This window comes from Kribbella amoyensis (assembly GCF_007828865.1).
GTDB lineage: Bacteria > Actinomycetota > Actinomycetes > Propionibacteriales > Kribbellaceae > Kribbella > Kribbella amoyensis.
In genome coordinates, this window is record NZ_VIVK01000003.1 from 57672 (window position 1) to 115342 (window position 57671).

A 57671-nucleotide genomic window follows, 5' to 3' on the forward strand; every position below is an offset into this window, starting at 1 on the left:
CCATCGAGTACTTGCCGCCGAAGAAGCCCGGCAGGACGTCCGAGCCGCTCTGCGTCAGCGACGTCGGGTCGATCGACTTGTCGGTGTAGGCCATCGCGTGGATCCGCTTCGGCACCTCGAGCTCGGCGTCCCCGATCTTCGCCTTGGCGTCCCGGCCACTGCCCTCGAAGAACGCTGCGTCGAAGTTCATCCCGAGGTTCAGGACCGTCGCGGTCGGGCTCTTCAGGCCCCAGCCGAGCCCGTACTTGCCGTTCGCGGTGAGCTTCTTTGCGTCCGCGGCCAGCTGGTCCCAGCTGAGCGAGTCACCGGTCGCCGAGATCCCGGCCTGCTTGAGCGCCGCCGAGTTGCCGAACACGACGTACGACTGCAGCAACGTCGGCGCCGCGACGATCTTGCCGTCGCCGGTCTTGACCGTGTCCCAGACACCCTGCGGGACGGCGTCCTTGGTCTCCTGGCTCAGGTACTCCGACAGGTCGGCCAGGTAGCCCTGGTTCGCGAAGCCGGTGATGTCGGCGGACTCGTCGTGGATGATGTCCGGCGCGGTCCCGCCCTGGAACTGCGTGACCAGCTGGTCGTGCACCGAGTCCCAGCTGCCCTGGACGTACTCGACCTGGATGTCGGGGTGCGCGGCGTTCCAGTCGGCGACGATCTTCTTCGTCGCGGCGACGGTCGACTTCTGGAAGGCGAGGCTCTGGAACTTCAGCGTCACCTTCTCCCCCGGCGCCGGGTCGCCCGAACCACTGTCGCCGCCACCACAGGCCGCGAGCGCCACCAGAGCGCCCGCCGCCATCAGCGCGGTCACTGCTTTCTTCATCTGTTCTCCTCAGGGGAAAGGGACTAGCCCTTGACGGCGCCGCTCAGCAGGCCGGACGTGAGCCTTCGTTGCAGGAAGGCGAAGAAGACGAGACTCGGCACGGTGGCCAGGACGGACGCGGCCGCGAGCGGACCGAACTGGACCTGACCCTCGGCCCCGACGAAGCGGGCCAGCACCAGCGGCAGCGTCTTGAGCTCCGGGTCCTGCAGCAGGACCAGGGCGAAGAAGAACTCGTTCCAGGCCGAGATGAAGGTGAACATCGCGGTCGCGATCAGCCCCGGCCGCAGCAACGGCATCACGATCGACACGATGGTCCGGACCCGGCTCGCGCCGTCGACCGACGCGGCCTCCTCCAGCTCCCGCGGGACCGCGGCCACGTAGCCCTGCAGCATCCACAGCGCGAACGGCATCGACCAGACCATGTACACGATCACCACGCCGGGGATCGTGTTGGTCAGGTGCAGCGGCCGCAGGATCATGAACAGCGGGATCACGATCAGGATCACCGGGAACACCTGGCTGACCAGGATCCAGCCGTTCGTGATCGGCCGGAGCCGGCTGCGGAACCGGGCCAGCGCGTACGCGACCGGCAACGACACCACCAGGACCAGGACCGTCGACGCGATCGAGATCTGCAGGCTGTTCGTCAGGCCACGGACCAGGCCTTGCTCGGACAACGCGTCGGTGTAGTTCGAGAAGTCGAGCTGCTTGGGCAGGATCGACGGCGTGATGCTGGCGAACTCCTGCGGCGACTTCAGCGAGCTGGAGATCAGCCACAGCAACGGGAACCCGAGGAACACCAGGTAGCAGCAGACCGCGACGTACTGCAGGAACCGGAAGCCTGGACGCGTCCTCATGCCTGGCTCCTCAGCCGGTTCCGCAGGTAGAAGGCGAGGAACACGATGATGATCACGACCATCACGTCACCCATCGCGGCCGCCATCCCGAAGTTCCCGTACCGGAACGCCTCGTTGTAGGCGAACAGCATCGGCAACATCGTCTTGCCGCCCGGCCCGCCCGCGGTAAGTACGTAGACCAGGCCGAACGAGTTGAAGTTCCAGATCAGGTCCAGGCTGGTGATCGCCACGATCACGGTCCGCAGCTGCGGCAGCGTGATGTACCAGAACTGGTGCCACGCGCCCGCGCCGTCGACCGCGGCCGCCTCGTACAGGGACCGGTCGATGCCCTGCATCCCGGCCAGCAGCGTCACCGTGGTCATCGGCATGCCGACCCAGATCCCGACCACGATCACGGCCGGCAACGCGGTACTGAAGTCGCCGAGGAAGTTGATCGGCTGACTGGTCAGGTGCAGACCCTGGAGGATTTCGTTGACCGGGCCGTTGGTCGGGTGCAGCAGCAGCCGCCACATGATCGCGACAACCACCGGCGGCATCGCCCACGGGATCAGGGCGAGCGTCCGGGCGACCCCGCGGAACTTGAGGTCGGTGTTCAGCAGCAGGGCCAGGCCGAGCGCGGCGACGAACTGCAGCACAGTGACCGAGACGGTCCAGATCAGCCCGATCCGGAACGAGTCCCAGAACAGGTCGTTGTGCAGCAACTTGCCGAAGTTGCCGAAGCCGACGAAGTTCGTGTCGACGTTCAGCCCGGCCCGGGCGTCGGTGAAGCCGAGCGCGATCCCCCGCACCAGGGGGTACACGCTGAGCAGCAGCACCGGCAGCAGCGCGGGCAGGAACAGGAAGATGGCTTCCCGGTTCTGCCGCGGCCGGCCGCCGGTGGCGCGTTTCGGCGGCCGGCCGGGCGTCTTCGGCGGCGCGACGGCGGTTTGCGTGGTCACGGGGCCGACCTCCGCACACTCAGGGTGGGCTGGACGACGATCCGGCGCGGTGCCCGGCTGTCGTCCTCGATCCTTGCCAACAGCAACTCCGCGGCCCGGCGCCCCCGCTCGGCCGACCCGAGGTTCACACTCGTCAACGGCGGGAACGACTGCTCCGCCAGTTCACTGTCGTCCATCCCGACCACGGCCACGTCCTCCGGTACGCGCAGCCCCCGTGCCGCCAGTTCGTGCATGAGCCCGACGGCCAGCAGGTCGTTCGCGGCGATCACCGCGTCGGCCGGGCGCTTGCCGGGCAGGTCCGCCAGCTCGGTCAGCAACGCTGCTCCCGCGCTCCGTCCGGCGGCGAACGTGAAGTCGTCGGCCTGGACCGTGGCGACCGGGGTCAGGCCGTTCGCCTTCACCGCGTCCCCGAAGCCCTTCGCCCGAGCCGCACCCGGGACCGTGTCGACCGGGCCGTTGAGCAGCGCGATCCGGCGGCGGCCCTGCGCGACGAGGTGCTCGACCGCCAGCGCCATGCCCTTGGGCGAGTTCGCGCGGACGGTGTCCACGCCCGCCTTCGCGGGGACGTTACCGGCGACCACCACGGGGACGTCGCACTCGCGGATCGACTTGATCAGGTCGTCGTCGACCCGCAACGGGCTGATCAGCAACCCGTCCGCGTACCCGCGCGCCATCCCGCGGACCAGCGCGACCTCGTCGGCCACCTCGGGCCCGGTCGCGGTCACCACCAACCGGTACCCGGCCGCGGCGACCACTTCCTCGACCGCGCGCATCATCGTCACGTACACCGGGTTGCCGACGTCGGCGACGGCGAGCGTCAACTGGAAAGTCCGCCCGACCTTGAGCGACCGCGCCCGCGCATCCGGCACGTACCCGAGCTCCTCGACCGCCCGTTGCACCCGAGCGGCCATCTCCTCGGTAGCCGGCAACCCGTTCAACACCCGCGACACCGAAGCCACCGAAACCCCGGCAGCCCGGGCCACCCCGGCGATCGTCGGACGGCTCACCCAACACTCCTGTAATCGTTCTTGTAATCGTTTACAGATCAGAGATTAGAGCGCCACCCCCACCCCGTCAACACCACCCACCCCGCCACCTGACCCCCACCCACCGCGATCCCCCACCCTCACCGCACACCCCGCCGCCGCTCCCGCCCCCGCCGCCGCGCTCGCCCCGCCGCCGCCCGCCCCGCCGCCGCCCGCCGCCTCGCTCACCCCAGCTGCCGCCCGCCGCCGCGCTCGCCCCGCCGCCGCCCGCCGCCTCGCTCACCCCAGCTGCCGCCCTCGCCCCGCTGCCGCCCTCACGGCCGCCCGCCTCGCCCGCCCTCGCCGCCAACCTCCCCGCCGCGCTCGCCCCCTCGCCGCCAACCTCCCCGCCGCGCTCCCCGCCGATCGGGCATCTTTGTGCGCGCCCCAGCCACTCTCGGCATCGTCCCGCGACCAACCGACGCACAAAGTCGCCTTCAACCTGCAGAACACACGAGTGCGAGACGAGCCCACGTACGACCGCCCCGGCCGCGGGCTCGCTTCGCCGACAGCGCGACCTTGTGCGCCGATCAACCACCCCGCCACCCGCGAATCGGTCGGCCGGCGCACAAAGTCGCCGTCCCCGACCACGCACGCGACGCGCTCGGTGCGGGTGCGGGTGGTGCTGGTCGCCGCTCGCGCCCTCGGCGCGGAGGCCGCCCGCCGCACCACCGCCCGGCCGCGGTCCTCCTCCGCCAGCAACGCGACTTTGTGCACCAACCAGCCACCTCACCAACCGCGGACCAACCGAGCGGCGCACAAAGTCGCCGTCACCTACCACCAAGCACGGTGCGGCGGCACGCGAAGGTACCGGTCGCCGCCCGCGCCCTCGGCGCGGAGACAGCCCGGCGCACCACCGCCCGGCCGCGGTCCTCCTCCGCCAGCAACGCGACTTTGTGCACCGATCAGCCACCTCACCGCTCGCGAAACGGCTGGGCTGCGCACAAAGTCGCCCTCACCGCTCGCGAAACGGTCGACCGGCGCACAAAGTCGGCGTCACCGAGCACCAAGCGCAGCGCGATGACACGCGAGGGTACTGATGACGCCCACGCTCTCGCCACGCGAACCTCCCCGCGTACAAGCCCGCGGCCGCAGGCTTGCTCCGCCGGCAGCGCGACCTTGGGCACCGATCAGCCACCTCACCGCTCGCGAAACGGCTGGGCTGCGCACAAAGTCGCCCTCACCGCCAGCAAGACGGCCGATCGGCGCCCAAAGTCGCCCTCACCGAGCACCAAGCGCGGCGCGATGGCACGCGAGGGTACTGATGGCGCCCACGCTCTCGCCGCGCGAGCCTCCCCGCGTACCAGCGCGCGGCCGCAGGATCGCTCCGCCGGCAGCGCGACCTTGGGCACCAACCAGCCACCTCCCCGCCCGCGAAAACGGCTGGGCTGCGCACAAAGTCGCCCTCACCGCCAGCGAAACGGCCGATCGGCGCCCAAAGTCGCCGTCACCAACAGCACACGCGCGGTGCGGGGTACGCGGGGGTCGGTGCGGGTACGCGGCGTGGGTGCCGGGGGTACGCGGAGGTGGGTGGTGGGGTGCGGGGTACGCGGAGGTGGGTGGTGGGGTGCGGGTTGGGGGTTACTCGTCTTCGTTGTCGGCGCCGGGGCGTTCTGCCCAGGGGGTTTCTTTGGCGGGGCGGACGACGATGAGTTTGTCGCCGGCGGCCAGGACGGAGACGTTGGAGTCGTAGTACCGGTAGACGGTGCCGTCGCGGACGACCGAGACGACGCGGTCCGGGACCGAGGACGGGGGCTTGCCCACCTCGCGGCCGAGGACGGGGCGTTCGGCGACCTCGAGACCCTCGCCGTAGGTGAGCAGGTCCTCCATCACCTCGCCGAGGTTCGGGCTGACCGCGGACAGGCCGAGCAGCCGGCCGACCGCCTCGGAGGAGGTGACCACGGCGTCCGCGCCGGACTGGCGCAGCAGCGGGACGTTGTCCTCCTCGCGAACCGCGACCACGATGTGTGCGGTCGGGTTCAGCTGCCGGACGGCCAGGGTGACCAGGACGGCGGAGTCGTCGCGGTCCGTGGTGACGATCACCTCGCGGGCCGTCATCACCTCGGCGCGGCGCAGGACGGTCCGGTTGGTGGCGTCGCCGTGGAAGGCGGCCATCTGGTCGTTGCCCGCGTCCCCGATCGCCTGGGCGCGCGGGTCGATCACGACGATGGCCTCGCGCTTCACCCCGTTGCTCAGCAGGGTCTGCACGGCCGAGCGGCCCTTGGTGCCGTAGCCGACGACCACGGTGTGGTCCTTCATGCGCTTCCTCCATCGGGAGTCGCGCATGATGCGCCGACCCTCGTTCGCCAGGACTTCCAGGGTCGTGCCGACCAGCACCACCAGGAAGGAGATCCTGAGCGGCGTGACGATGAAGGCGTTCACCAGCCGGGCGGCGGGCGTCACCGGAGTGATGTCGCCGTACCCGGTCGTGGTGAGCGTGACGGTCGCGTAGTAGATGCTGTCGATCAGGTCGACGTGACCGTCGTAGGTGTCCTTGTACCCGTCACGGTCGACCGCCACGATGAGCACCATCACGGTCAGCAGTCCCAGCGCGATCAGGAAGCGGCGGAACAGCTCCAGGACCGGCGAGCGAGTGCTCGCGGGCAGGTTGACCAAGAGGCCGTGGGGGTTGCGTCCGGTGGGCAAGGCTGGCACGGGAACGACGATATGGCACCGGCGGCCGATCCATGGAATGCGACAGGCTCTGGTCCGACAGCGCGACCGTCACCATCAGGCTGTCACCGTCCTGGACGACCCTGGTCCGCATCCGCAGTCCCTCGACGGTCCGCAGCATCGCCACGTTCTCCGGCTGGACCATGCAGACGGCCCGGTCGGCCCCGAGCAGCCGGGCCTCCTGGATCACCCGGCGGAGCAGCTGGGACCCGAGCCCCTGGCCCTGCCAGCCGTCCTCGACCAGGACGGCGATCTCCATCGCGGTTCCGTCCAGCTCCTCCCAGGGCGCCGCGGTCGCCATCCCGACCACGGCCCCCTCGATCGCCGCGACGACGGAGGCGCCACCGGCCGGCGCGGACAGGTGCCGGGCCGTCCGGGCGGTGAGTTTGGGCATCGGGACGTGGTACCTGCGGGTCCGGCTCTCGTACGAACACCGCTCGTGCATCGCGACGACGGCCTCCGCGTCGTCCACGGTCGCCCGGCGCAGGTCCGGGACCCCGCTGCCCGGGCGCGGGCCTTCGACGACGCCCTCGTACCGCTCCGCGAGCCGGCCCGCGATCTCGACCAGCACGTCCGCGCGGGCCCACTCGGCCGCGGTGTACTCGCCGAATCCCTGCAGGCTCTCCAGCTCCTCGTCCACGGACACCGGGTCCTCGATCAGCCGGAGCACAGCCCGCAGGTACCGGGTCGGGCCGTCGCTGAGGACGTCGGCCTGGCACGGCCGCACGCTGGTCCGCAGGCAGCCCGCCTCGGCGGCGAGCGCGGTCAGGTCGGCGGCGGACCAGCCGACGCCGGTGGAGACCACCAGTTCGTCGACGGCGCCGGTCTCGGCGGTGAAGACCTCGAGGCTGAGGATGTTGATGTCGTCCGCACCACATCGTGCAGCGAGTTCGGCCAGCGCACCGGGCCGGTCGGCGAGTTCGGTCCTGATCTTCCAGAGCATGCGGACGCCCTCCCTCGTGGAAACGTGCTTCCACTGTGCGCCGGAGGTGTTGCCCGAGCGGGTCCGCGACGTTACGCGCACGTCAACTTCCCCGCCGGCGCGGCATGTCCCCAGCCAGCGGCCACGGCACCTCGACCGCTACAACAGCGCAATGCCCTTGAACACCAACCCGGGACCGCGCCACCCCGCCTTGAACACCAACCCTGGACCGGGGACAGTTCATACCTTGTTCGAGGTCCCCCTTTCCGCGCCAAGGTGTGCAACTGGATGTCAGCGGCCGCACTCACTGCCCACAAACCCATCGGTAGCCGCGTACGGCAGCAGCTGCGATTGAGCCGAGCGAACACCCACCCGCCCCAGTCCACCCCGGCCCGCCACCCCGGCCTGCCGCGCCGGTCGCAGCCACAGTCACCGCTCACAGGTCCATACGTAGCTGCCTGCGGCAGCAGCTGTGATTGGGCCAAGCGACACCTACCCGCCCCGGACTGCCGTCCCGTCCCTCGCCCAGTCCCCCCGCCTGTGTCTGCCGGCAGGGCCCCCACCCCGGTCCACCGCCCCGGTTCCCGGCACGGTCCACTGCCCCGGTTCCCGGCACGGTCCACTGCCCCGGTTCCCGGCACGGTCCACTGCCCCGGTTCCCGGCACGGTCCACCGTCCCGGTTCCCGGCACGGTCCACCGTCCCGGTTCCCGGCACGGTCCACCGTCCCGGTTCCCGGCACGGTCCACCGTCCCGGTTCCCGGCACGGTCCACCGTCCCGGTTCCCGGCACGGTCCACCGTCCCGGTTCCCGGCACGGTCCACCGTCCCGGTTCCCGGCACGGTCCACCGTCCCGGTTCCCGGCACGGTCCACCGTCCCGGTTCCCGGCACGGTCTACCGTCCCTGTTCCCGGCACGGGTCTGCCGCCCGGGACCTTCAGCGGGTGCGGCGGCGGGGGTTGGGGAGGCGGTCGGTGAGCCTTTTGCGTTGGGCGGACAGGACGACGGCCGACTCGCGGCGGTCGAGGTCGGCGTGGCGGAGCAGCTCGGGGTACGTCGCCTGCGGCACCGGGGGATACGTCGTGACGATCGCGTCGCCGCTGAAGACGAAGAAGATCGCCTGACCGTCCTTGATCACCTTGAGCAGCGAGCCGTCCCGGACGGTGAGCGCGTGCTCGACCGCCTTGCGCCGGGCCGCCCGTTTCGCCAGCGCGGCCTGGATCGCCTGCTGGGCCGGTTCGCGGCCGTGCTTGACCGCCTCGATCGCCAGTGGCCCGTACCGGACGCCGTACTTGACCACGTTCTTGACCAGGCGACCCTGTTTTCCACCACTCGCACCGGCTGCCATACAGCGACTGTACTGACCCGCCGGGGTCGGCATGCGGGGGCTGGAGTGGTCAGGGATCATGGGCCGGGTGACCGTACCCACGCCGCGCCGGCCGATCCTGCCCGGCAACCAGCTGTTCGAGTCGCTGCCCGGTGCCGCCGACCCGGCCGCGGTGGCCGAAGTCGCGCACCGGACCGCGGAGCTGCTGGTCCGGGGCGCGCGGACCAGCGAGGACGCCGAGGTGGTCGCCCGGGTGGTCAAGCTCGCCGACGACTACGGCCTCGACGAGCTGGCCGACCTCTGGTCCGACTCCCCCGCCGACTCGCTCCCCGGCACCCTCTGGCGGCTGTACCTGCTGCGCTCCTGGGTGCACTCGTCGGCCGAGGACGTCTCCCGCGAGTACGCGACCGGCCGCGAGTACGCCGAGGTGCACGCCGTCGTCGCCGGGGTCGCCGACCCGCCCGGGCCGACCGAGGTGAAGGACATGGTCGACGCCGTACTCCGTGGGGTCGCGACCGGTGACTTCGCGACCACGCTGGACCGGGCGGCGGCGTTCGCGCGGATCGTGGCGACCGGCCGGGCGCACCTGGCCGACGACGGGCACGACCAGGTCCGGTCCGCGTCGAAGCTGGTCGAGCTGGCCGACCAGCTGCAGACCGCGGCGCGTACGGAGCGTGCCGGTCAACTCTGGTGAACGGTCCGCGGATCGGCCACGACACTTGCGTCGGCGGAGTCCAGATGTTAGGGCGCCACGACCGGAAAACCTCAACAAGACAAGGCGTTTGAGGATTCGCTACACTGTCTGAGGCGTCGGGCCGCGGTAGCCCCGGGTCCCAAAATAAGCCGCTACGAGCGGCCACGCGCCGTGAGGCGCTCCCGGTCCGACGCCACCTACTTCTCCCCCTGCAGGATGGTTCCTGCAAGGGGAGAAATTGCCTGACCGGGGTGTCCCAGCGCCCCCTGGGACACCCCGGTGGTTCTTACCGGCGGACCCCGTAGAACTGCTTGAGGGTCTGGGTGACCGCCTTGCCGCCGGCTTCGGTGAGCTCCACCTTGAGGGTGACGAAGCTCTCGGCCAAGGTGTTGTCGACGGTCACGACGGCCTTGGTCGCGGTCCGCTGGACCGGGGCTTCGGTCCAGGTCGCGCCGTCGTCGTACGACGCCCAGGCGCGCGCCGAGGTGATCGGGCCGGGCTGGAACCACTCCCCCGCCTCGAGCCGGACCGTGATCGGGTACTCCGCGACCCGCGGCGCCCGGTCGTTGGTGTCGACGGCCAGGTCGTAGTCCGGGAAGAGCAACGGCAGCGCCTTCCCCGAATCGGCCGACGAGCTCGTCCAGCGCCAGCGCGTCTCCGCCTCGGCCGGCGACTCCCACGAGTACGCCTCGCGTTGCCAGCGGTGCAGGGTGGACGCCAGCTCCAGGTCGGTCGGTCCGGCCGGCACATCCCAGCCACCCTGGCCGTAGAACCCGTACCGGCCGAGCGACTCGCCGTTCGCGAACAGCTCGGTGTTGCCGAGGTCCAGGAAGCCGTGGATCGAGAAGTGCCCCGGCTGGGTGTCGGACCAGCCGGCGAAGTTGCTCCAGACGTAGTTCCCGCTCCGGGCCGCCGGGATCACGGCCTGCCCGGTCGTCTGGTCCCGCCGCAGCCCCGGCCGCAGCCCCGCCTGGTACCAGGTCTCGGTGTGCCGGCTGCCGGCCTTGTACGCCTTCCCGGTCGACGTCATCAGGGTGGCGAACGGCCAGGCCATCGCGTCGGAGTGGCCGACCATCTGGGTCACCTTGGTGTCGCGTTCGGCGGTGACCAGGTGCTCGACCCGGTTCGGCGCGGCGACCGAGCCGCGGTCACCGGTCGGGATCAGGGTCAGGCTCCACGGCCGCCAGACGTCGACGTACTCGGAGTAGGTGAAGTTCTTGCCCGGGGTGTAGTAGGTCGCGTCGATCGAGGCGAGCTGCCGGTCCGTCACCCGGTGGTTCACGCCGCCCTTGATCTCCCGGCTGTGGGTGAACGCCAGGCTGTAGAGATACGGCGACGCGGCCCAGTCGGGCGAGCCGTACTGCCACCCCTCGACCACCTCGAAGGTGCCGCGCTTCGCCTTCGTCGGGGTGTCCGCCAGGTAGACCGCCTTGACCCGGTTGGTGAAACCGCGCGAGCTCGACAGCACCCAGTCGTCGATGACCCGGCCGTAGGTGAGGCTGCCGCCCCGGTACTCGCTGGCGCGCTGCGTGGTCACCTTGGCCTGAACCGCCTTGCGGGCGTCGTAGGTGATCGTGGTGTCCTTCGTCAGGGTGACCTCGGGATCGCCGAGGAAGCTGTACGACTCGACCGTCCCCTCGGCGCCGTCGGTCGCGATCACGGCGGCCAGCGAGTACGTCCCGGCGCGGAGGTGGAGGGTCCGGTCGGCGCCGTCGAAGCCGACGCGCTGGGCCGCGATGCTGTCCAGGTCGAACACGTCGAGCGCGGTGATCGAAGAGGCGGGCTGCCCGTTCCGGTCGATCAGTTGGAAGGTGACGTCGACGTGCTGTGGTTCGAGGTAGAAGCCGACCGGGGTGACCACGGTCCGGCCGTCGTTGCTGGTGGCAACCACGCGCGCGCTGACCGCCCCGTACAGGCCGTGGTCGAGCTTGACGCTGGGGTCGACGGCGAGCGGGACCTGCGCGGTCTGGCCGGCCGGGATCCGGACCGAGGTGGTACCGAGGCGGACCGCTGTCCGCGGCATCGCCTTGCCGTTGTTGCCGCGGATGTCCGCGGTGAGGCGCAACGTGACGGGCTTGTCCCCGTGGTTGGTGTAGACGAGCGGCTTGGTCACCTTGTCGGCCGGCTTGTGCGGCCAGGCGAACGTGCCGAGGTCGGTGGTACCGGGTCCGGTGACCTGCTGGGCGACCGCGTTGGCGACATCGAGCTCGCCGGCGCCCTGCTCGTACACGCCGACGCTCGACGCGGACCGGACCGTGCTCTGCAACGCAGACTTCAGCTGCTGCCCGGTCCAGGTCGGGTGCTGCTGCTTGAGGATCGCGGCCGCACCGGCGACGTGCGGGGTCGCCATCGAGGTTCCGTTCATGTCGACGTACGCCGAGTCGCCGCGACCGCCGGCCCGGGCGGCCGTGATGTCGACACCCGGTGCCGCGATGTCCGGCTTCACCGCGTGGTTGCCCATCACCGGGCCGCGGCCGGAGAAGCCGGCCGTGGTCTGGGTCAGGTCGGTGGCCGCGACGGTGAGCGCGGAGGCGGCGCACCCCGGGCTGGTGATCGTCTCGGCCGGTCCGCCGAGGTTGCCGGCGGCAATCACGAACAGCACGCCGGAGCTCGCGCTGATCCGGTCCACGGCGGCCGCCATCGGGTCGGTGCAGTCGACCGGTTCGGACGTGCCGATGGACATGCTGACCACGTCGGCGCCCTGCGCGACGGCCCACTCCATCCCGGCGATGATCCAGGACAACTCACCGGACCCGTAGTCGTTCAGGACCTTGCCGGACAACAACTGGGCGCCCGGGGCGACACCCTTGTTCCGGCCGCCCGACGCGGTACCGCGGCCCGCGACCGTGGACGAGGTGTGGGTGCCGTGACCGTCGTGGTCGGTGACGTCGGGGCTGTCGGTGTAGTTCTCCTGGGCGACGACCGCACCCTGAAGATCCGGATGGTCGGCGTCGACCCCGGAATCGAGCACGGCCACCTTCGTCCCGGCGCCGTCGAACCCGGCTCGCCAAGCCGCCGGCGCACCGACGTACGGCACGCTCTCGTCCAGCGTCTTGGTCACCTTCGCGTCGAGCCAGATCTTGTCCAGCTCCTTGCCGGCCGGATTCGCGACCGACGTGAGCGCGCTCCAGGTCTCCCGGGCGCGGTCCTTGCCGGTTTTCAGCGCGGCCGCGTGGACCGTGGGGAGCGCCCGCGTCCGGGTCGCACCCGGCGGTACCGGCTGGACGGTGGACCGCGCGGTCGGCTTGTACGTGGTGATCACCGGGATCTGCTGGGTCGACGTGTCGTCGTACCCCTGCCGGACCAGCGCGCTGACGTTGAACAACGCGTCGTCCACCTTGCCGCGCTGGACGAGTTCGGCCGCGCTGTCGGGCACGACGTACACGTCCTTGCCGACCGTGCGGGTCTCGTACCCGGGCGCGGCCGGGTCGGCGGGGACGAAGCGGAGGTTGGTCCGGCCGTCGGCGGCGGGGCTGACCTGCACCTTGTCGCCGGTGAGGAGGGTGACCACCTTCGCGGTGTCGACGGGGATCTGCGGGACCGCGGCGGACGAACCGGGGCCGACGGTCGGATCGGTGGCGGCGACGGCGTTTGACGAGGCCGTCGCCGGGACAAGAACGGAGGCGAGCAGCGTGGTCGCGGCTGCTCCGATCAGCAAGCGGGAGGACATCGGCGGAGACCCTTCGGGCGGAGGGGACGTTGTCGGCCAGTCTCATCGCAAAACCGCCAGCGCCGCTGCGGTTGGTGATGGCAGGATTACGACAATGCCGGAAGCCGCCAGTGGCCGCTCGGTCACAGCAGCCTGGGGAGGAGGCATCGTGCTCGACGTGCTGGGACTCGCCGACGCCGAAGAACTGGCCTATCGCGCCCTCGTCGAGGTGCCGTCGGCCGACGCCGCCGAGCTGGCCGAGCGACTCGGCTGCCAGCAGATCGAGGCGGCCCGGTCACTCGCCGCGCTGGAGACGCTCGGCCTCGCGGCCCGGTCCAGCGGCGGCACCGACCGGTACGTCGCCTCACCGCCTTCGGTCGCACTGGCCGCGCTCGCCGTCCAGCGCGAGGAGGAGCTGCGCCGGGCCCAGCGCGAGATCGAGGCGCTGACCGAGATCTACCGCGGTACGGACACGGACCGCTCGATCAGCGACGTCGTGGACGTGGTCCGCGGGGCCAAGGCGGTCGCGCAGCGGTTCGCCCAGTTGCAGATGGCGGCCCGCGACGAGGTGCTCGGCTTCGTCAAGGCGGCCGTCGCGGTCGTCCCGCCGGAGGAGAACACCGAGGAGGACGCCGCGGTCACCCGGGGCGTCCGGTACCGGGTGGTGATCGAGCGGAGTTCGTTCGAGCGGCCCGGGTTCTTCGCCGCGGCCGCCGACTCGCTGGAGAAGGGCGAGGAGGTCCGGGTCGTCCCCGAACTCCCGATCCGGTTACTGATCGTGGACCGGCGGATCGCCCTGGTGCCGTTGCTGTCCGGGTCGGCGGGCATCGGCGCGCTGATCGTGCACCGCAGCGGCATGCTGGACGCGCTGCTCGCCCTGTTCGACCAGGTCTGGCGCAACGGGCTCCCGCTCGTGCTGGGCACCGACGGCATGGTCGAGGGGCCGCCCAGTGACGGCCTGTCCGAACTGGACTCGCGCATCCTCGGTCTGCTGCTCGCCGGCCTCACCGACCAGGCGGTCGCCAATCAGCTCGGCCTGTCCATGCGGACCGTACAGCGCCGGGTCCGCGCGTTGATGGACATCGTGGCCGCCGATACCCGGCTCCAGCTCGGCTTCCACGCCGCCCGGCGCGGCTGGATCTGACCCGGGCCCGACCCTGGTTCGGCCCGGAGGGGCGTTGTGGTCCGCCTCCCGGGCGCGCAGACTCGAAGGAGGGGACCTGGGGGGCCGCTGATCTGCCGGGGAGGGGCGATGATCGGCACTGACGCACAACCCAACGAGACCACCAGCGCCGCGGTCGTACTGGCCGACGAGGTGACCCGTGTCTACGGCGAGGGCGACACCGCGGTGCACGCGCTGCACGGCGTGAGCGTCGAGGTCGACACCGGACAGCTGACGGCGGTGATGGGTCCGTCCGGCTCCGGCAAGTCGACGCTGATGCACATCCTGGCCGGCCTGGACCGGCCGACGACCGGCTCGGTCCGGATCGACGACATCGAGATCACCACCCTGGGCGACGACGACCTGACCAAGCTGCGCCGCCGGCATATCGGGTTCATCTTCCAGTTCTTCAACCTGCTGCCGATGCTCACCGCCCGGGAGAACGTGCTGCTGCCGTTGACGATCGCGGGCCGGCAGGTCGACCCGGCGTACTTCGACGAGCTGATCGCGCGGGTCGGGCTCACCGACCGGCTCTCGCACCGGCCGGCCGAGCTGTCCGGCGGCCAGCAGCAACGGGTCGCGATCGCGCGCGCCCTGGTGTCCCGGCCGACCGTGGTGTTCGCCGACGAGCCGACCGGCAACCTGGACTCCCGGACCAGTGCCGAGATCCTCGACCTGCTGCGCCAGTCCGTCGAGGAGTACGGGCAGACCACCGTGATGGTCACCCACGACGCCCGCGCGGCCGCGATGGCCGACCGGGTGCTGTTCCTCGCCGACGGCCGGATCGTGAAGGAGACCGGGCGGATCAGCCAGCACGAGATCCTGCAGATGATCGACACGCTGGATCTGCAATGATCCGGTTCGCGCTGGCCGGGATGCTGAGCCGCAAGCTCCGGACAGCGCTCACCGCGATCGGCGTCGTGCTCGGCGTCTCGCTGATCTCCGGGACGTACGTGCTGACCGACTCGATCACCGGCGCGTTCGACTCGATCTTCTCGGAGAACTACAAGAACACCGACGCCACCGTCACCGGCAAGACCGCGTTCGACACCACGACGGACAACGCCGGTGGGGTCGCTCCGCCGTTCTCGGCCGCGCTGTTGCCGGAGGTCCGCAAGCTGCCCGAGGTCGGCGCGGCCGACGGGACCGTCGCGGGCGAGGTGCAGCTGATCGGCCGGGACGGCAAGGCGATCGTCTTCGGCGGCGCCCCGAACCTCGGCTTCAGCGTGAACCCGGAGCTGCCACAGTTCAACGTGCTCTCCCTGATCAGCGGCGGCTGGCCCGGTCCGCGCGAGGTCGTCATCGACACCAAGACCGCGCAGGAGAAGGGCTTCGCGGCCGGTGACGAGATCGGCGTCCAGGCCCGCGGCGCGGCGCAGAAGATGCGGATCTCCGGCCTGGTCGAGTTCGGCGCGGTGTCCTCGATCGGCGGTGCGACGCTCGCCGGGTTCGAGTTGCCGACGGCGCAGCAGTTGTTCGGCAAGGTGGGCCAGCTGGACCAGATCCTGATCGCGGCCAAGGACGGGGTGTCCCAGCAGCAACTGGTGGACGCGGTCGGGCAGATCCTGCCGGCCGGGACCCAGGTCCGGACCGCCGAGCAACAGGCCGAGGCCGACTCCGCGGACACCAGCGGGTTCCTCGACTTCTTCCGCAACTTCCTGCTCGTCTTCGGTGGGATCGCGCTGTTCGTCGGCTCGTTCGTGATCGCGAACTCGCTGTCGATCACGATCGCCCAGCGGACCCGCGAGTTCGCCACCCTGCGGACCCTCGGTGCGTCCCGGCGGCAGATCCTCAGTTCGGTCGTGCTCGAGGCGCTGATCACCGGGCTGCTCTCCGCGATCGTCGGGTTGTTCCTGGGGCTGGCGATCGCGACCGGCCTGTTCAACCTGTTCGACGCGGTCGGCTTCACGCTGCCCAACAACGGGCTGGTGTTCCAGACCCGGACGATCGTCGTCGGTCTGCTCGTCGGGGTCCTGGTGACCGTCGTGGCAAGCCTGCGACCGGCCTGGCGGGCGACCCGGGTCCCGCCGATCGCCGCGGTCCGCGAGGGTGCCAAACCGATCCCGGGCCGGTTCCACCGGTACCGGCCGGTCGGTGCCGCCCTGCTCGCGGTGGCCGGGATCGCGCTCGTCGTGGTCGGGCTGTTCGTGAACGGGCTGTCGACCGCGACCCTGCTCGCGGCCTTGGGCGCCGGGGTCCTGCTGCTGTTCATCGGGGTCGCGCTGTTCTCGTCCCGCTTGGTGAAACCGTTGGCCGCGGCGTCGGACCCGGTGGCGCGCTGGGCCGTCGTCACGCTCACCGTGATCGTCTGGCCGATCCTCGCCCTGATCTGGCTGGTGAAGCGCCTGTTCCGGCGGCCGGCCCAGCTCCCGCGGGTCCTGCCCGACGTCCCGGCGACCACGATCGGCGGCCAGAACAGCCGGCGCGATCCGGCCCGGACCGCCTCGACCGCGGCCGCGCTGATGATCGGGCTCGCGCTGGTCACCCTGGTCGCCACCCTCGGGGCCGGGATCATCAAGCCGTTCGAGGACGCCGTCGACGGCATCTTCAGCGCGGACTACGCGATCACGGCGCAGAACAACTTCAGCCCGCTGTCGCCGGACGTGGCGGCGGCGGTCGCCAAGACGCCTGGTGTCGAAGCGGTGACGAGTATCCGTGGTGGGCAGGCGCAGGCGTTCGGCGAGAACATCCAGATCACCGCCGTCGACGCCAACGCGCCGGACCTGCTGACGTTCGACTGGCGGTCCGGATCCCAGCAGACGCTGGGCGCGCTCGGCACGAACGGCGCGATCGTCGACGCGGAGTACGCCGACAAGCACTCGCTGACGACCGGGTCGCAGATCGCGATGACCACCGTCACCGGCAAGGTGCTGCAGCTCAAGGTGCTCGGGGTCTTCAAGCCGCCGGCGGGCGGATCGCCGTTCGGCAACATCACCCTGTCCACGCCGACGTTCGACGCGAACAACCCGCAGCCGCTGAACATCTACACCTTCGTCAACATGACCGGCGGCGTCACGGCGGCGAACACGGCCGCGCTCGACCAGACGCTGAGCACGTTCCCGAACGCGAAGGCGCTCGACCGGGACGCGTTCAAGAAGGCGCAGACCGACGGCATCAAGAGCATCCTCAACGTGCTGTACGTGCTGCTCGCGCTGTCGGTGCTGGTCAGCCTCTTCGGCATCGTCAACACGCTCGTGCTCACCGTCTTCGAACGGACCCGCGAGCTCGGCATGCTCCGCGCGGTCGGGTTGACCCGCGGCCAGGTGAAGAAGATGATCCGGCACGAGAGCGTGATCACGGCCCTGATCGGCGCGGTGATCGGGATCGTGCTCGGCCTCGGCCTGGCCCTGCTGCTCGCCGCCCGGCTGGAGGAGATCAGCTTCGCGGTCCCGGCCGGCCAGCTGATCGTGTTCGCCGTCCTGGCGGTGGTGGTCGGGATCCTGGCCGCGATCTGGCCGGCCCGGCGGGCGGCCCGCCTCAACCCGCTGGAGGCCCTGCAGTACGAGTAGGCGTACCTGCCGATCTCCGCGCTGCCCTGACAGCAGGCCGAGGGTGCACATCGCGGCGCGCTCCACCCGGCAGATTGTCACCGCGCCCTGATCGGTAGTCGCCAAGCGGTTACCGAGCGGACGTCTGTCGGCTACCTTCACGAAGACGAAGGGGTACCACGGGCCGGAGAGCATCGGCCCGACACCCGCCCCACCCGCCCAGACGAAAGGGAACCCCTCATGCGCCGCCTCTCCCGCGCGCTGCTCCCGCTCGCCCTCACCGCCGGCCTGGTCGGTCAGGGCCTGGTCGCCGCCGCTCCGGCGTCGGCCGGCCCCGGCCACGCCTTCGACCTGCAGGCCCACCGCGGTGGCCTCGGCCTCACCGTCGAGAGCACCATCGCCTCGTTCAGCCGCGGCCTCGAACTCGGCGTCAGCACGCTCGAGCTCGACGTCCAGATCACCGAGGACGGCCATGCGGTCGTCACCCACGACCGCCGGATCAGCGGCAGCAAGTGCAAGGACACCGCGCCGTACACCCCGAACGATCCCGAGTACCCGTACGTCGGCAAGTACATCAACACGCTGACCCTGCAGCAGGTGAAGCAGCTCGACTGCGGCTCCCTCCCGCAGGCGAACTACCCAGGCCAGACCCCCGACCCGGGCGCCCGGATGCCGGAGCTGCGCGAGGTCTTCCACCTGGTCCAGCGGTTCCGCGCGCACGACGTGAAGCTGAACATCGAGACCAAGGTGGAAGCCGGCGCGCCCAGCGAGACGGCTCCGCGCGAGCAGTTCGTCCAGGTCGTCGCGGCCGAGATCCGCAAGGCCCGGATCGGCCGTCAGGTGACGATCCAGAGCTTCGACTGGGGCGCACTGATGCGGATGCGCCAGGTCGCCCCGGACCTGCCGATCGTTGCCCTGACCAACTACGACTTCCTGCAGACCGGACAGCCCGGCAGGTCGCCGTGGCTGGGCGGCATCGACATCGACGACTTCGGCGGCGACCTGGTCGAGGCGACCCGGTCGTTCGGCGCGGACGCGATCAGCCCGGTGCACGGGTTCCCGCAGGACGGCAAGATCACCGACCCGGCGTACCGGCCGTACGTGACGGCCGCGATGGTGACGGACGCGCACAAGGCCGGCATGAAGGTCGTGCCGTGGACCATCGACGACCCCGCCACGATGCAGTCGCTGATCGACAAGGGCGTCGACGGCATCATCACCGACTACCCCGACCGGCTGCGGACGGTCGCGCAGGCCAACGGCTTCAAGCTGCCCAAGGCGTACTCCGCTCCGGCGGTCCGCCCGCTCGCGGCGGCCCACGCGCACAACGACTACGAGCACCGGCGGCCGTTGCAGGACGCGCTCGACCGTGGCTTCAGCAGCGTCGAGGCGGACGTCTGGCTGATCGACGGTGAACTCCGCGTCGCGCACGACCTCGAAGACGCTGTTCCCGGCCGCACGCTGGAGAGCCTGTACCTCGCGCCGCTGGCCGAGCGGATCAAGCAGAACCACGGCCGCGTCTACCGCCAGGGCGGCGACTTCCAGCTCCTCATCGACATCAAGAGCGACGGCCCGACGACGTACGCCGCGATCGACCAAGCGCTGAGCAAGTACCGCGGGATCAGCACCGTCTTCGTGAACGGGCGCACGTACAAGGGCGCTGTGACGTCGGTGATCAGCGGGAACCGGCCTCTCGACGTGCTGAAGGCGCAGAAGGTCCGGTACGCCGGGTACGACGGCCGGCTGGGTGACCTGAACTCCGGGATGCCCGCGTCGCTGATGCCGTTGGTGAGCGACAACTGGACGAACAACTTCAGCTGGCAGGGCGTCGGCGCGTTCCCCGAGGCCGAGCGGGCGAAGCTGCGGCAGATCGTCACGACCGCACACCGCGCCGGGTACCGGGTCCGCTTCTGGGCCACCCCGGACGCCCGCGGGGCGGCCCGCGAGGCGTTGTGGTCGGAGCTGGTCGCGGCGGGTGTGGACCACCTGAACACCGACGACCTGCACGGCCTGGAGGACTTCCTCCGGACCCCGTGACCGTCAGGGTCTGATCTCCGTGAGGGCGACTACGCTGTCGCCCTCACGGAACGCCCGGCGTTGCTTCACCGCACCGTTGCCTTCAGCAAGAATTCTGCGCACGCCCTCCGCCGCCCGCGGCAGGTCGCCGACGGCTTCGAGGGCCGGCCGGGCGTGCTCGATCAGCCGCTGCAGCACATCGGCGATCGGCAGCACCCGGCCGTTGAGTACGTCGAGGTTGGTGCTGGTCAGACCGTCGCGGGCGGCCAGCCAGTACGCGGCTCGCAATCGCTCCGGCTCGACCTCGGGGCCCCGGTCGCCGGCGTCGAGCGCGACCATCACCAACGCGCGGACCAACGTCGCGAGCAGGACCGTCTCGTCCACCGTCAGCGGGACGTCACTGACCCGGACCTCCACGGTCGGCAGGTGGGTCGACGGCCGGACGTCCCAGTACACCATCTGCTCGTCCATGATGCTGCCGGCGGCGAGATGGCCGGCCACCAGTTCGTCGTAGTGCTCCGCCGACTCGAAGTACGGCGGCTGGCCCGCGCACGGCCAGCGGGACCACTGGATCCACCGCCAGCTCGCGAACCCGGTGTCCGCGCCGAGGGACACGGCCGAGTTCGCCGTCAGCGCGAGCAATGCGGGCAGCCATGGACGGAGGTGGTTGCTGACCCGGATCGCGGCTTCCTTGTCCGGGACGTCGATGTGCACGTGGCAGCCGCAGACGCCCTGCTCGCGCGCCAACTGACCGTAGCGGGCCGCCATCTCCTGGTACCGCGGCTTCTTCGTCACCAGTTGGGCCGCCTGCCCGTTGGGGGGTGCCGCGATCGCGAGCAGCCGGGCGCCTTCGTCGGCGGCGGCCGCGGCGAGCTTGGCCCGCGCCTCGGTCAGGTGCTGGTGGAGCTCGGCGGCCGTGCGGCAGACCGGTGAGTTGATCTCCACCTGGGCCCTGGTCAGCTCCAGCTCGACGTCGACGTCCTCGATCTCGGCGGCGACGGCCTGACTGCGTGGCAGCGGTTCGCCACTCGCCGACACCAGCAGCAGCTCTTCCTCGACGCCCAGGGACGGATGACTCACGCCGGGTCGGTACCCCGCGGTCTCACCGCGGAAACAGGCGCGACATGCCCTAAGCTCTGCCGGGTGAGTCTGCCGATCGTCACCGCCACCCGGTACGTGCTGCCGTTGCGGGAGGGTGGTTCGCTGCCGGGAGTTGTCGAGGGCAACGATCTCGGCACGTACGTGCTCAAGTTCCACGGGGCCGGCCAGGGCCCGAAGGCGCTGGTGGCCGAGATCGTCGTCGGCGAGCTGTTCCGCCGGCTCGGACTGCGGGTGCCGGAGCTGAAGCTGTGCGAGCTCGATCCCGCGATCGGCAAGTCGGAGCCGGACGAGGAGATCCAGGAGCTGCTGGTCCGCAGCGCCGGGCTCAACCTGGCCGTCGACTTCCTGCCCGGCTCCTTCGGCTTCGACGGATCCAGCGGCGTGCCGGACCAGCAGACCCAGGCCCGGATCCTCTGGCTGGACGCGTTCGTGGCGAACGTGGACCGCTCCTGGCGCAACCCCAACCTGCTCGTCTGGCACAAGGATCTCTGGTTGATCGACCACGGCGCCGCGTTGTACTTCCACCACTCCTGGATGTCCGCCGAACGGTTCACCGGGCTGGCCTACGACGAGAACGACCACATCTTCGGCCGGGCCGCCGAGGCGGTGCCCGCGATCGACGCCGGGCTCGCGGCCGAGATCACCCCGGAGCTGTTGACCGAGGTGCTGGCCCTGATCCCGGACGAGTGGATCGAGGCGGGCGACCGGGAGCGGTACTTCGGTCACCTCACCGCGCGGCTCGCGGACCGGTCCGCCTGGTTGCCGGGTGGTGCGCGATGACGACCGAGTTGGTGCCGTTCGACTACGTGATCCTGCGGGCCGCGCCGCGGATCCAGCGGGGCGAGTTCGTCAACGTGGGCGCCGTGCTCTACTGCCGGGCGCTGGACTTCCTCGGCGCCGCCTGGGACGTGGATCCGGCCCGGCTGCGGGCGCTCGATCCAGCGGTCGACGTGGACGTGGTGTGCGCGTCGCTCGAGCACATCCGGGCGATCTGCTCCGGGGACCCGGCCGGCGGACCGGCCGCGGCGACCCGGATCGGCGAGCGCTTCCGCTGGCTCGCCGCACCGCGCAGTACGGTCGTCCACCCCGGTCCGATCCACAGCGGGCTGACGAACAACCCCGCCGCGGATCTGGACCGGCTCCTGGACGCCTTCGTGCGCTGAGGCTCCGGCCGTTCCGCTGCTCGGCCTTGGTGCTGTCCGGCCGAGCAGCGTTGGTGATCGGTCAGGCTTGGAGGGCGGTGGAGACGACGTCGCGGGCCTGGGCGAAGACCTGCTCGAGGTGCTCGGTGCCCCGGAACGACTCGCCGTAGATCTTGTACAGGTCCTCGGTCCCGGACGGCCGGGCCGCGAACCACGCCGACTCGGTGGTCACCTTGAGCCCGCCGATCGCCGCCCCGTTGCCCGGTGCGCTGGTCAGCCGGTCGAGGATCGGCTCACCGGCCAGCTCGGTCGCGGTCACCGCGTCCGCCGACAACGCGGACAGCTTCGCCTTCTGGTCCCGGGTCGCGGGCGCGTCCACCCGCGAGTAGGCCGAGGCACCGAACCGGTCGACCAGCTTGGCGTGCGCCTGCGACGGCGTCTCCCCGGTGACCGCGGTGATCTCGCTCGCCAGCAACGCGAGCAGGATGCCGTCCTTGTCGGTCGTCCACACCGACCCGTCGAACCTCAGGAAGCTGGCGCCCGCCGACTCCTCGCCACCGAATCCGACCGACCCGTCGATCAGCCCGGGCACGAACCACTTGAACCCGACCGGTACCTCCCAGAGCCGGCGGCCGAGATCCGCGACCACCCGGTCGATCAGCGACGACGACACCAGGGTCTTGCCGACGGCGACCTCGGGGCCCCACTGGCGGTGCGCGAACAGGTACGAGATCGCGACGGCGAGGTAGTGGTTCGGGTTCATCAACCCGGCGTCGGGGGTGACGATGCCGTGCCGGTCGGCGTCCGCGTCGTTGCCGGTCGCCACGTCGTACTTGTCCCGCTGCGCGACCAGCGAGGCCATCGCGTACGGGGAGGAGCAGTCCATCCGGATCTTGCCGTCGTGGTCGAGCGTCATGAACGACCAGGCCGGGTCGATCCGCGGGTTCACCACGGTCAGGTCGAGACCGTGCCGTTCACCGATCGCGGCCCAGTAGTCGACGCTCGCGCCACCGAGCGGGTCGGCGCCGATCCGGACCCCGGCGGCCCGGATCGCGTCCAGGTTGAGCACCGAGGGCAGGTCGTCCACGTAGTGGCCGAGGAAGTCGTACTCCCCCGCCTGCGCCCGCGCCGCGTCGAACGGCTTGCGGCGGACCTCCCGGTTGCCGCCCGCGATCAGCTGATTGGCCCGGGCCGCGATCCAGCCGGTCGCGTCCGAGTCGGCCGGGCCACCGTGCGGCGGGTTGTACTTGATCCCGCCGTCGCGCGGCGGGTTGTGCGACGGGGTGATCACGATGCCGTCCGCACCGGCGCCGGCGCCGCGGTTCAGTCGCAGGATCGCGTGCGACACGGCCGGCGTCGGCGTGAGCCGGTCCGCGCTGTCGACCAGGGTCTGCACGTCGTTGCCGGCCAGGACCTCGAGCACGGTCCGCCAAGCCGGCTCGGACAGGCCGTGACTGTCCCGGCCGACGAGCAGCGGCCCGGTCGTCCCCTCCCCCGCGCGGTACTCGCAGACCGCCTGGGTGATGGCGAGGATGTGCGCCTCGTTGAAGGCGCCGTCCAGACTCGAGCCGCGATGGCCCGAGGTCCCGAACACCACCTTCTGGGCGGGGTTGTCGACGTCCGGCGTGATCCCGTCGTACGCCGCGAGCAGAGCGTCGACGTCGACGAGATCCTCGGGCTGAGCGGGCTGACCTGCGCGTGGGTGCATGACCACATGCAACAATCCCCGGCCCCACCCGCACAACTCCACCCGTGCCGCGTCTCGCCGCGCACGCTCAGCCGGGTCTCACCCAGCGGTCACGTCGTCAGCTCGGGAACGGCGTGAGGAGCTGGTCCACCGGGGCGTAGTCGTCCACCAGCAGCGGCGCGTCGCCGACGTACTCCCGGAGCCGGACCGGGTCCACGATCAGCTCCGAGCGGCCGCCCAGATTGCTCTCCAGCAAGTCCGCCGGCAGCGGCTGGTCCGACGCGACCAGGACGAAGTTGCCACCGTGCTGCCCGGTGAGGTTCACCGGCTTGGACACCAGACCGACGTGCGGGAACTCGGCCATCACGGTCCGCAGCTCGGCCTTGAGGAAGTCCTGCGGACCGAAGTCGATCACGTTCACCGCGTAGATTCCGTCCGGGCGCAGGACCCGGCGCACGTCGGCGACGATCTCCCGGGTGGTCAGGTGCCACGGCACCGCGACCCCACCGAAGGCGTCCATCACGATCAGGTCCCAGCTGTCGGCCGGCTCCGACCGGACCCCGAGCCGCCCGTCCCCGATCTGCAGGTCGAGCTCCGGCCCGGGTTGCGCGCCCAGCTCCAACTTGTCGACCTCGATCACGCCGGGGTCGATCTCGTACACCTTGCTCCGGCTGCCCGGATGTGTCGCACTGAGCCAGCGCGGCATCGTCAGCCCGCCCCCACCGACGTGCAGCGCGTCCACCGGCTCCCGCGCGGCCCACTTGCTGTCGATCGCGGCGGCGAAGTCCTTGATGTAGTCGAACTCGAGATAGGTCGGGTCGGCCAGGTCGACGTACGAGTGCCGCAGCTGGTCCAGGTACAGGATGCGGCCGGACGCACGGTTCGGGTCCTCGACCACGCGGGCGCAGTGGTACGCGGTCTCGACCTCGCACGGCCGCGGGGCGAGCAGGGTCAGCCCGGTCCCGATCAGCGCGAGCACCAGCGGTCGCGTCGCCGCCTTCATCCCGCGCAACACGATCGTCAACACGGCACCACTCACCACCAGGACACCACCGAGGCAGAGCACGATGATGCTCGTCGGCACCTGGGCGATGAAAACGAATCCGGTCAGCACGGTCCCCGCGATCGCGCCGGCCGTGGCCCACGCGGAGAGCCGGCCGACGACGGTACCGGTCTTCGCCAGCGTCGACAGTCGCAGCTTCGTCACCATCGGCGTGACCGCGGACAGCAACGCGGCGGGGACGAACAACGCGACCGCCACGGCGAGGAACACGGTGTTCGCGCTGCCGCCGCGGACCGCCTCGCCGGTCCACCGCACGATCGGCAGGACGAGCATGACCAGAGCGCCGCCGACCAGGATCAACGGGCCCAGCGTCTTGATCGGCGACACGGTGTCCGCGAACCGGCCACCGAGTGCGGCACCGAGGGCGATCGCGGTCAGGGCGACGCCGATGATCGCGGTGTTCGTCTCCAGGGTCAGGCCGAGATACGGGGCGACCAGGCGCAACGAGACCAGCTCGAGCACGAGGACGGCCGCCGAACTCCCCAACGCCAAAGCGATGGCCAACTTGTCGCCGATCCCGCGCACGGCCACCTCAGTCTCACTCACGCGCGCCACCCTATCCACGACGCCAACCAGCACGAATTCGCCGACGGCACACGGCATCCGGCGATCGCATGGAGAGCGATGGTGCGACGGCGTGGGTCAGAGCTAGGTGGTGAGGTCGTCGGAGCGTCCCGCGGCGAGGCGTGACCAGTGCGGGATCGGGCGGCCCCCGCTCCGCAGGATCGTGTACTCCTCGTCGGCGCCCCACGCCTGCGGCCAGCCGTTCGGCGAGTCCTCGTGCACCTCCTGCCGGCCGTACACGGTGAGGTCCATCAGCGAGTAGCTGTTGTCCATCACCTCGACCCCACGCATCGTCGTCCACCACGTCTCGAAGACCCGATCTCCGTCCCGGACGTAGCAGACCAGGTGCATCGGCCCGATCTGCCGCCCGACGAGCAAGGTGTCCAGCGACGCCTCCGCGGAGTACCAGGGCATCGTCCATCCCATGAAGTCCCGGTACCGGCTGCTCTCGTCGTACGGGCCCTGGCAGAGCACCGCGTACGTGATGTCGCGCGAATGCAGGTACGACAGCTCGGCGACGTGCGTGTTGCACCAGGTGCAGCCCTCGCACTGGTCCGTGGCCGGGTGACCCGGGTGCCACATGAAGTAGTAGGCGATGAGCTGCCGTCGTCCCTCGAACGCGTCGAGCAAGGTGATCGGCCCGTCCGGCCCGACCAGCTCGGCACCGGCGTCCACCTCGACCATCGGCAACCGCCGCCGTGCGGCGGCCACCGCATCGCCTTCGCGGGTCAACGCCTTCTCACGGATCCGCAGTTCGCTGACGGCCTCCTCGAAGGCGGCCCGGTCGACGACGGTTGGCAAGCTCGCCCGCCGCGTACTGTCGGTGCGCCCGTCGAAGTCGGTCGAGTCAGTCATGGCATTCTCCCGTCGTCAATCGTTCGCCGGCCCACTTTCGCCGGCTTACAAGGCACATCGGAACCGGCCGGGCGTTCTCGACACGGCCGGGGAATGGCAGGCTGTAGCCGAATGGAATCCCAACGCTAATCCCGGAGGGCGGTCAGGTGGACGGGTTGGAGCGGTTGCGGGCGTTGTGCCTGGCGTTGCCCGAGGTGACCGAGCGGTTGAGCCACGGTGAGCCGACCTGGTTCGTCCGGGGCAAGAAGACGTTCGTGATGTTCGCCAATCAGCACCACGACGACCGCGTCGCCTTCTGGTGCGCCGCGCCCGAGGGCGCCCAGGACGCGCTGATCACCGCCGACCCCGACCACTTCTTCCGCCCGCCGTACGTCGGCCACCGCGGCTGGCTCGGCGTCTACCTCGACGTCCCCGAGGTGAACTGGTCACACCTGGAAGACATCGTCGAAGACGCCTACCGGCAGATCGCCCCCAAGACCCTGATTGCCCAACTCGACGCATCCCCCGACCCCACGTAGCTCCGCGGAGGACGCGGTCGTCAGCCCAGGGAGACAGCGATCAGGGCGATCGCGGAGCCGCCGAAGACGATCGTGTTGCGGACGTAGGTCTGCGCGCGCACCCAACCGGGAAACGCGTGCTCGGCCGCCTCGAGGAACGGAGCGACCTCGACCCGCGCCAGCTCCGGATCCCCCTTGCGCCGGAAGGCTCCCTCGACGGACTTCACCGCGGTCAGGTTGCTGTACACGATCCCGACGTTCAGCAGCAGCACCAGCGACGAGAAGATCCAGGTCAGCAGTTGCGCCGATCCCGCGTCCGCGAGGTTCAGCCCCGCGACGACGATCATCACGGCGGCCACGAGCACCGGAACCGCCGTCTCGTGCCCGCCGGCGTCGAACCGCAGCCTGTTCTCCTCCAGCACCTCCGGCCGAACCCGCTGCAGGCGCAACTCGGCCACCGCGGCCGCCTTCGCGACCGGACCGAATCGGTGCCGGACCAACGGGATGCTGACGAAGGCGGCGGCGACCAGGACCTGCATGAGGGCGGCGAGGGTGTTCATCAGTGTCCCCTTTTTCGACTTGCACTAAGTTCAATTGGGTCGAGACCGACAGTAGACCCGTACTTGAACAAAGTGCAAGAGGGTTCTTGAACAGTGTGCAAGTGGCTCGTACGGTGATCCCATGCCCCGTGACACCCTCACCGCCGACCAGATCGTCAACGCCGCGATCGAGCTCCTCGACGCCGACGGCATCGAAGGCCTGAACATGCGCGCCCTGGGCAAACGTCTCGACTCCGCCGCGACGGCCGTGTACTGGCACGTGAAGAGCAAGGACAACCTCGTCCGCCTCGTCACCGACCGCGTCTGGGGCGAACTCGAACTCCCCGAGCCGACCACCGCCACCGACTGGCGCATCGCCGCCGCCGCGATGGCCACCGACCTGTACGGCCTGTTCATCCGGCACCCGTGGCTGGTCCAGGTCTTCGCGACCCACCTCGTCTACGGCGACAGCAAGGCCCGCCACGACGACCACAGTCTCGGCCTCTACGAAGCCGCCGGCTTCACCAGCACGCAGGCCGACCAAGCCGTGGCCACCGTCTTCACCTACGTGCTCGGCAACGCGAGCGGTGCCGCAGCGACCGCCTCACTCACCCGAAGACTTCAGAACGACGCCACCGCCGAACAGTTCGAAGAAGCCATGGCCCAGGCCCAGGCGATCGGCCTCCGCTACCCCTACCTCCGCGCCCGCCTCGAAACCCCAGCCGGCACCACGTACGCCGCTGCCCCCGAACGAACCTTCGAGTTCGGCCTCCAAGCCCTCCTGGACGGCCTCCACCGAGAGCTGACCCAGTAGCAGTCAGCTCGCGAACGGAGCAGCGGTCGGCGGTGGTTGGAGCCGGGTGGCGGTGGTCAGCGGCGGGGGCCGGGGTGAACGAGGCCGGACTCGTAGGCGTGGACGACTGCTTGGGCTCGGTCTCTCAGGTTGAGCTTGGCGAGGATGCGGCTGACGTGGGTCTTCACCGTCTGCTCAGCCAGGGTGAGTCCGGCCGCGATCTCGCGGTTGGAGTGACCGCGAGCGATCAGCTTCAGCACCTCGGTCTCCCGCGGTGTGAGCTCGCCGGACGTTGTCGGCAGCACCGGCTGCACGCGGGCGAAGTCCTCCACCAACCGCCGCGTGATCGACGGAGCCAACAGCGCATCTCCCGCAGCAACGACCCGGACAGCAGCGGCCAGCTCACCCGGCGGCGAGTGCTTCAACAGGAACCCGCTCGCCCCGGCTCGCAGGGCGTCGTACACGTACTCGTCCAGGTCGAACGTGGTCAGCATGATCACCCGCGGTGCCTGACCCGACGTCCACTCCCCGAGAATCCGCCGCGTGGCCGCAAGCCCGTCGAGCACCGGCATCCGGACGTCCATCAGGATCACGTCCGGCGCCAACCGCCTTGCGATCTCGACCGCCTCGGCCCCGTCGGCCGCTTGCCCGACCACCTCGAGATCCGGCTCGGCAGCAAGCAGCGCCCGGAACCCGGCCCGCACCATCTCCTGGTCATCCACCACCACAACCTGAATCACCAGCTCGCCTCCCGAGGAAGGGTCACCTCGACCGCGAACCCGCCGACCGGTGTCGAGCCGTAGCGCAACCGGCCGTCGACGAGTGCAGCTCGTTCGCGCATCCCAATCAAGCCGTGCCCACGATCATCGGTCAGTCCGTGCCCGCGATCGCCTGTCGGGCCATGCCCGCGATCGCCTGTCGGGCCATGCCCGCGATCGTCGGCAGGCGGTCGCGCGTCGCCACCGGTTGCCGTACTCCCCTGGCTCGGGCCGTCGTTGCCTGGTGAAGGGCCGTTCACGACGGAGACAATCAAGCTGTCCTGGGTCTGTCGAACAGCGACGGTGATGGCCGCGTCGGGCGCGTGCCGCAGCGCGTTGGTGATCGCCTCCTGCACGATCCGGTACGCGGTCAGCTCCACCGCCTGATCTGCGAGCCCGGCCTGTTGGGCGTCGAGCCGAATGTCCGCACCCGCCTCCCTCGCCCGCTCGACCAACTGCGGCAACTCCGCCAGCCCCGGCTGCGGCTCGAGCCGTGCACCCGCAACCCCAGGAAGCCCCTCCCTTTCCGCGGCAAGCACCCCACCACCAGAACGCGCCTCACCACGCGGCCCGACCAGAACGGCCTCGGTCTCCTGCACCTCCGCCGCCGCCCCAGCGGAGAGGTGTTCGCCATCGGGAGAGTTGGACGAGGTCGGCGCCTCCCTGAGAAGCCGAAGAACACGGCGCATCTCGGTCAGCGACGTCCGCGCCTCCGTCGCCAATGCGGAGAACTCGTCGCGGGTTTCGGCGGGTAGGTCGGGCAGCCGATGCGGTGCGCTGTCGGCGCGGACGACGAGCACCGACAGGTGATGAGCCACGACGTCGTGGAGCTCGCGGGCGATGCGGGCGCGCTCCTGCCAGCGGGCTCGCTCGGCGCGTTCGGCGGCGCTGATCGTCTGCTGCTCGGCGAGTTGACGCCGGGTCTCGGCCCGCGAACGCAGCAGATCACCAAGCACCACGGCGACGGCCGAGAAGACCGCCATCGTGAGCAGTCCCGGCCAGCTCCCGCGGTCGGGTGCCAGCACCATCGCGATCACGCCGACCAGTTGCGTCAACGCCCACCACCCGGCCATCGCCCGACGGGAAGCACCACGAGCCGCGATCACGACCAGCACCGCGCAATGCCCGAAGATCCCCGTGACCGGCCACGGCCACGGCTCGCTCGGTGACACCGGTGTACTGATCGCGGCCGTCAACGCCATCACCAGCAGGGACACCGGCACGCTGATCGGCGGCCGCAGCCAGGTGAGATCCAGCGCCACGGCACGGGCCATCCCGAGCGCCAGCGCGGCCCCCAGGGGCACGTCGTAGTGCTGGCCCATGTCCGAGGTGGTCAGCACCAGCAGCGCCGCGGTCCCGAACCCGGCCACCCAGGCCCATCGGCCCGCCGGCCACCCCGTCTCGACGCTCATCCTCAGACCCTAACCTCAGAGCTGCCGGGTCCAGGCGACGAAGAACAGCAGCCCGCCCACTGTGAGCACAATGGTTGCCGGAAGCACCCACCAGGCGACCGCGGACCCGTACGCCCGGCGGATCGCGGCCGCGTGCAGCCGGCCGATCCCGCCCAGGACGAACGGCAGCACGGCGATCACGGGCACCGCCACCAAGGCATGGACGGCCCAGGCACCCGCCAACGTCGGACCACCCCAGGTCTCCGGCCCGAACGGCCCGTGCTCGACCAGTCCGTAGAACGGCCCGCGCACCACCGAGACGCCGAGCAGGAACGCCAGGAACCAGCTCACCAGGCCGAGCACAACGCTCAGGCCGGCGTGCAGGAGTACGGATAGCGGACCAGGTCGGCGTATGCGCAGAGGCTCCGGCGACCCCTGGAAGCGGGCCAACCGGCGCCATCGTTCGTACACGCCGTCGCGTCGCCCAACCACCGCGGCACCGAGCACCCAAACACCGATCGGCACCAGCACCAGGGCGTACCCGAGGGAACGCGGCAATCGCCTGATCGGGCGCGATTCTGGGCGGGATCGGGGTGGTGGAACCGATCGGGTGAGCAGGTCCGGCATCGGAGTCTCCTTCGGCTTCTCGAGGACGACTTCGAGCCTAGAAATCGGGCCGGATCGGCACATCCAGCCACGGAGCCAATTTCGACCCCCTACCCCAGTACGGGGTCGGCTGTGATCCAGGTCACAGTGACTACGATCCGCGTCCGCCCGTTACACGGTCAGTGCCGGTGGGTGCGTGCGGCAGCGCCGGCACACCGACAGGAGGTTCGAACACGATGCGCCTTCGGAACCTGGTGGTGACCGCCACGCTGATCCCGGTCCTGATGCTCGCAGGTTGCGGTACCGACGACGCGGCGGAGGCTGCTTCGTCGCCGGGCGCCCAGAAGGCGTCCAAGGAAGGTGCGGCCACCGAGGCCGCCGACGCGCCGGAGAACCGGCAGGCCACCGCCGACCCGGTGGTGAACGCGTACTACGACTACCGCGTCGCCCTGGACACGATGATGCGCAGCGGCGGCAAGGCGACCAAGCAGTTGATCCCGGTGATGACACCTGAGCTGTACCGCTCGATCAGCCAGCAGGCGAAGTACTTCCGGACGAAGAAGCTGCACAACACCGGCACGACCAAGGTGCTCTGGGCGAAGCGGACCCTGGTCGCCCAGGGCGTGATCGTCCGCGCCTGCTACGACACCAAGCTCGCCCGCACCGTCGACGCGGACGGCAAGAGCGTGCAGCCGGCCAGGTCCCCGACCCGCTGGGTGGACGAGATGCGCGTCGAGCTCCGCGACGGCCGCTGGGTGGTCGACGGCGGCCGGGCCACACCCACCAGGTGCTGACCCCGCACCACTGACCACGACACCGGGCAGCTTGGCGGCGCCCGGTGCAAGGTCATCACCCCGAACGACTTCGGACCGACTGTCCTGCCCTGGACAACACCTCACGGTTCGGAGCAGCTCGCAGCGCGGAGAGCCAACCCCTCGGCTCTCCGCGCCGCGGACTCCCACCAACAGCCACACACCACGCGCGCCACCAGGTCACGCGTGGCGGGACTCGATCTGGATCAGCTCCTCGACCGCCCGCTGCAATTCGGCGTCGTGCTCAGGACCGGACCAGACCACGATCCGCCCCTTGTCGCCGAGCTTGGCGGCGACGAGTTCACGAGCCGGCGTCGGATCACCCTGGTTGAGCAGGATGACGAGCCGACGACCGTCCCGCTCGAGCCGATCCAGCAACGGCGGCAACGTCGACCCCCGGAACAGGCCCGGGTCGCTCTTCACCTTCGTCTCCACCATCACTCCGCGCCCCCGCACCACGAGCAGGAAGTCGGCGCGATCCCGGGCGAACTCGCGATCGTGGTACACCCGCGACTTCGGCCAGAGCCGGTGGATCGCCTCGTCCACGTCCGCGTCGTACCGGGCGGCGAGCCGGCTGATCCTGGAACTCGTCCCGCGGGGGCGCAGCGCTTCCGGCGTCCGGCGGGTCCGGTGGTGGCGGCCCAGGAGCGGGCGCAGCCAGCGGTAGAAGGTGGTGTCGAACATCGGCGGACCCCTTGACCTGGTTCGGGCACTCGCTGAGAGTGTTCCAGCACCTCCGGTGACCAAACCTCACGTCACCCGCCCGACCGCCGATCGTGATCCCATCGCGACGAACCCGCGATGCCCGGTCCCGGGGCCCGGACAGGGCGACCCCGGGACCGGAAGAGAAAATCAGGCGTTCTTGATCGCGGAGACCTCGATCTCGAGCGTGACCTTCTCGCTCACCAGCACGCCGCCGCCTTCGAGGGCCGCGTTCCAGCTGACGCCGAAGTCCTTGCGGTTGATCACGACCGAGCCCTCGAGCCCGATCCGGGTGTTGCCGAACGGGTCGACCGCGGTCCCGGTGTACTCGAACTCGATGGTCACCGGCTTGGTGACACCGCGGACCGAGAGGTCGCCGCTGACCTTGAAGGTCTCGTCGCCGCTCGGCTCGACCGCGGTGGACACGAAGGTGATCTCCGGGTTGTTGTCCATGTCGAGGAAGTCGTTGCTGCGCAGGTGCTCGTCGCGCTGGCCGTTACGGGTGTCGATGCTCTTGGCCTGGATCACCACGCGCACCGACGAGTTGGCCGGGTTGTCGCCGTCGAGGTGGGCGGTCCCCTCCCACTCGTTGAACGCGCCGCGCACCTTGGTCACCATCGCGTGCCGGGCGACGAAGCCGACCCGGCTGTGGGAGGTGTCGATGGTGTAGTCGCCGGTGAGCTCGGCCGTGGCGGTCGTCATGTCGTTCTGCCTCCATCGGGGGGGTAATTGAAGGTTACACCGTTCAACTTTGCACAACCCGGATCGGTCCGTCCAGCCCTGACACGCCCGACGTACCCGAAAACGCCGTCCCCATGCCTCGGCGTACGGTTGCTGGGAGCAACGACCTCCATATTTTGGTTGCGCGGACCAGGTCCGGACGGGTTGGCTGAAGCCGTCGGTCGAGCAGTCGCGGGAGGATGTCGTGGAACCGGTCAGTGTCGAGGAGATCAGGCGCTCCTTCGTGAACTCGACCAAGAGCCAGATCAAGGCGATGACGCCGCCGGCCCGGTTCACCGAGTTGCCGTGGGAGTCGCTGGACTATCTCGGCTGGCGGGACGCGAAGGCGCCGAACCGCGCGTACCTGGTGGTCCGCCGGGACGACGGGCTGATCGCGATCGCCTTGCAGACGGCGGCCACCGGGAAGCCGCGCCGCGGGACCGGTCTGTGCGACATCTGCAACACCGCTCACCAGGTGACCGACGTCGCGCTGTTCGTGGCGCGCCGGGCCGGGTCCGCGGGTCGCGAGGGCAACACGGTCGGCACCTACATCTGCGCCGATCTGGCCTGCTCCCTGTACATCCGCGGACTGCGCGAGCTCGAGGTCCCGCAGGGCGACACCGCGTCGCCCGAGGTCCGCGCCACCCGGCTCGGCGAGCGGCTGGAGAGTTTCGCCGCGCGAGTTCTCGCCTGAATCGTCCTCGGGGCGGCAGAATCAAACCTCGCGCCACTGGGAACTAGTGTGGATCTCAGGGCAGGCATCAGGGAGGACGCAGTCGCGATGTCGGAGTTCAGAATCACCCACGAGATCCACGAGGTCCATCCGGACATCCGCGAGAAGCTCACCGCGGCGACGATCGACGCGATCAACGAGTCCAGCGCGAGATCGGCCGAGGACGCGGCGCTGGTCCTGCGTCACCGGCTCGGCGAGATCGGCGTGAACATGAGCGAGGAAGCCTGCCTGGCCGCGATCGAGCGGATCCGTTCGGGCAAGTCGCTGCGCTTCGAGATCGAACGCGACGACTCGGACGGCGCCGAGTAGCGGCGAGCGTGTACTTCGTCGGCGTCGACCTGGCCTGGGGATCCCGCGGTACCACCGGGCTGGCCGTCGCCGGCGAGGACGGCCAGGTCCTCGACATCACCACCCGGCAGACCGACGACGACATCCTCGCCTGGTTGCGGCCGTGGACCGAGGGACCGTGCTTCGTCGCGTTCGACGCGCCGTTGATCGTGGTCAACCCGACGGGGCATCGCCTCTGCGAACGCCTGGTCTCGCGGTACTTCGGCCGGTACGGCGCGTCGTGCCACGCGGCGAACACGGCGAACCCGAGCTTCTCCGAAGGATCCCGGGCGCTCCGTCTGGCGACCGCGCTCGGACTCAGTACGGATCCTGGTTCGCCGCGGCATGCCGCTGAGGTGTACCCGCATCCGGCGCTGGTGACGTTGTTCGAGTTGCCGCGAGTGCTGCAGTACAAGGCGAAACCTGGTCGGGACTTCGCGCAGCTGCGCGGCGAGATGCTGCGGCTGGTCACGTACTTGGAGTCGCTGGCGGCCGCGGATCCACCGCTGGTCCTGAAGAGCAGTCCGCAGTGGGAGCGGATCCGGGACGGCCTGGAGAGCGCGGCGCGGAAGGCCGATCTCAAGCGTCTCGAGGACGCGATCGACGGCGTCGTCTGCGCGTACATCGCGGCCTACGCCACCGCACGCCCTACCGACGTCCGCACTCTCGGGGATCCCGCTGACGGCACGATCCTGGTCCCGGTCGACCCCGACCTCGCCACTCGGATCGACCAGGAACCACTCGGCTGACGCGGATCACCTGATCCGCCTTTCATCCAGCTGCGGTGCGAAGGTCGGTCGCGGTGAGGAGGGAGATCAGCTGCAGGTCAGCGGCGGTGAGCGCCTCGGTACCGCCCTGCTCGCGATCGATCACGCACAACGCTTCCTGCACGTCGGCGCCCAGTGCGCGGAGCTCCTTCGTCGACAGGACGATCTGCCCACCGCTGGTCACCACGTCCTCGATCACCAGTACCCGGCGACCCTCGATGTCCGCACCCTCGGCCAGTCGCGCCGTGCCGTACGGCTTGGCCGCCTTCCGCACGAACGCGCACGGCAGCCCCGTGTGCCGCCCGAGCGCGGTCACCACCGGGATCCCGCCCATCTCCAACCCGGCCAGCACCTCGGTCCCGCTCGGCACCAGCGGCACCATCGCGCGAGCCACCTCGTCCAGCAGCACCGGGTCCGCCTCGAAGCGATATTTATCGAAGTAGTGGTCCGTCACCCGCCCGGACCGGAGCACGAACTCACCGGTCAGATGAGCAACGCCGTAGATCCGCCGAGCCAGGTCCAAGGTGTCCACGCTCGCACCCTAATCCGTTCGATCCCGGCCGACCCGATCACCCCACCTTCCGCTCGCCGGCGGGCAGCAGGTGGGGAGGAAGGAGCCGGCGGAAGTCGTCCAGACCGATGATCGGGACCTCGTACTCCCTAGCCGTGCGCGCCTTGACCGACAGGCTGTCCACGTCGGCCGCGACGACGAACGTGGTCTCCGGCCGCACCGCCTCCTGCGGCACGAACCCGGCGGCCACCGCGCGATCCCACCAGGTCTCACGTGACTCCACCATGTCGCCGGTGAACACCAACGTGCTCCCGGGCGGGAAGCCGCGCGAACCAGGCCGCGCCGGCACCTCGTACCGGCCGTCGCTCGCCGCCGTCAGGGCGTCGTCCACGTCGGTCGCCCGGTGGCCGAGCATCACCGCGACCCGGTCCAGGTCGTCGCGTCGGTCGTCGCTGATCTCGCCGTCCCGCCACAACGCGGACGCGAGACCGGCCAGGTAGAACCCGTGCAACTGGTCGACCTCGGACCTGGTCAGCCCCAGATCCGTGGCCCCGTGCACCAACTGGTCCGCGCCCGCGGCGTCGATCTCGCCGTCCGTGAGCAGCATGTCGAGCAGGGCCAGGTACGAATCGGCTTGCGGCGGCTCCGGGACGCGCGGCAACTGGTCGACCAGCCGGCTCATCCAACCGTGCCGTCCACCCGCATGCACCGCCCGCACCGTCGGCGTGAACTCGTGCACCGGCAACTCCGGCCAGGGCAGCCCGCGGATCTCCTCGTAGGCCCAATGCCAAGGTGGCGGCGACGGGAACGCGCGCAGATAGGTCGCGAACAGCTCGGCCGTCGCGCGAGTGTCCGCCAACGCGGAATGCCAACCCTGCAACGAGATCCCGGCCACCGAGCAGCAGGCGCCAAGAGTCCGCTTGGCCCCCGGATACAGGTAGCCCGCGAGCGCCATCGTGCACATCGACCGCTCGGTGATCAGCGGCACCTCGACCCCGATCCGGGCGAACTCGGCCCGCAGGAACCCGAGATCGAACTCCACGTTGTGCCCGACCACCATCCGCCCCGCGAGCAGCCCGCCGAGATGCCGCGCGACGTCGCCGAAGTCGGGTGCCGCGAGCACGTCCGAGGTCAGGATGCCGTGGATGTGCTGGGGACCGAGGTCACGTCGTGGGTTCAGCAGCGTGACGAACTCGTCCTCGACCTGACCGTGCCGGTCGAGCCGCACGACCGCGATCTCGATCACCCGGTGCCCGTGCCCGGGCAGCAGGCCGGTCGTCTCGGTGTCGATGACGGCGTACATCCGGCGCCTCCTCCGGCTCGATTCCGACCTGTGACAAGCCAATCACAGCCCACCGACATTTCTCGGCGGACCGCGATGCGGGACTGATCAGGACGGCAGGTCGACCGCGATCTCGGCGCCCAGTTCGGCACCCAGGCCGAGCTCCAGGTCGTCGCCGCTCCAGAATCGCCCGGGGTCGTACCAGTTCGGGCGCCGTCCCTCGGGAAGCAGGCCCATCGCCTCGTACGTCACGGCCACCACCTCCGCGCAGTACGCGGTCTCCAGCTCGAGGTCGCGCCGGCCCTGACGGAACGCGGGGACCCGGCCGCGCAACCACCTGGACGCCAGCCGCGCCGTGGACGGGAACGGCGTACCGTCCAGCCGCGCGATCGTCTGCAGTACGGCGTCCTCCATCTCCCGCGTCACGGAGTGGTCCAGCTGCCGCAACCACGCGCGCTGCCCGTACTTGTTGCCCCACGTCATCACCGCATCGCGCAGGTCGTGCAGCTGGACACCGCGGTGGTGCTTGCCCGTCCACACGTCCGGCAGCGAGCGGCCGAGCTCGGCGTGCCACATGAGCGGTGGCAGGTCCTCGATCACCACGGCCATGCCGACGTGGTTCACCGGGCTGTTGGTGGTCAGCTGGATCGCGCGATCGGCCGCGCTCCCACCGCGGAACAGCCAAATGTCACCTGTTCGTGTCAGATCCGTAGCGTCGTCCAGTGCAATCCGCGTCTCCACGCCGCTAGGTTAGTGCGCATGAAGGTATGGAAGGTCGTAGGACTGGCGGGCCTGGTCGGCGTGGCCGCCACCGGTGTGGTGATCGCGCGCGGTGAGCGCAAGCGGAAGGCCTACACCCCGGAAGAGGTCCGCGACAGGCTCAAGACCCGGATCAAGGAAGCCGCGAGCGCCTGACGCTTGGCAGGAACAAGTCAAAGGTTGTGTAGGGCAACGTCTTTGAGGCGGCCGGAGTCGATCACGGCCGTCTGGTAGGTGCAGTACGGCTGCCGCCGGCGGTCGGTCGGCGAGCCTGGATTGAGCAGCCGCAGCCCACCCGGCGACGTGCTGTCCCACGGGATGTGGCTGTGCCCGAACACCAGCAGATCCACCCCCGGGTACGCCTTCTCGCAACGCTCCTCGCGACCTTTCGCCTGACCGGTCTCGTGCACGACCGCGACGGACAGCCCGTCCAGGGTCACGCGCGCGACCTCGGGCAGCCGCGCGCGGAGTACCGGGCCGTCGTTGTTGCCCCAGCAGCCGACCAACCGGCGGGCGCGTCCCTCCAGCTCGTCGAGCAGTTCGACGTTCACCCAGTCGCCGGCGTGGATCACCACGTCGGCGTCGTCGATCGCCTGCCAGACGACGTCGGGCAGCTTCTTCGCCCGTACCGGCAGATGCGTGTCCGAGATCAGTACCAGCCGCATGCGTCCACTATGGCAGTGCCGCGATCAGCTCCTTCTCCTTCCCGGCGCTGAGCCCGGCCTTGCGCTCCCGCTCCAGCCCCAGCTCGCGCTCCCAGGCGAGCGTGTCCCGCACGAACTCCTCCCGCGACCGATGCTTCAGGCCGGCTTTGAGCGCCGCCTGGCCGCTCCGGCTGGACCACCCTTCGTACCCCGGCTCCGTCAGCCACATCGCGAGCGACTCGGGGCCCATGAACTGCCCGACCTTCTGCTCCTCCAGCCACTCGCGCGGCGCGAGCACGACCGGACCCGTGTGCCCGCCCACCGCCCGGATCAGGTCGATCCACTCCCCGAACGGAACCACCGGACCGATCGTGTCGTACGTGCCGGTCGTGCCCTTCTCGGCGCAGTCCAGCAACCAGGACGCGAGGTCGCGTACGTCGATCACCGAGGTCGCCAGGTCGGGCGTGTCCGGCACCAGCAGCGGCTCCTCGGGCGCGCGAGCCGCTCGCGCCACCCAGGCGCCGGCCCGGTCACTCGGATCACCGGGACCGCCGATCAGGCCGGCCCGCGCGATCACCAGCCGATCGCCGACCGCCGCGAGCGACGCCTGCTCACAGGCCACCTTCGCCTCGCCGTACAACTCCCGGTCGGCGAGGTCGAGGTCCGTTGCCGCACGCAACGGTGCAGACTCGTCCGCGCCCGGCGTGTCGAACTTCTCGTACGCGTTGCCCGACGACACGTACGTCCAGTGCCCGGCCCGCGGCCCGAACTCGGCCAGCGCGGCCCGGACGAACCCCGGCTGCCAGGACACCTCGAACACGGCGTCCCATGCCTGGTCCGGCACCTCGGCGTACGCATCGGGGCGGCTGCGATCGGTCGAGACGAGCGTCGCCCCCTGGGCCACCTGACCACTCTCGCCCCGGGCGACACACGTGACCGCGTGTCCGCGAGCCAGGGCCTGCGTCGCGATCTCCCGGCCGAGCCAGGCCGTCCCACCAAGAATCAGAATGTCCACGAACCCAACCCAACCAGGTGATTCCGACAGAACCGGCATCTCTTCGCTGACAGCAGACGGACACGCTTCGTGGCCCCTCGCAACCAGCGGGTCAACCCTCTTGCGGAGCCACGCCGAGCGGGCGCAATGTCGCAGCAGGAGGTCCCAATCACCGAGGGGGAAGAGATGGCCGGCTTCGTTCAGATCATCGAGTACCGCACGTCCAAGCCGGACGAGATCGCCGCGCTGAGCGACGAGTTCCGCAAGGCCCGCGAGGCGGAAGCCGACGGCCCGGCGCCGTTGCGGGTCATGACCTGCGCCGACCGGGAGACGCCAGGGCGCTACTACAGCGTGATCGAGTTCGAGTCCTACGAGGACGCGATGGCGAACTCGGCCCGCGCGGACACCACGGAGTACGCCCAGAAGATGAACGCGCTGTCCGACGGCCCGCCGAAGTTCTACAACCTGGACCTGGTCCAGGCGATGGACTACAGCCGCTGACGCAAGGAGAGCGGACCGGCTCCGGAGGGAGGTCGGAGCCGGCCCGCTCGGTCGGACCAGGTCCGCGGCGCCGGACCCGGTCTTGGTCAGGTGGTCAGGTGGTCAGGTGGGACGGCGTGCTGCCGCCTTGGTCATCGGCGCGATCGGTCAGGTGGATCAGAGGTCGGGTGCGGCGTGCAGATCGGGCCAGGGGCGCGGCGGCAGATCGGTCCGGACGCGCACGTCGGGATCCGGGCCGGAGTCGGGATCGAGCCACTCGACCTCGGTGGCCCCGTCGTGCCCGTGGATCGCGATCACCGACTCGATGCTGTCCCAGACCGTGGTGGTCGGATAGTCGCCGTACCAGCGGAGCGCGACCGCCCCGTCGGTGAACCGGACGCCCTCGGCGACGGCCCCGGTACCACTCACCCCGGAGACGTCCTCATGACGGAACAACCGGAACCGGCGAGCACTCATTTCGGCGTAACCTCCCAGAGCCGCTCCCCCGGCAACGCCCGCGTGGGCCCGGGGTCAGGATCCGGAAGCGGCTCACTGGTCACCCGCAACCCGGCGAACCGGCGCGACATCGCAGCGGCATAACGATCGGCCAACTCGGCCTCGGCCCGGTAGTCCGCGACCACATGGTCCCCGAACCACACACGCACCCGCCGACGACAAGGACCAGCATCTCCGCCCTCCATCAGCGCACCCGCCGAAGCCGAGGCGAAGGTCCCATCAAGCAACAGCACATCACGGCAATCACTTCCACTTCCCTGTGGGGATGGGTTCACAGGAAGTGACGGACCACACACGCAACTATGACGCGATTCTCAAAATTCTTTCTCGACCAGCCCGCTACCTGACCAGTCAGCAATTCAGGTGAGCCCGGCGCGGACCTCGTCCGCCGACACACCGGCCACGATCTCGACCGACCGCATCGATCCAGGCTCGATCAGATGAATCCCCCGCCCGGGCAGCAACGTCCCGGCAAACCAAACCGCAAACTCCGCGGCCGCCTCGAGATCAGCAGGCTCAAGCGTCACCGCCTGCCCAGTCCCACTCAGAGCAACCCCCAACTCCCGCGGCGCCGGCTGCAACGGAATCAACGCCTCCAGCAACATGCTCGACCCCTCGACAGCCCCAAGCCCAACCCTCGCCAACGGCCACCGCTCACGCAACGCGGCAGCGAGTTCCTCCGCGCTCACCACCCAGTCCGGCTCCTCCATCGGCGCGACGAGGTACTCGCTCATGATTCGTCCCCTTCTTTGACGCTCACGTGACCGCGAATCTGCAAGGTACTCATACGCTCGCGGAAATATGCTGCCGCATCCGGATCATTGGTGATGATTTCAAGGCCTTCGACCGGGTTGGTGGTGTCGTCGATGACCTCCCGGTACTTGAGCAACATGTGGTCGTGCTTCTCCCGAGCGATCTTCTGCAGGAACGTTGGCAGCGTCGCCGGACGGTAGAACGAGCGTTGTGACCCCGGCGCAACGTACTTAGCGTCCTGCGCGTTGCGCAGCAGATTGTCGAGACCATCAGCCCAAACCGCCCTCGGAAGCATCTGATCGACTGTGAGCCGAAACTCGACAGGCCCGCAGTACTTCCGCTGAAAGTCCATCTCGGCGCCCAAGCCATCGGCTGGCCTCGTCCGATTCAGTTCAGCCAAACTGTGCCGGTACTCATCGAAGTCCATCGACGCGACCTCAATGGGATCGAAGCCGCTAGCTGGTTCATCCGGACGCGATGGCAGATCAACCACGATGGCCGGTATCTCGATCGGTTGCCGGTGGTCTTCGTCCTCGGGGTAGGCGAAGGTTGCTTCCACTCGGTCGGCTGTGATCACGAGGGTTGCCTTCTCCCAGGTTTGCTCGCCTTGCTGGGCCATGGCTTCGAGGAGGGCCTGGGCTGCTTCGGTGAGGTCCACCTGGATCTCGTAGTCGGCTTCGGTCAGGCGTTCGCGACGTTTCTGGTCTTCCTTCTCTTCCCTCTCGTCGCGCTCCTGGACCGTCAGTTCGCCGTTCTCGTTGACCAGGATCTCGACCTCGAGCGGCTCTTCCGGCCGCTCGCGCTCTTCCTCGTCCTGCTCCTGCTTCTTGCGGAGCTTCTCGAAAGCCTTGCGGGCGATCTTGATCAGCGGAGGCTCCGGGGCTTGGCGCTTCTCCCCGTCCTCGTCCGGCTCGATCGGCGAGGTCAGTCGCCGCGTACGTCCCTTGGCGTCCCGTTCCGCGACGTCGCCGAGCTTGCCGGTGGCTTTGTTGCGGTCCGCCGAGCTCTCGTCCGGGCGGTCCGTGCGGCGGCCTTCACCGACCAAGCGCTCGGCCCACGACTTCGCCTTCGGAGGCGCCATCGACAGGTAGTGTGCCGCTGCCTCACATGCACGCGCGGCCGCGTCCAGCTGTTGTGCCGCTACCGTCGCGCGGCCGTGTGAGGCCGCCATCGCGAGCGCCGCGTTCTCCCGGCAGCGGTCTGCCGTGCGTTGCAGGTGGAGGACCACCTGGGGGACCTCGTCCAGGCAGTCGACCAGGCCGCGTGCGACCCGCTGCAGGTCCGAGGGCATGGGTCAGATCTGGTCGGCGTAGCTCTTGCATCCGGCCGAGGCGATCTCCAGCGCCTCGGCGGCCTGTTCGACCGCCTTGCCGGCCGCGTCCAGGATCTCGGTGATGTCGCGGTCGATCCCCGTCGCGGTGCCGGCGATCAGGCTTTCCACCTGAGCGCTGTGCTGGGTGAACCGGAGCTTGAACCCGGTCAGCCCGCCGGCCGCCTGCTTGGCCTCCATCGACACCTGGTGGAGTTGTTCCTTGAGCCGCTGTACGTCGGACACTTCAACTGCCTCTTCCCTGGTTGTCCCGCTTCTTCGGCAGCACGATCGCCGTCCCGGACACCACCACCGGCACCCCGATCGCCAGCCACCACGGCAGCCCGGCCGCCATCAGGACGACGACCAGGACCGCGCCTCCCCAACCCCACCAGCGCGCCCCGGGCAGCCGGGGAAGCCCCAGGACCCGCGACGCGGCCAGCATCGTCACCGCGGCGATCGCCGCGGCCGCGACACCGTCCAGGAAGGATCGGGTGAAGCCCCACACCACGGCGAAGGCCGCGACCGTGAGGGCGGCGCTGATCGTACGCCGCTTGCGCCGCTCCTGCTCCGCCCGGTTGTAGGCGCGCAGGTCCTCCAGCTTGTCCACCGTCTCGGCCAGCTGCTTGGTCAGCCGCGACGCCGCCGACTCGATGTCCGTGATCCCGCGGATCTGCGGCAGCTGTACCGCGGTCCGCTTGCCCTCCGGTGGCAGTCCGGCGCGCTGCAGACTCACCGCGGCCTTCTCCGCCAATCCGTTGAGCCGGACCTCCAGCTTCCGCCCGCGCTCGGCCATCGCATCCGCCTCGGACGCTGCCGTCGCCTCCGCCTTGGACCGGTTCGCCGTCATCCGGTCCTGCTCCTGCTGCGCATCCGCACGCGCACCCGCGACCTGCCGCAACGCCCGCGCGTACTCGGCCCACTGCTGCTCTTCGGTCTTCATCGGCGCATCAACTCCACACAGCGGTCGACCTCGTCCGTGTGCAGCGGCGCGAACGGTACGACGACCTGCGCCTCCGGGTGCAGCCCGTCCCACAGCAGCCCACGGTGCGGCTCCGACGCCCAGCGAACCAGTGGGCCGCACACCGCACGTACCCCGTCCTGCGGATGCCGCAGGAAAAGGTGCGTCGCTACGTTCGCACGCCCGTACCCGAGCTGCTCGGTACACACGTGCAGCCTGTTCCACCAGCCGAAGGTGATGAGCCCTTGTGCGGGTCCGTCGCGCACGATGTCCTGCAACGCGTTCGCCGGACTCTCGAAGAACCCGTCGGCATGAGTCTGCATCTTCGGTACGCCGTGGAACCCGAAGCCCAGCAGGTACGTCGGTCCACCGACGCGCCCGTCTCGGACCTCGTCGCGGAGCGCGAACAACCGCGGAGCCACATCCGCGTGCTTGTCCACGGTCTCCACCTCGCAGCCGAGCTGCCGCAGGACCTGGATCAGTGCACCCTTGCCCTCAGCAACGGCCGGCGAGGAGTCGGTGCCGTCGACGAACAGGAAGCGGGGTGGTTCCACGGCCGCGGCCGCCGTCGACACCGCGAGCCCGGTCAACGCACCCAACGCATCCGCCGGACCGTCGCCGAGTACGAGCACTCCCGCACCCGGCTCGGGGCGTACCTCGATCGTCACCGGCTCCTCGGTCACCGCGATCGGCAGGCCCGTCCACGGCTGCCCGAACTCCGGGGTCACCGCGGCCGCCGTCCCACTCAGGCCGGCCGGCTCGGCGAGGTGGAACACCCGCGGCGGACGTGTCGTCCCTGATCGCGTCCAGAGTTCACGGCGCAGATCGTCGAGGACGGCCTTGTCCGCGAAGCTCACCAACACGTGCTGGTTGTCGTCGGGCGAGCCGAAGTTCGCGTTCAGCACGGCCTCACCGCGGAACTGCAGCTCCGCGGCAGCCGTGTTCGCGGTCCGCAGGATGGCTTGCGAATCAGCCGGCGTCGTCTTCAGCGCGATCCGGTACGGCACCTGGCCGAAGATCGAGTCGCGCTTGGTGGACAGCCGTTTGACGCCTTCGATCGTCTGCGTCGCCAGGACCACGTGCACCCCGTACGCGCGACCGAGCCGGACCAGTCGCTCCAGCAGGCGCGCGGCCTCGTCGGCGAGTTCGTCGTCGTCCTCCAGCAGGACCTGGAACTCGTCCAGCACCGCGAGGATCCGCGGCGGCCGCTCCGGACCGGCGCCGAGCTCGGCGATGTCGGCGACGTTCCCGTGCGCCTTGAAGATCTCGCTGCGCCGGGCCAGTTCGTCGGACAGATGCCGCAACACCGCGAGCCCGAACGCCCGGTCACTGTGGATCCCGAGCACGCGCACCTGCGGCAGCCAGTGCTCGCGCCCCGCGGCCGGTCCCAACGCGGAGAACTCGACCCCGTGCTTGAAGTCCAGCAGGTACATCTCGAGGTCGTCCGGGCTGTACCGCGCGGCGAGACCGTGGATCATCACGAGCAGCAGGTTCGACTTGCCCTGCCCGACGGCCCCGCCCACCAGAACATGCGGCAGAGCCGGGTTGCCGCTGCGCAGCCGGATCAGCGCGGGGGTGCGGTCGTCGTACCCGATCACCGTACTGATCTCGTCCTTCACCGGGGTCCACCAGGTGGAGCGATCCGGCAACGTCCGGTCGAACTCGATCGTCGGCAGCACGGCGATCTCGGCCAGTTCGGCCACTACGTCACAGATGCCCGCGGCAACGTTCGCGTCGAAGGGCGGATCGAGCTTGGCCGGGACGTTCGGCAGTTGCGGCAGCTCGACCCGGTCACCGGTGATGGCGACAGGGGTGAGGAGGTCGAGCAGTTGCCGGGTGTCGACGTCGGTCTCCGAGCTCATCGCCGGATCGTGGTGGACGAGGAAGCAGATCCCCCGCTCCCCCGCGGTCGCCGCGAGCCGGACCAGGTCGCGCTGGGCCAGCGAGTCGATGCCGGCCGGGTAGTCGAAGAGGATGACCAGGCGGTACGGATCGGTGACCCGCCCGGTCTCCCGGATCAGCTCCTCGAACCGCTGGTGCCCGAGCTGGGCCTGCCGGCTGGCCCGCAACGACGACACGTCGACGAGCCCGGACAGGACGGTGTGCAGCTGGTCCGCGGTGTGCGTTGCCCTCGGCACCAATTGCGGGTACTTGGTGGTCAGGTGGCCGAGCAGCCCCATTTTCCCGGTGAGACGGGGATCGAAGGCGTCGACGCGCATCCGGAACGGCTCGGACGCCGCGACCAGGCGGAGCGCGACACTCTGCAGGAGCTGTCGAGCCGATTCGCTGCGATCCGCGGTGACCCGCCAGCCGTTCGTCCGCAGCAACGGCGCGACGACCGGGGTACCGGCTTCGAGCTCGCCGACGCGGACGTACCCAGGAACGCCGGAACCCACCAACTGGCGGGACCGCCAGCGGGCGTCGTTCGGCGGGATGGAGGCCAGACCGGGCGCCAGCGAGTCGGCGAGCAACCGGGCCGCGGGCTCGGCGGAGGCGAGCGCCTCGGCCGTCGCGGCCTCGACCAGACCTCGCGATTCACGGCGCGCGGCCTGCGTCTGCTCCTGCAGCTGACGATGCAGCTGCACGGCTCGTTGGTGTTCGCTACGGGTCAACTGCCGGGCGTTCTCGAGCAGCTGCCCGAGGGCGTGTTGCAAACCGCGAACACGAGCTTCCAGAACCTCCGGAGAAACCGATCCGGGCACACTGCCCCCGTCAGGCTGCTCCGTCACGAGCACCGTCCTTCCACACCTTCGCCCCGCGACCCTTACTGCCTGGGACAACCATGTCACACCACCAGTCCCAGATGTCACTTCAGCCATCCGGAGTCTCACCAGCCGACCCGTCAGCCGGGAGCGACGATCTCGAGCTCGTAACCGTCCACGTCGTGCAGGAAAGCGGCGTAGTGCTGCGGTCCGCCGGCATAGGGATGCCGGTCGGCGAACATCAGCGTCCAGCCGTGTTTCCCTGCCTCGGCAACGATCGCGTCGACCTCGGCACGGGAGGTGGCGTTCAGGGCCAGGTGGTTCATCCCCGGGCGGAGCCGGTCGTGCTCGGCCGCCGACAACGCGGGGCTCTGCTCGACGACCAGGTAGCTCCCGTCCGGGGCGGTCCAGATCTGGCCACCCGGCCAGCTGTCACCTTCCTTCCAGCCCAGCCGGGGCAGCATCCAGCCCCAGCTCGTCAACGCCCGGGAGAGGTCCGGGACCCAGATCTCGACGTGGTGCACCGCGGCGGCCATCGGAGCATTATCGGTGCTCGCCGAGGCGATGCGACACCGCCACCGAGGCCAGCCCGGACAGGACCAGCCAGACCAGCGCCGCGAGCAGCCACGGCCACCACGGCTCACCGGCAGCTGCCTCCGCGACCGCCTTGCCGAAGAGCCCACCGGCAGGGGCGAACACGAGCACCATGAGGGCTCGCGCGACGGTGGACTCCCGGGTCATAACTTCATTGTGTGAGCCGATCGCCCGGCTCGCAGCGACACGGCGCGCCTCGACCACTCCGCCGTCGCGCTGGAGGCCTGTGACGGCAGCGAGGAAGCGTCGGAGTGCCCTCGTCATGACCTGGCAGTGCACTCTTCGCGCACTCGCTGGGAACTCGGCCGGATTTTGTCCTCGGCAGGGGTTAGCGTCTTCCCTGACAGTCCGCCCAGGATCGGGGGCAAGAAGTGACCGGGACCCGGATCGAGACCACCGCGTACGGCGCGGCCGCGCTCGACCAGCTGCGGGTGGTCGTGACGCGGCTCAAGGCCGACGACCCGATGAGACCCGTCACCCTGCTGCTGCCCAACAACCTGTCCGGCGTCGTCGCGCGCCGCTTCCTCGCCCGCTCCGGGATCGCCGCCCTGTACCTGGCGACGTTGCCACGGCTCGCCGAGCAGCTCGCCGCCGGATCGCTGGCGCCACGGCGACCGGCCACCCGCCCGATCGTCGCGGCGACCTGGCGGACGGCGCTGTCGAAGGCACCCGGGGTGTTCGAGGAGGTCGCGGAGCACCCGTCGACGATCCAGGCACTGGCCTCGGCGCATCGGGAGCTGCGAGATCTCACCGATCCCGCGTTGGACCAGGTCTCCGGCGCCTCGGGCCTCGGACCGGACCTGGTTCGCCTGCACCGGCACGTCTGCGCGGAGCTCGGCACCGACTGGTACGACGAGACCGATCTGCTCCGGGTCGCGTCGGAGCGCGCGACCGCGGATCCACGAGCCGTGGCGGAGCTGGGTTCGCTGGTGCTCTACCTGCCGCAAGAGCTGACTCAGGCGGAGGCGTCGTTCGTGGCGTCGCTCGGCCTGGCCGCGGCCGATCTGACCGTCATCGTGGGGCTGACCGATGTCCGACGCGCCGACCGTGCCGTCCGCCGGTCGCTGGAGCGTGTCGGGATCGACCTGCCACCGTCGATCTCGAGGAACTACCCGGTCGCCACCGAGGTGCTGAACGCGTCCGACGCCGACGACGAGGTGCGCTGCGTCGTGCGAGACGTGGTCGCCGCCCTGGAGAAGACGCCTGCGCACCGGATCGCGGTGCTGTACACGGCCGCGTCGCCTTACGCGCGGCTGCTGCACGAGCACCTTGCGGCCGCCAAGGTCGAGGTCAACGGTCCCGGCACGCGACCCGTCCATGAGCGCGCGCTGGCCCGGACGTTGCTGGAGGTGCTCGCCCTCGTCGACCAGGACCTCCCCCGCGCCGACCTCTTCCGCGCCCTCGCGAACGCACCGACCCGGGACTTCACCGGCGAGCGGATCCCGGTCCCGCAATGGGAGCGGCTTTCTCGCGTCGCCGGGGTCGTCCGCGGTGACGATTGGGACGATCGGCTCGCGCGGTATGCGGAGTCCGAGCGCAGGACAGCGGAGCAGGAGCAGCTTGCCGACGACCCGCTGACCGCGGTGATCCGGCGCGCGCAGTACAACGCGTCCCACGCTCAACGGCTGCACGCCTTCGCGGTCGAGCTTCGCCGGCGTTTAAGGACGGCGGCCGTGTTGGAGAGTTGGTCGGAGTTGGCGGACGTCGTGCTGCGCCTGTTCCACGACCTTCTCGGTGACTTCTCGTCGTTGCCGATCGAGGAGCAGTACGCCGCGGTCGCGGTCGAGGGTTCGCTCCGCGGCCTGTCCACGCTGGACGAGCTCGGGACGCCGGCCAGTCTCGCCATCCTCCGGGACGTGCTCGACCTGGAGTTGCAGCAGTCCTTGCCACGGGTGGGGACGTTCGGTACCGGCGTGCTCGTCGCCCCGGTGTCGGCGAGCATCGGGCTGTCGGCCGACATCGTCTACGTCCTCGGCCTGGCCGAAGACCTGTACCCGGGCCGGCTGCACGAGGACGCGCTGCTCCCCCACCGAGTCCGCGAGGCGGCCGCCCCCGAGCTGGCGTCGGCCCGTGATCGGCTGGACGAGAAGCAGCGGCATCTGCTGGCCGCGTTCTCGGCCGGATCGTCCCGGGTGGTCGCGTCCTTCCCCCGAGGCGATCTCCGCCGATCCAGCCGGCGACTGCCGACCCGGTGGTTGCTGGGGACCCTGCGATCGTTGACGGGTGAGCACCAGCTCGCGGCGACGGAGTGGGAGCAGGGCGAGTACGGCGGGCGGTTGCTCACCTCGGCGTCGTTCGCGGGTTCGTTGACCTCAGCAACCTTTCCGTCGTCCGAGCAGGAGTGGCAGGTCCGCGCTGCAGTGGCCGGTCTGGCGCTGGCAGACACCGTGGTGGATCGTGCCCGGATCCTCCTGCGGGCCAGGACGTCCGACGAGTTCACCCGCTTCGACGGCAACCTGTCCGGCGTCGACGGCCTGCCCGACTACGCGGTCGAGGACCGGATCGCCTCGCCGACCTCGCTCGAGGCGTATGCGACCTGCCCGCACGCGTATTTCGTCGAGCGGCTGCTCCAGGTGGAGCCGTTGGAGGCGCCCGAGGATCTGCTGGTGATCTCGCCGATCCAGATCGGCAACCTGATCCACAACAGCCTGGACGCGTTCGTCAGCCGGCTCGCCGGTTCGCTGCCCGGGTACGGCGCGCCGTGGTCCGCGGAGCAACGGTCCCTGCTGCTCGCGATCGGCGCGGACCTGGCCGACCGGTTCGAGGCGGAGGGTCTCACCGGGCATCCACGGCTCTGGCAGCGGGAGCGGGCCCGGATCCTGGCCGATCTGCTGGTGTTGCTGGAGGACGACGATCGCTGGCGGGCCGAGCACGACGCGTCGGTGGTGGCGAGCGAGCTGCGGTTCGGGTTCGACGGTGAGCCGCCGGTGGAGATCCCGATCCCGTCCGGGCGCGTGCTGCTGCGCGGATCCGCGGACAAGGTGGACCTGGGCAAGGACGGCACGATCTACGTGACCGATGTGAAGACCGGTGGCTTCTCGCGGTACGAGGGCATCGAGTCCGACCCGGTGGCCGCGGGGACCAAGCTGCAGTTGCCCGTCTACGCCCATGCGGCCCGCGCCCGGCTGGGTGAGGAGGGTACGCCCGTCGAGGCGGCCTACTGGTTCGTGCGGAAGGGCGGCCGGCGGATCCCGGTGCCGCTGACCGAAGCGGTCGCCGCACGGTACGAGGAGACGCTCGACGTGATCGTGACGTCGATCGCCGCGGGGTACTTCCCGGCGAAGGCGCCCGAGGTGCCCGACTTCCTCTGGGTCCAGTGTCCGTACTGCAACCCCGACGGGATCGGGCACAGCGAGGTGCGGGCGAGGTGGGACCGGAAGCGGTTCGATCCGACGGTGGAGCGGCTGGTCCGGTTGATCGACCCGGGGGCGTTGCCCGCGTTCGAGGAGGTGGCGCTGGATGACTGAGCTGCTGGACTTCGAGGCGCGCGAGCAGATTCGCTCGGACACGTCGGCGACCCTGTTCGTCGAAGCGGGTGCGGGCTCGGGGAAGACGCACGCCCTGGTCGATCGGGTCAGCACACTGGTCCTGCGGGACGAGGTGCCGTTGCGGACGATCGCGGCGGTGACGTTCACGGAGAAGGCCGGCGCGGAGTTGCGGGACCGGCTGCGAGTGGAGTTCGAGAAGGCGCGGAAGGGTCCGGCCGGCCCGCTCGCGGACGGGGCGTTGGACGACCTCGACTCGGCGTCGATCGGCACCCTGCACTCCTTCGCCCAACAGCTTCTGCTCGCCCATCCGATCGAGGCCGGTCTGCCGCCGCTCATCGACGTGCTGGACGAGGTCGGGTCCTCGGTGGCGTTCGAGGAGCGATGGTCGGAGCTGCAGCAGCAGTTGCTCGACGACGACGCGATCGCCAAGCCGCTCCTGCTGGCGATGGCGGTCGGGGTCGAGCTGAAGCATCTGCGGTCGCTGGCCCGGTTGTTCGGCAACGACTGGGACCTGATCGGTGAGCGGGTCCTGGTCGATCCGCCCGAGCTGGTCGAGATGCCCGACCTCACCGGCCTGATCGCCGCCACGGCGCAGATCGGCGCGCTCGCGGACCACTGCCTGGACCAGGACGACCGGCTGCTGCCGAAGGTGCGGCAGATCCGCGACCTCGGGCTCCTGCTGAACGCGGCCTCCGATCCCGAGGGCCAGCTCGCGGTGCTGCAGACGTTACGCGGGCTGAAGGCCGGCCGGATCGGACGCAAGGAGAACTGGCCCGACATCGCCAAGGTGCGCGGCGACTGCGCCGAGGTGGTCGAGGTGGCCGGGTCCCTCGTCGACCTCCTCCTTGATGCTTGCCTCAGGCACCTTTCGCACTGGATCGCGCAGCGGGTGCTGGAATCGGCGGAGCTGCGCCGGGCCGAGGGGCGGCTGGAGTTCCACGACCTGCTGGTGCTCGCCCGCGATCTGCTCCGCCGGGACGCGACCGTGCGGTCCGCGTTGCAGGAGAGGTACCAGCGGCTGCTGCTGGACGAGTTCCAGGACACCGATCCGATCCAGATCGAGCTCGCCGTGCGGATCGCGGCCGGGGCCGAGGGCGAGGCGGAGGACTGGCGGGACGTCGACGTGCCGGACGGTTCGCTGTTCGTCGTGGGTGATCCGAAACAGTCGATCTACCGGTTCCGCCGGGCGAACATCGCGACCTACCTGACCGCGCAGTCCCTGCTCGGCGAAACGGTCACCCTCACGACGAACTTCCGCACCGTCGCCCCGATCCTGGACTGGATCAACTCCGTCTTCGGCACGCTCATCACCCCGCAGGAGGATGCCCAGCCGACGTACCACCCGCTGGCTCCGCATCGCGAGGGCGCACCTTCCGTCGTGGAGCCCGAGGCGCCGAGTGGGGATCAGCTGTCCCTCTTCGACACCGGCGCCGAGCTCGCCACGGTGACCCCTCTTCGTCCCGCGATCGCCGAGGAAGTCGTCGAGAGCGGCCCGGTCGTGACGGTGCTCGGCGCGGATCCCCATGACGATCTCCCGCGCGCCCAGGCCTCGGTCCTCCGGGAACGTGAGGCCGCCGACGTGGCCGGGGTCATCGGCGAGGCGCTGCGCGACGGCTGGCAGATCTACGACGACAGGCTGGAGACCTGGCGACCAGCGGGTGCCGGTGACATCGCGGTGCTGGTGCCGGCCCGGACCTCGCTGCCGTTCCTCGAGGACGCGCTGGACCGTGCCGACATCCCGTACCGCGCCGAGGCCAGCTCGCTCGTGTACCAGACGGCCGAGGTGCGTGACCTCCTCGCGTGTGCTCGCGCGCTCGGTGATCCGAGCGACCAGCTCGCCCTGGTGACGGCGTTGCGATCACCGCTGTTCGGTTGCGGGGACGACGACCTCTTCATGTGGAAGCGTGCGGGCGGCTCGTTCAACCTGGTCGCCTCGGTGCCCGACAACCTGCTGACCCATCCGGTCGGCGAGGCGATGGAGTGGCTGCGCAGGGCGTACTACGCGTCCCGCTGGCTGACTCCGAGCGAGGTGCTGGCCAGGATCGTCGCGGACCGCCGGATGCTCGAGGTGGCCGCGACCGGTCCACGGGCCCGTGATGCCTGGCGTCGGGTCCGCTTCGTCGTCGACCAGGCCCGCGCGTGGTCCGAGGTCGAGCACGGTGGCCTCCGGTCGTACTTGGCCTGGGCCGCGCACCAAGGCGAGGAGGCCTCCCGGGTCGCCGAGGCGGTGTTGCCCGAGACCGATGCGGATGCCGTGCGGGTGATGACGATCCACGCGGCGAAGGGGCTGGAGTTCCCGATCGTCATCCTGTCCGGGATGACCGCCTCGCCCAATCGGCAACGCGGCGTCCAGGTCCTCTGGCCGGCCGACGGTGGATACGCGGTCAAGCTGAAGTCGTCCGTGCAGACCGAGGACTTCGACCTGGTGCAACCGGTCGACGAGCAGATGGACGACTACGAACGGCGCCGCCTCCTCTACGTGGCGGCGACCCGGGCTCGCGATCACCTGGTCGTCTCGCTGCACCGCTCGGCCAACCGCCGCGCCTCCAGCAACGCCGAGCTCCTCACCTCCGCCAACGCCCTCGACGTCCCCAACCTCCGCCTCTTCACCTCGACCAGGACCCACCGCGATCCGGCCGCAGCTGATGGCACGCCGACCGCTGGTCAGCCGGAAGCGGACGCGACGGCCGCGGTCGGTCGACCGAAGGTGGAGAGGACGCCGTCGGTTGGCCGGCCGAAGGTGGAGGCGACGCCGCCGATCAACCGGGCGGAGTGGGAGTCGCGCATCACCGCCGCGCGCCAGGCGAGTCGCCGCAGATCCGCGCAAAGCGCGTCCGGACTCGAAGGCACCGGCCCCGACGTCGCCCTCCACGAAGCCGACCCCGGCGCCGCCAAGGCCCCTCGCGACGTGGAGCTCCCCCCGTGGTCCAAGGGCCGCTACGGCACCGCCATCGGCCGCGCCGTCCACGGCGTCCTCCAGGTCGTCGACCTCGAAACCGGCGCCGGCCTCGACGCGGCCGTCGCCGGCCAATGCCTGGCCGAAGGAGTCGTGGAGTACGCCGACGTCGTCACCGCCCTGGTCCGCTCGGCCCTCAAGTCCGAAGTCGTGCGACGCGCCGCCACCCGCGAGCACTGGCGCGAGTCCTACCTCGGCGCTCCCCAACCCGACGGCACCGTGCTCGAAGGATTCGTCGACCTCATCTACCGCGAGGACGACGGCACCCTCGTCATCGTCGACTACAAGACCGACGCCATCCCCACCGAAGCCCTCGAAGCCCGCATCGCCCACTACGCCCCACAACTGAACGCCTACACCACCCTGCTCCCCGGCGAGTCCAAGGCGGTCCTCCTCTTCCTCAACCCGGCAGCGGCCCTCACCCACGACCTCCAGGGCCAGTAATTGGCTTGCCTCACCGACCGATGAAGCTGCACGATCACGGCATGACCACGACGAAAGCCCTTCTGCTGTTGACCTCCGCCGAGCGTTCGGTGGCGGGCCAGCAGCAGACCGGAGCGAGGCGGAGGCCCATCAGCCGCGCATCATGATCGCGGCCTTGGTCGCGGGGCTCGTGGCCGGTTACGGCATCGCGATCCCCGTCGGCGCGATCGGTACGTACCTCGTCGCCCTCACCGCGCGCACCACACTCCGCGTCGGCGCCGCCGCCGCGCTCGGGGTCGCCACGGCCGACGGCTTGTACGCCCTACTCGCCACGCTCGGCGGTTCGGCGATCGCGCCCGTCCTCGCCCCGATCACGACGCCACTGAAGTGGATCTCCGTCGTGGTCCTCCTGGCCCTGGCGATCCGCGGTGCGTCGACAGCGATCGCCCAACACCGGCGCCTGCAGTCCACCGACCGGGCCGCCGGGACCCCGCCGAATCCGCTCCGGGCGTTCGCGGCCCTTCTCGGCATGACGCTGCTCAACCCGACCACGATCATCTACTTCACCGCGCTCGTCCTCGGCAGCCAGGACGCCACCTCCCCGGCGTACGCGGAGCAGGTCGTCTTCATCGTCGCCGCGTTCGTCGCGTCCGCGTCCTGGCAACTCCTGCTGGCCGGCGGCGGCGCCGTCCTCGGGCGACTCCTGACCACCCCGCGAGCCCGGTTGCTCACCGCGTTGGTGTCGAGCACGCTCATCACGGCACTCGCACTCCATCTCCTCCTGACCACCCTCTGACCAAGACCACCAGAATGACGAAACCGATGAACCAACCCACCAACGCCGTACCCCGACGCCAGATCCGCGCGCTGTACGACGACCAGACGATCGCGGTGTACCAGGCGTACTCCCCCGAGATCGCCGGACCGGCCGTTGCCGCGGGCACCTTTGTCCCACCGTTCGGACTGCACCGGATGACCTGGATCAAGCCGTCGTTCCTGTGGATGGCGTACCGCTCCGGCTGGGCCACCAAGCCCGGCCAGACCCGGGTCCTGCGCATCCACCTCACCCGCGAAGGCTTCGAGTGGGCCCTGACCCACAGCTGCCTGAGCCACTACGACCGCAAGCACCACCCGGACGAATCAGCCTGGCGCGCCGCGCTCCGCGAGTCCCCGGTCCGCATCCAGTGGGACCCCGAGCAGACTCTCCACCTGAAACCTCAGCCGGACGTCCGCTCGATCCAGATCGGCCTCGCCGGCGAAGCGGTCCCGCGCTACGTGCACGACTGGATCACCCGGCTCGAAGACGTCACCACCGAGATGCAGGAGATCCACGCTCTCACCCGCACGGACTCCGAAGCGGCCCGCTCCCGACTCCCGGCCGAACGCCCGTACCCACTCACCGACGCGATCGCTCAGCACATCGCCGCCAGCCCGTTCGACTGACCACTACCGCGCGCTGACCCGAACGCCGCCACTCAGCCGAGTGGTGGCGTTCGAGCAGGTCAGTTCAGGCCGAGGCCCTTCTCCAGCGCCGCGATGATCTTCGGCCGCAGGTCCGACCCGGCGATCACCTCGTCGACCGAGCCGACCTCGACCGCTCGGTGAATGTTGTGCACCCGGTCGAACTCCGCCGCCACCTCGCCGAGCTTCTCGCTCCGCACGTCGCGCCGGATCTCGGCCAGCTCGGTCGCGAGCGAGGCGCGCTCGGCTTCCGAGGCCTCGGCCAGCTGGTGTTCGAGCGAGCTGACCCGCGGGTCCTTCGCCGTCCGCGCGTCGACCTCGCGGGTGAAGACGACCGCGGCCGCCGGAGCACCACCGATGACCGAGGCGAACGAGCCCTCCACGGCGAGCACCGTCATCCGCGGGTTCAGCGCCTTGGAGAAGACGACGAACGCGCCACCGTGGTACCGGGACACCACACAGAACACGATCGGCCCGTCGAAGTTGACGATCGCGCGACCGATCTCGGCCCCGTACTCGAGCTGCAGGCTGCGCATCGACTCCGGTGAGCCGTCGAAGCCGGACAGGTTCGCGATGACGACGACCGGGCGGTTCCCACTGGCGGCGTTGATCGCGCGGGCCGTCTTCTTCGACGACCGCGGGAACAGCGTGCCGGCGGTGTAGACGTCCGGGCCGTCGGTGGGCGGGAAGCCCCGGCGGGTGACGGACTTCGACTCAATCCCGATCAGGGTGACCGGGATCCCGCCGAGGTGCGCGTCGTACACGACCGACGTCTCCGCGTCCGCCATCCCGGCCCACCGCTCGAGCGTCGCGTGGTCCTGGTCGGACACCGCGGACATCACCGTGCGGATGTCGAACGCCTTCTTGCGATCCGGGTTCGTCGCGGCGCTGAAGATGTCGCCGACCGTGGTGAAGCCCGAGTCGGCCGGCGCGTGCGGGTACTCGGTGACGTCGCGGTCGTGCGGGTCGTCCGTCGGCGCGCGCCGCGGCCCGGTCTCACCGGCGGCGACGTAGGTGTGGTCGTAGTGCGTCATCAGGATGCCGAGCGCCGCGGCCAGGTCGGGCGCCCAGTACTGCGACTGCCCGTTCGGGCCCATCACGCGGTCGTAGCCGCCGATACCGAAGTTGTCCTCGGCCGAGACGCCGCCGGAGAAGTCGAGCGACTGCTTGCCGGTCAGCACCATCGCGCTGTCCGGCGTCATCACCAGGATGCCCTTGGTGTGCATGAGCATCGTCGCCTCGGCGTTCCAGTACGGCTGGGCGCCGACGTTGATGCCCGCGACCACGATGTTGATCTCGCCACCGGCCTGGGTGAACTCGACGATCCGCTTCAGCGCCCGCGCGACCCAGTCCATGTTCTCGGTGCCCGAGTCCATCGAGATCCGGGCCCCGGCCGACACCGCGAACCACTCGACCGGGACGCCCATCGACTCCGCGAGGTCGAGCGCCGCGATGATCCGCGAGCACTCCGCCTCGGACACGGCGCCGAGGGCGCGGAGCGGGTCGCCACAGAGCACGACCCGCTTGACGCCTTCCGGGTGCCGCTCGGTCGGGGTCGAGATGACGCCCGCGATGATGCCGGCCTTGTTCAGCCCGTACGGCCGGTCGACGGGCACCAGCTTGCCGGTGTCGTCGAGGTCGTACTCCGTCGCGGTCCCGCCGCGACCGGCGATCAACGCCTGCAGCTCGTACGGGTACGCGACGCCGCGCCGCCGTGCCGTGACGACCTTCTGCGTGTAGTCGTCGAGCGGCTTGAGGTGCTCGGTGGTCGGGCCCACGAGCGAGGTCACGACACCGGACCCCGGCTGGTAGTGGAACCGCGCCGTGCGCTGGACCTCCGTACCGCGCGGGTAGCGGATCGTGCCGGCGACCAGGACCTCCTCGATCCCGGCGCCCGCGGTGACCGGCGCGATCTTGGTCTTCAGCGCGGTCAGCTGGTCCACGTCGGCCTCGATGGCGGGCCAGATGTGCACCCAGACGTAGTTCAGGTCGAGCCGTGCGCCGGCCGCACCGCTCGCGGCCCGGGCCCGGCGGATCGCCTCGAGGCAGTTCGCGATCGCACGTTCGGCGTGCGGCAGCCCGACGACGCGGCCGTTCTCGTCCCGGACGACGGCGAGCTGGCGAATCTGGGCCAGCGCGACGAGCCGTTGATCGGCCTCGTTTCCCTTGGCGATGCACCGGTACAGCAGGACGTCCTCGGGCGCGTCCAGCCGGGTGACGTCGAACTCGCGCAAGCGCCACAGGTTCAGCCGGCGACCCACCATCGGGTGGACGCCACGGACCAGCGCGTCCTCGATCAGGGTGCCGTCGGGCTGCGGACGGAAGGTGAAGTACCCGACCGGGCGGTCACCGTCCGGGCAGACGGCCACCGCGACCCGGCGTACCTCGTGGGCGAAGCCGAGGCCGACGAGCTTGTCCGCGAGCAGTGTCGCCGCTTCGTCCGCTGAATCGGGGACGCCGGGCCAGGAGAGGTACAGGTCGGTGACGCCCTGGTGTCCCTCGGGCGCGGTCGCGAGCTGGGCGGTGATCGAGCGGACGAGCCGGCTGTCCTCGGTCAGTTCGTCGACGCGTCCGATGGTCGACACCAGGTGCGTCGGGCGGTCGTCGAGCGTGTAGTCGGCGACGGCGAACGGGCGCCTGTCGACGGTCTCCTCGCGCAGGGCGCGCAGAGCGTGCTCGCGGTAGTGCCGCTTGATCAGCACGGCGAGCATCGGCTCGCGGTCCGGCAGCTCGTCGCCCTCGATCCGCTCGGCCAGGAACTTCACGATCTGCTCGGGGATCGCTGCGAGCGCGTCGATCCGGGCGTCGCGCGCCGCACCGTCCGGCAGGCCGCCGATCGCGATCAGCTCGTCCCGGACCCCGCCGAGGACGCTCTCCCGCTCCGCGTCGACGAGCGGCTGGTCGAACCACCGGAACCGGACGCTCCGGGCGAGATCACCGATGACCGGGTACCGCAGCTGGGTCGCCGTGACGAGGCGGTCGAGCACGTCGCGCGCCTCGCCGTCGAGCGGTGGCTCCGGCGCCGGCTCGGTGATCCAGCGCTGCAGCAACGCCGTGACCAGCTGGACCTCCGGCTCGGACCGCTGCTGCGCGAGGAACACGCGGAAGACGGCCTGCTCGAGCTCGGCCGTCCGATCCAGGTCGGTCACGCCGTAGTGCCGAAGGACCCGGCTGAGCTTGGCCCGGAAGTCCTCGGGCAGCGCGCCCCGCTCGGGGT

The 57671-nt window shown here is 70.1% G+C and carries 51 protein-coding genes (2 of these 51 cut by a window edge); 19 read left to right on the plus strand and 32 right to left on the minus strand.

The genetic code is table 11. The features are described 5' to 3' along the window. From FB561_RS34345 to FB561_RS34375, 7 genes are all read right to left on the minus strand, one after another. Window positions 1-814, minus strand: the 5' portion of a protein-coding gene (locus FB561_RS34345; protein WP_145814258.1) for an ABC transporter substrate-binding protein. The gene continues 467 nt to the left of window position 1, outside the view; 814 of the gene's 1281 nt are visible here — the first part of the coding sequence; its start codon is at window positions 812-814; its stop codon lies off the left edge, out of view. 23 nt (window positions 815-837) lie between these two features. After that, window positions 838-1671: a carbohydrate ABC transporter permease gene (locus FB561_RS34350; protein WP_145814259.1), complete on the minus strand. Its 834-nt coding sequence runs from the start codon at window positions 1669-1671 to the stop codon at window positions 838-840. Then, entirely contained in the window at window positions 1668-2609 is a 942-nt protein-coding gene (locus tag FB561_RS34355) for a carbohydrate ABC transporter permease (protein WP_145814260.1), read from the minus strand. The genes FB561_RS34350 and FB561_RS34355 overlap by 4 nt, the downstream gene beginning before the upstream one ends. Continuing rightward, a complete protein-coding gene (locus tag FB561_RS34360; protein WP_145814261.1) occupies window positions 2606-3616 on the minus strand; it encodes a LacI family DNA-binding transcriptional regulator in 1011 nt (336 codons plus the stop codon). The genes FB561_RS34355 and FB561_RS34360 overlap by 4 nt, the downstream gene beginning before the upstream one ends. Before the next feature lie 1599 nt (window positions 3617-5215). Continuing rightward, entirely contained in the window at window positions 5216-6166 is a 951-nt protein-coding gene (locus FB561_RS34365) for a potassium channel family protein (RefSeq protein ID WP_145814664.1), read from the minus strand. After that, a complete protein-coding gene (locus tag FB561_RS34370) occupies window positions 6138-7250 on the minus strand; it encodes a GNAT family N-acetyltransferase (protein WP_145814262.1) in 1113 nt (370 codons plus the stop codon). Before FB561_RS34370 ends, FB561_RS34365 begins: the two co-directional genes overlap by 29 nt. Before the next feature lie 915 nt (window positions 7251-8165). Further along, complete coding sequence (locus FB561_RS34375) at window positions 8166-8576, minus strand: hypothetical protein (protein ID WP_238335299.1); 411 nt, start codon at window positions 8574-8576, stop codon at window positions 8166-8168. A 58-nt stretch (window positions 8577-8634) separates the two neighbouring features. Here FB561_RS34375 and FB561_RS34380 point away from each other — a divergent pair, with 58 nt between their 5' ends. After that, window positions 8635-9249, plus strand: coding sequence for a hypothetical protein (locus FB561_RS34380; protein ID WP_238335300.1), 615 nt, complete (start codon window positions 8635-8637; stop codon window positions 9247-9249). Window positions 9250-9535: 286 nt separating this feature from the next. Here FB561_RS34380 and FB561_RS34385 read toward each other — a convergent pair whose 3' ends face one another. Then, on the minus strand, window positions 9536-12919 hold the full coding sequence (locus FB561_RS34385; protein WP_145814264.1) for a S8 family serine peptidase: 3384 nt from the start codon (window positions 12917-12919) through the stop codon (window positions 9536-9538). 148 nt (window positions 12920-13067) lie between these two features. Here FB561_RS34385 and FB561_RS34390 point away from each other — a divergent pair, with 148 nt between their 5' ends. From FB561_RS34390 to FB561_RS34405, 4 genes are all read left to right on the plus strand, one after another. After that, window positions 13068-14042 carry a helix-turn-helix transcriptional regulator gene (locus tag FB561_RS34390; protein ID WP_202881004.1) on the plus strand — a complete coding sequence of 325 codons (975 nt, stop codon included), beginning with the start codon at window positions 13068-13070 and terminating at the stop codon, window positions 14040-14042. Between the two features lie 108 nt (window positions 14043-14150). Beyond that, on the plus strand, window positions 14151-14915 hold the full coding sequence (locus tag FB561_RS34395; protein WP_145814265.1) for an ABC transporter ATP-binding protein: 765 nt from the start codon (window positions 14151-14153) through the stop codon (window positions 14913-14915). Continuing rightward, entirely contained in the window at window positions 14912-17569 is a 2658-nt protein-coding gene (locus FB561_RS34400) for an ABC transporter permease (RefSeq protein WP_145814266.1), read from the plus strand. Before FB561_RS34395 ends, FB561_RS34400 begins: the two co-directional genes overlap by 4 nt. 219 nt (window positions 17570-17788) lie before the next feature. Then, on the plus strand, window positions 17789-19585 hold the full coding sequence (locus FB561_RS34405; protein ID WP_145814267.1) for a glycerophosphodiester phosphodiesterase family protein: 1797 nt from the start codon (window positions 17789-17791) through the stop codon (window positions 19583-19585). Window positions 19586-19588: 3 nt separating this feature from the next. Here the strand turns inward: FB561_RS34405 and FB561_RS34410 are convergent, their stop codons facing one another. After that, entirely contained in the window at window positions 19589-20644 is a 1056-nt protein-coding gene (locus FB561_RS34410; protein ID WP_145814268.1) for a carboxylate-amine ligase, read from the minus strand. Between the two features lie 63 nt (window positions 20645-20707). On the opposite strand from FB561_RS34410, the gene FB561_RS38395 reads away from it, so the two are divergent. Together FB561_RS38395 and FB561_RS38400 are read left to right on the plus strand one after the other, a co-directional pair. After that, a complete protein-coding gene (locus FB561_RS38395) occupies window positions 20708-21445 on the plus strand; it encodes a HipA family kinase (RefSeq protein WP_145814269.1) in 738 nt (245 codons plus the stop codon). Further along, entirely contained in the window at window positions 21442-21828 is a 387-nt protein-coding gene (locus tag FB561_RS38400) for a DUF3037 domain-containing protein (protein WP_145814270.1), read from the plus strand. The genes FB561_RS38395 and FB561_RS38400 overlap by 4 nt, the downstream gene beginning before the upstream one ends. Before the next feature lie 61 nt (window positions 21829-21889). Here the strand turns inward: FB561_RS38400 and pgm are convergent, their stop codons facing one another. The 3 genes from pgm to FB561_RS34435 form a co-directional block, all read right to left on the minus strand. Beyond that, window positions 21890-23515, minus strand: a complete 1626-nt coding sequence (gene pgm, locus FB561_RS34425; RefSeq protein WP_145814271.1) for a phosphoglucomutase (alpha-D-glucose-1,6-bisphosphate-dependent) — start codon at window positions 23513-23515, stop codon at window positions 21890-21892. A gap of 97 nt (window positions 23516-23612) precedes the next feature. Further along, on the minus strand, window positions 23613-25103 hold the full coding sequence (locus tag FB561_RS34430) for a fused MFS/spermidine synthase (RefSeq protein WP_145814272.1): 1491 nt from the start codon (window positions 25101-25103) through the stop codon (window positions 23613-23615). Between the two features lie 102 nt (window positions 25104-25205). Further along, the gene (locus FB561_RS34435) at window positions 25206-25976 is read right to left on the minus strand and encodes a DUF899 family protein (RefSeq protein ID WP_145814273.1); all 771 of its coding nucleotides are present in this window, start codon (window positions 25974-25976) and stop codon (window positions 25206-25208) included. A gap of 146 nt (window positions 25977-26122) precedes the next feature. On the opposite strand from FB561_RS34435, the gene FB561_RS34440 reads away from it, so the two are divergent. Then, complete coding sequence (locus FB561_RS34440) at window positions 26123-26494, plus strand: MmcQ/YjbR family DNA-binding protein (protein WP_145814274.1); 372 nt, start codon at window positions 26123-26125, stop codon at window positions 26492-26494. 20 nt (window positions 26495-26514) lie between these two features. Here FB561_RS34440 and FB561_RS34445 read toward each other — a convergent pair whose 3' ends face one another. Next, window positions 26515-27033 carry a hypothetical protein gene (locus FB561_RS34445; protein WP_145814275.1) on the minus strand — a complete coding sequence of 173 codons (519 nt, stop codon included), beginning with the start codon at window positions 27031-27033 and terminating at the stop codon, window positions 26515-26517. A gap of 121 nt (window positions 27034-27154) precedes the next feature. On the opposite strand from FB561_RS34445, the gene FB561_RS34450 reads away from it, so the two are divergent. Beyond that, the gene (locus FB561_RS34450) at window positions 27155-27826 is read left to right on the plus strand and encodes a TetR/AcrR family transcriptional regulator (protein WP_145814276.1); all 672 of its coding nucleotides are present in this window, start codon (window positions 27155-27157) and stop codon (window positions 27824-27826) included. A gap of 56 nt (window positions 27827-27882) precedes the next feature. Here the strand turns inward: FB561_RS34450 and FB561_RS34455 are convergent, their stop codons facing one another. The 3 genes from FB561_RS34455 to FB561_RS34465 are packed head-to-tail and all read right to left on the minus strand — an operon-like array spanning window position 27883 to window position 30305. Next, window positions 27883-28548, minus strand: a complete 666-nt coding sequence (locus FB561_RS34455; protein WP_145814277.1) for a response regulator — start codon at window positions 28546-28548, stop codon at window positions 27883-27885. Next, window positions 28542-29975, minus strand: coding sequence for a sensor histidine kinase (locus tag FB561_RS34460; RefSeq protein ID WP_145814278.1), 1434 nt, complete (start codon window positions 29973-29975; stop codon window positions 28542-28544). Before FB561_RS34460 ends, FB561_RS34455 begins: the two co-directional genes overlap by 7 nt. A gap of 15 nt (window positions 29976-29990) precedes the next feature. After that, a complete protein-coding gene (locus FB561_RS34465) occupies window positions 29991-30305 on the minus strand; it encodes a hypothetical protein (RefSeq protein ID WP_145814279.1) in 315 nt (104 codons plus the stop codon). 491 nt (window positions 30306-30796) lie between these two features. On the opposite strand from FB561_RS34465, the gene FB561_RS34470 reads away from it, so the two are divergent. After that, on the plus strand, window positions 30797-31354 hold the full coding sequence (locus FB561_RS34470) for a hypothetical protein (RefSeq protein WP_145814280.1): 558 nt from the start codon (window positions 30797-30799) through the stop codon (window positions 31352-31354). A gap of 198 nt (window positions 31355-31552) precedes the next feature. Here FB561_RS34470 and FB561_RS34475 read toward each other — a convergent pair whose 3' ends face one another. Both FB561_RS34475 and FB561_RS34480 read right to left on the minus strand, forming a co-directional pair. Next, window positions 31553-32056, minus strand: a complete 504-nt coding sequence (locus FB561_RS34475) for a hypothetical protein (RefSeq protein ID WP_145814281.1) — start codon at window positions 32054-32056, stop codon at window positions 31553-31555. Between the two features lie 168 nt (window positions 32057-32224). Beyond that, complete coding sequence (locus FB561_RS34480) at window positions 32225-32776, minus strand: YceI family protein (RefSeq protein ID WP_145814282.1); 552 nt, start codon at window positions 32774-32776, stop codon at window positions 32225-32227. A 223-nt stretch (window positions 32777-32999) separates the two neighbouring features. Here FB561_RS34480 and FB561_RS34485 point away from each other — a divergent pair, with 223 nt between their 5' ends. The 3 genes from FB561_RS34485 to FB561_RS34495 all read left to right on the plus strand — a co-directional run bounded on the left by FB561_RS34485 (window position 33000) and on the right by FB561_RS34495 (window position 34603). Beyond that, a complete protein-coding gene (locus FB561_RS34485; RefSeq protein WP_145814283.1) occupies window positions 33000-33488 on the plus strand; it encodes an FBP domain-containing protein in 489 nt (162 codons plus the stop codon). A gap of 87 nt (window positions 33489-33575) precedes the next feature. Next, a complete protein-coding gene (locus tag FB561_RS34490) occupies window positions 33576-33836 on the plus strand; it encodes a hypothetical protein (protein WP_145814284.1) in 261 nt (86 codons plus the stop codon). Window positions 33837-33844: 8 nt separating this feature from the next. Then, window positions 33845-34603, plus strand: a complete 759-nt coding sequence (locus FB561_RS34495) for a DUF429 domain-containing protein (protein ID WP_145814285.1) — start codon at window positions 33845-33847, stop codon at window positions 34601-34603. Between the two features lie 22 nt (window positions 34604-34625). On the opposite strand, the gene pyrE is transcribed toward FB561_RS34495, so the two are convergent. The 3 genes from pyrE to FB561_RS34510 form a co-directional block, all read right to left on the minus strand. Continuing rightward, window positions 34626-35153, minus strand: a complete 528-nt coding sequence (gene pyrE, locus FB561_RS34500; protein ID WP_145814286.1) for an orotate phosphoribosyltransferase — start codon at window positions 35151-35153, stop codon at window positions 34626-34628. A gap of 37 nt (window positions 35154-35190) precedes the next feature. Then, window positions 35191-36435, minus strand: coding sequence for an exonuclease domain-containing protein (locus tag FB561_RS34505; protein WP_145814287.1), 1245 nt, complete (start codon window positions 36433-36435; stop codon window positions 35191-35193). Between the two features lie 87 nt (window positions 36436-36522). Further along, window positions 36523-37155 (minus strand): hypothetical protein, encoded by a 633-nt coding sequence (locus FB561_RS34510; RefSeq protein WP_145814288.1) that lies wholly within the window; start codon window positions 37153-37155, stop codon window positions 36523-36525. Window positions 37156-37173: 18 nt separating this feature from the next. Here FB561_RS34510 and FB561_RS38100 point away from each other — a divergent pair, with 18 nt between their 5' ends. Then, window positions 37174-37329, plus strand: coding sequence for a hypothetical protein (locus FB561_RS38100; RefSeq protein WP_170284932.1), 156 nt, complete (start codon window positions 37174-37176; stop codon window positions 37327-37329). A gap of 17 nt (window positions 37330-37346) precedes the next feature. Here FB561_RS38100 and FB561_RS34515 read toward each other — a convergent pair whose 3' ends face one another. Then, window positions 37347-37838 carry a metallophosphoesterase family protein gene (locus tag FB561_RS34515; protein WP_145814289.1) on the minus strand — a complete coding sequence of 164 codons (492 nt, stop codon included), beginning with the start codon at window positions 37836-37838 and terminating at the stop codon, window positions 37347-37349. Between the two features lie 7 nt (window positions 37839-37845). Further along, window positions 37846-38832: an NAD-dependent epimerase/dehydratase family protein gene (locus FB561_RS34520; RefSeq protein WP_145814290.1), complete on the minus strand. Its 987-nt coding sequence runs from the start codon at window positions 38830-38832 to the stop codon at window positions 37846-37848. Window positions 38833-38997: 165 nt separating this feature from the next. Between FB561_RS34520 and FB561_RS34525 the strand changes: the two genes are divergently transcribed. Beyond that, window positions 38998-39312 carry an antibiotic biosynthesis monooxygenase family protein gene (locus FB561_RS34525; protein ID WP_145814291.1) on the plus strand — a complete coding sequence of 105 codons (315 nt, stop codon included), beginning with the start codon at window positions 38998-39000 and terminating at the stop codon, window positions 39310-39312. A 156-nt stretch (window positions 39313-39468) separates the two neighbouring features. Here the strand turns inward: FB561_RS34525 and FB561_RS34530 are convergent, their stop codons facing one another. The 8 genes from FB561_RS34530 to FB561_RS34570 form a co-directional block, all read right to left on the minus strand. After that, entirely contained in the window at window positions 39469-39768 is a 300-nt protein-coding gene (locus tag FB561_RS34530) for a hypothetical protein (protein WP_145814292.1), read from the minus strand. A 398-nt stretch (window positions 39769-40166) separates the two neighbouring features. Further along, window positions 40167-40541: a hypothetical protein gene (locus FB561_RS34540; protein ID WP_145814294.1), complete on the minus strand. Its 375-nt coding sequence runs from the start codon at window positions 40539-40541 to the stop codon at window positions 40167-40169. Continuing rightward, window positions 40538-41851, minus strand: coding sequence for a restriction endonuclease fold toxin-2 domain-containing protein (locus tag FB561_RS38405; protein ID WP_202881005.1), 1314 nt, complete (start codon window positions 41849-41851; stop codon window positions 40538-40540). The genes FB561_RS34540 and FB561_RS38405 overlap by 4 nt, the downstream gene beginning before the upstream one ends. 3 nt (window positions 41852-41854) lie before the next feature. Next, entirely contained in the window at window positions 41855-42115 is a 261-nt protein-coding gene (locus FB561_RS34550; protein ID WP_145814295.1) for a hypothetical protein, read from the minus strand. A gap of 1 nt (window position 42116) precedes the next feature. Then, window positions 42117-42812 (minus strand): hypothetical protein, encoded by a 696-nt coding sequence (locus FB561_RS34555; protein ID WP_145814296.1) that lies wholly within the window; start codon window positions 42810-42812, stop codon window positions 42117-42119. Beyond that, entirely contained in the window at window positions 42809-45415 is a 2607-nt protein-coding gene (locus FB561_RS34560; RefSeq protein ID WP_238335301.1) for an FtsK/SpoIIIE domain-containing protein, read from the minus strand. Before FB561_RS34560 ends, FB561_RS34555 begins: the two co-directional genes overlap by 4 nt. A gap of 257 nt (window positions 45416-45672) precedes the next feature. After that, a complete protein-coding gene (locus tag FB561_RS34565; RefSeq protein WP_145814297.1) occupies window positions 45673-46068 on the minus strand; it encodes a VOC family protein in 396 nt (131 codons plus the stop codon). A gap of 7 nt (window positions 46069-46075) precedes the next feature. Beyond that, window positions 46076-46273: a hypothetical protein gene (locus FB561_RS34570; RefSeq protein WP_145814298.1), complete on the minus strand. Its 198-nt coding sequence runs from the start codon at window positions 46271-46273 to the stop codon at window positions 46076-46078. Window positions 46274-46497: 224 nt separating this feature from the next. Between FB561_RS34570 and FB561_RS34575 the strand changes: the two genes are divergently transcribed. From FB561_RS34575 to FB561_RS34590, 4 genes are all read left to right on the plus strand, one after another. Continuing rightward, window positions 46498-49593 carry a PD-(D/E)XK nuclease family protein gene (locus FB561_RS34575; RefSeq protein ID WP_145814299.1) on the plus strand — a complete coding sequence of 1032 codons (3096 nt, stop codon included), beginning with the start codon at window positions 46498-46500 and terminating at the stop codon, window positions 49591-49593. Further along, the gene (locus FB561_RS34580; RefSeq protein WP_145814300.1) at window positions 49586-53014 is read left to right on the plus strand and encodes a UvrD-helicase domain-containing protein; all 3429 of its coding nucleotides are present in this window, start codon (window positions 49586-49588) and stop codon (window positions 53012-53014) included. Before FB561_RS34575 ends, FB561_RS34580 begins: the two co-directional genes overlap by 8 nt. A 142-nt stretch (window positions 53015-53156) precedes the next feature. Next, window positions 53157-53789 (plus strand): LysE/ArgO family amino acid transporter, encoded by a 633-nt coding sequence (locus FB561_RS34585; RefSeq protein WP_145814301.1) that lies wholly within the window; start codon window positions 53157-53159, stop codon window positions 53787-53789. 26 nt (window positions 53790-53815) lie between these two features. Beyond that, window positions 53816-54436 (plus strand): DUF4291 domain-containing protein, encoded by a 621-nt coding sequence (locus FB561_RS34590; RefSeq protein ID WP_145814302.1) that lies wholly within the window; start codon window positions 53816-53818, stop codon window positions 54434-54436. Between the two features lie 59 nt (window positions 54437-54495). Here FB561_RS34590 and FB561_RS34595 read toward each other — a convergent pair whose 3' ends face one another. Further along, window positions 54496-57671: the 3' portion of an ATP-binding protein gene (locus FB561_RS34595; RefSeq protein ID WP_145814303.1), read on the minus strand. It continues 2344 nt past the right edge of the window; the window shows 3176 of its 5520 coding nt (coding positions 2345-5520); its start codon lies off the right edge, out of view; its stop codon occupies window positions 54496-54498.

Coding starts and splice junctions, on each gene's coding strand:
- FB561_RS34450 (WP_145814276.1), top strand. CDS start 27,155: ATGCCCCGTGACACCCTCACCGCCGACCAGATCGTCAACGCCGCGATC.
- FB561_RS34475 (WP_145814281.1), bottom strand. CDS start 32,056: ATGTTCGACACCACCTTCTACCGCTGGCTGCGCCCGCTCCTGGGCCGC.
- FB561_RS34490 (WP_145814284.1), top strand. CDS start 33,576: ATGTCGGAGTTCAGAATCACCCACGAGATCCACGAGGTCCATCCGGAC.
- FB561_RS34470 (WP_145814280.1), top strand. CDS start 30,797: ATGCGCCTTCGGAACCTGGTGGTGACCGCCACGCTGATCCCGGTCCTG.
- FB561_RS34380 (WP_238335300.1), top strand. CDS start 8,635: ATGGGCCGGGTGACCGTACCCACGCCGCGCCGGCCGATCCTGCCCGGC.
- FB561_RS34585 (WP_145814301.1), top strand. CDS start 53,157: ATGATCGCGGCCTTGGTCGCGGGGCTCGTGGCCGGTTACGGCATCGCG.
- FB561_RS38100 (WP_170284932.1), top strand. CDS start 37,174: ATGAAGGTATGGAAGGTCGTAGGACTGGCGGGCCTGGTCGGCGTGGCC.
- FB561_RS34530 (WP_145814292.1), bottom strand. CDS start 39,768: ATGAGTGCTCGCCGGTTCCGGTTGTTCCGTCATGAGGACGTCTCCGGG.
- FB561_RS34555 (WP_145814296.1), bottom strand. CDS start 42,812: ATGAAGACCGAAGAGCAGCAGTGGGCCGAGTACGCGCGGGCGTTGCGG.
- FB561_RS34395 (WP_145814265.1), top strand. CDS start 14,151: ATGATCGGCACTGACGCACAACCCAACGAGACCACCAGCGCCGCGGTC.
- FB561_RS34505 (WP_145814287.1), bottom strand. CDS start 36,435: ATGTACGCCGTCATCGACACCGAGACGACCGGCCTGCTGCCCGGGCAC.
- pgm (WP_145814271.1), bottom strand. CDS start 23,515: ATGCACCCACGCGCAGGTCAGCCCGCTCAGCCCGAGGATCTCGTCGAC.
- FB561_RS34405 (WP_145814267.1), top strand. CDS start 17,789: ATGCGCCGCCTCTCCCGCGCGCTGCTCCCGCTCGCCCTCACCGCCGGC.
- FB561_RS34565 (WP_145814297.1), bottom strand. CDS start 46,068: ATGGCCGCCGCGGTGCACCACGTCGAGATCTGGGTCCCGGACCTCTCC.
- FB561_RS38405 (WP_202881005.1), bottom strand. CDS start 41,851: ATGCCCTCGGACCTGCAGCGGGTCGCACGCGGCCTGGTCGACTGCCTG.
- FB561_RS34350 (WP_145814259.1), bottom strand. CDS start 1,671: ATGAGGACGCGTCCAGGCTTCCGGTTCCTGCAGTACGTCGCGGTCTGC.
- FB561_RS34570 (WP_145814298.1), bottom strand. CDS start 46,273: ATGACCCGGGAGTCCACCGTCGCGCGAGCCCTCATGGTGCTCGTGTTC.
- FB561_RS34400 (WP_145814266.1), top strand. CDS start 14,912: ATGATCCGGTTCGCGCTGGCCGGGATGCTGAGCCGCAAGCTCCGGACA.
- FB561_RS34365 (WP_145814664.1), bottom strand. CDS start 6,166: ATGGTGCTCATCGTGGCGGTCGACCGTGACGGGTACAAGGACACCTAC.
- FB561_RS34480 (WP_145814282.1), bottom strand. CDS start 32,776: ATGACGACCGCCACGGCCGAGCTCACCGGCGACTACACCATCGACACC.
- FB561_RS34460 (WP_145814278.1), bottom strand. CDS start 29,975: ATGAGCGTCGAGACGGGGTGGCCGGCGGGCCGATGGGCCTGGGTGGCC.
- FB561_RS34385 (WP_145814264.1), bottom strand. CDS start 12,919: ATGTCCTCCCGCTTGCTGATCGGAGCAGCCGCGACCACGCTGCTCGCC.
- FB561_RS34375 (WP_238335299.1), bottom strand. CDS start 8,576: ATGGCAGCCGGTGCGAGTGGTGGAAAACAGGGTCGCCTGGTCAAGAAC.
- FB561_RS34525 (WP_145814291.1), top strand. CDS start 38,998: ATGGCCGGCTTCGTTCAGATCATCGAGTACCGCACGTCCAAGCCGGAC.
- FB561_RS38400 (WP_145814270.1), top strand. CDS start 21,442: ATGACGACCGAGTTGGTGCCGTTCGACTACGTGATCCTGCGGGCCGCG.
- FB561_RS34515 (WP_145814289.1), bottom strand. CDS start 37,838: ATGCGGCTGGTACTGATCTCGGACACGCATCTGCCGGTACGGGCGAAG.
- FB561_RS34580 (WP_145814300.1), top strand. CDS start 49,586: ATGACTGAGCTGCTGGACTTCGAGGCGCGCGAGCAGATTCGCTCGGAC.
- FB561_RS34590 (WP_145814302.1), top strand. CDS start 53,816: ATGAACCAACCCACCAACGCCGTACCCCGACGCCAGATCCGCGCGCTG.
- FB561_RS34370 (WP_145814262.1), bottom strand. CDS start 7,250: ATGCTCTGGAAGATCAGGACCGAACTCGCCGACCGGCCCGGTGCGCTG.
- FB561_RS34540 (WP_145814294.1), bottom strand. CDS start 40,541: ATGAGCGAGTACCTCGTCGCGCCGATGGAGGAGCCGGACTGGGTGGTG.
- FB561_RS34435 (WP_145814273.1), bottom strand. CDS start 25,976: ATGACTGACTCGACCGACTTCGACGGGCGCACCGACAGTACGCGGCGG.
- FB561_RS34445 (WP_145814275.1), bottom strand. CDS start 27,033: ATGAACACCCTCGCCGCCCTCATGCAGGTCCTGGTCGCCGCCGCCTTC.